This is a genomic window from Rheinheimera sp. (assembly GCF_037442345.1).
Lineage (GTDB): Bacteria > Pseudomonadota > Gammaproteobacteria > Enterobacterales > Alteromonadaceae > Pararheinheimera.
In genome coordinates, this window is the sequence record NZ_JBBIQL010000008.1 from 115,344 (window position 1) to 158,348 (window position 43,005).

Below are 43,005 nucleotides of genomic sequence, written 5' to 3' on the forward strand. Positions count from 1 at the left end.
TACAGACGTTTGACCGGCATGCCAAGCTCAGCCAGCTGCGGCTCCAGTGTCTTGGCGTCGCCCACTACCAGAATGATCATCTCTTTGGTATCCAGGTGTTTTTTCGCCAGCGCATTGATTTCCTCTTTACTGATGCTGCTGACAATCTGGTTGCGCTCACGGACAAAATCAGGGGTTAAGTTAAACTCCAGAATTTGTGCCATAAAACCCAGTTTGGCGTTCGGGGTTTCGTACTTCAGCGCGTCGGACTGATTAATGGCCAGGCGCATAAAGGCCAGTTCGTCATCCTTAATACCTTGTTCTCTGAACTGATTAATTTCATTCAGGAACTGGCGGATCGAATCAACAGTGGCGTCGGCGCGCACTGCGGCAGAGGCGGTATAGACACCGGCGTATTTGTCGGCACTGAAACCGGCACGGGCACCATAGGTATAACCTTTGTCTTCGCGCAGGTTCAGGTTGATACGGCTGTTAAAGGTACCGCCCAGTACATAGTTCATCAGGTTGGCTTTATAGTACTCGCCTGTGATGTCCTGGGTTAATGAGCGCTTACCAATACGGATCTCCGACTGAGGGGCATCAGGTTTATCCACCAGGTAAACAGTCGCAGGCGCCGCTTTTAACCCGCCTGTGCTGACCTTGATGGCCGGTGCCTGACCCTGCCAGTCCGCCAGTTGGGTTTTCAGCTGTGCAGCCACGTTGTCCTGTGGCAGGTCGGACACCACAATCAGCTGGCCACCGGCCGGTTTAAACCAATGCTGGTACCATTGCTGCACATCGGCTGGTTTCAGCTGACTGACCGACGCCATGGTGCCTTCGTTGGGCAGGGCGGCAATACTGCCTTCATACAGCAGGCCGTTAAATTTTTGCGCGGCTAAATAAGCCGGCGTTTTCTCTGCATGCTGCATGCCCTGCAGCACTTGTTGCTGCACCCTGGCAAAATCTTCCGCGCTGAAGGCCGGGTTGCGCAGTTTTTCTTCCAGCAGTTCTAAGGTGCGGGGTAAGTGTTTACTCAGGCTGGAAACAAAGACATCCACATAACTGTCAGAGCTGCTGAAGCTGATGCTGCTGCCCAGTTTCTCCAGCTCCAGGCTCATTTGCTCAGTGCTGTAGTTTTTGGTGCTTTCATTCATCAGGCCTGCCATCAGGCTGGTGATACCGGCTTGGTCAGCCGTTTCGGCATAAGCGCCGACCGGAATTTTCAGCAGCAGGGAGGTGGTTGGTGTTTCAGTGCTCTGGCTGCCCAGTACCTGAATGCCGTTGCCAAGGTCGGTGGTCCAGGTTTGTGGCAGGCCCACCGCAGGGTTAGCGCCAGCCACCGGCTGTTGACTGCGGTCGAAGTTGTCTGTGGCTTTGCGTACCTGTAAATCTTCCGCTTTGGTGGTGGAAGGGCCGCCAAAATCGCGTTTGACCGGGGTAAAGGTATCGGCATGGGCAATCAGTGCTTTCTGGCCACGCGGCACCACGCTCATCACCACAGAATGTTTGCCCTTCAGGTAAGTCTGGTACACCCGCATTACGTCGTCTTTGGTCACTGCATTGTAGCGGGCAATATCTTCGCCAATGGTGTCTGGTTTGCCTTTAAAGGTTTGACTGGCGGCCAGCTGGCTGACTTTGCCGCTGACACTTTGCAGGCCAAAGATACTGTCGGCTTCCATTTTGGCTTTGACTTTCAGCAGGTCGTCGTCTGTCACGCCGCGTTGTTCAAATTCCAGCAGGCTGTCACGGATAATTTTTTCAATGTCCGCCAGGTTTTTCCCTGCACCAGGGTTGGGCAGCGCATAGAGGCTGAATTCGCAGGACAGCTCGCGACAGGGGTGTGACACCTGGGCCTGCACTGCCAGCTGGGTTTTCACCAGGTTTTTGTACAGCAGTGAGTTATTACCATTGCCCAGAATTTCCGACAAAATGTCCAGCGCCGCTTCATCTTTATGGTTGGCGTACACGGTCGGGAAGCTGATGTACAGCAGGGGCAGATGCACATTGTCTTCCATCGAAATATAACGGGTGTCCGGCAGGCTCCACAGTTGTCTGGTGGCGTCTGTCACTTCAGGGCCTCGCGGAATACTGCCAAAATACTTTTGTACCAGCGGCAGAACTTCTTCGGCTTTGATGTCGCCCCCCAGGGTCAGTGTGGCATTATTCGGACCGTACCAACGCAGGAAAAAGGCTTTCACGTCATTTACATTGGCACGGTTTAAATCGTCCATATAACCAATGATGGGCCAGGAATAGGGATGCCCTTCCGGGAACATGGCTTCAGACACCCGTTCAAACAGGCGGCCATAAGGCTGGTTATCCACGCGCTGGCCACGTTCGTTTTTGACGGTTTCACGCTGCACTTCAAATTTCTTTTCTGTCACGGCGTCCAGTAAAAAGCCCATCCGATCGGCTTCCAGCCACAACATTTTTTCCAGCTGATTGGCTGGTACTGTCTGGAAATAATTGGTTCTGTCGTTATTGGTGGTGCCGTTTAAGCTGCCGCCTGATTCAGTGACAATTTTAAAGTGCTGTTCGTCCCCCACGTTTTCCGAACCCTGGAACATCATGTGTTCAAAGAAGTGGGCAAAACCGGATTTCCCGGGTTCTTCGCGGGCGGAACCCACATGGTAGGTCACATCCACATGCACCAGCGGGTCCGAGTTGTCTTCATGCACCACCACCGTCAGGCCGTTATCCAGCTGGTACTTTTTATACGGAATATGAATACCTGTGCTGGGTGCCGACTGTTCAATCAGTTTCACGCCGGCAGGCAGTTGGTGTTGGGGGTGCTGGCTGCAGGCAGCGAGGGCAATGGCAAAACCAATAGCCAGGGTCAGTTTAGTTTTTTTCATGGGTCTCTCCTTGAGTTGGGCCGATTTAAGCACTTTTGTCCTTTCAGTGCCAGATACAATTATGTAACAGAACGCTACCTGTGCCAAAGGCGGCGACAACTGGCTTGGGCTTGGTAAGGAAATCACATAGACTGGTTGAATTCAGAGAGGATTCATTGTGTTACTGCATGATTTGTCAATTCGCAGTTGTCCATAAGCCGGAGTTATTAGCATGCCAGCCGAACCAAACCGCCGCAAAGCCAACATCAGCCTGGGGTTAAACCTGCTGCTGTTGCTGCTGGTTGGCGCCGTGTATGGTGGCATTCAGCTCAGGTTTTATTACCAGCAGTGGCAACCGGCCTGGTCGGGGTTGACGCTAAGCTGGGGGCGGTTGCAGGCCGGGCAACTGAACCTGACTCTGCCTTATGCCGGTTTGCATCAGCTGCAGCTGCAGCAACTGGATATTCGCTGGTCCGGCTGGCCCTGGCCACTGGATTCGGTGCAGGCCGAAAAGCTCAGTGTGCAGTCCGAGCCGGTCTGGCCAAAGGCAACCGCTTCCCCAACTGCACAGCCTGACGCCTCAGCGTCTGAACCCAGTGCAGCAGAGGCAGACGCTGAACAGGCATTGCCGCCGTTGTGGCCCCTCTGGTTGCCTGCCGCTGTGCAGGTCAACCAACTGGATATTCAGCTACCCTGCGCAAAGCTGGATGCACGGATCCGTGCCAAAACGGCCCCCGTCAGTACGCCGCCTTCAGCCGAGGGAGGATCTGCGCTTCCATGCCGGCTGACAGGTTCGGTGTCACTGAACAGCACTGCAAAACAGGCCGATATCCGGCTGGCCAGCTCAGGGCCGCTGTTGATTGAAGGCCTGGGTGATCTGGAGCCGGAGCTGACACTGTCGTTGCAGCCGGAAGGCGAGGGCATTCGCCTGCATAGCCTGGCGGTGCGGTTAACAAGTGCAGAGCTCGCTTATGCGGGCTATAAGCTGAGTCACAGCCAACTGGCGCTGCAGGCTTGCGGGGTATGGCGCCAGGGCCAGCTGAGTTTGCAAGGCACAGCGCCGCTTGAGCTCAGCACGGCGTTACAGCAGCAGGATTTAAGCTGGAAGCAGGGGCAACTAAAGCTGACGGACTGGAGCCTGCAAAGCCCCTGGCCGGACTGGCGTCAGGCCAGTCTCAGCGCCAGGGCCGATCTGACACTGACCCAGCTGAAACACCCTCAGCTGTATGCGCAGGACTGGCACTGGCAGGCTGAACTGAACGGCCGCCTGGCCGAACCTGTGCTGAAGGGCGTGCTGAAGTCGGGCAGTTCGCTGGTGCTGAACCACCAGCTCAAGCCGACACAAAGCCAGTACCAACTGAGCTGGCAATTACCAGAGCTGTTTTTTCTGGCGGGCAACCCGCTGAAATTGGGGCCTGCCTGGCCTGAGCTGTTGACCGTGCAGCGCGGCAAACTCAGCGGTCAGGGCTCGGTGCTGCTGGACCGCGACAGTTATGCGCTGCAAAGTGGTGAGCAGCAGCTGCAGCTGAGCGGGATAGACGCCATTTGGGACCGCTCTGAACTGAAAGGCCTGAATGGCAGCCTGGTGCTGAAACACAGCGCCCGCGACTGGCAGTTGAGCAGCAAGGCACTGGAGCTGGCGCAAATTAACCACGGCATGGTGGCTGGCCCTGTCAGGTTGGCCGGTAGTTATCAGTTTATGCCGGACAAACCACAAGCCGGGGTATTGCAGTTGAACCAGCTACAACTGGCGCTGTTCTCCGGGCAGGTGCAGGTAAAACCGGGCCGCTTTGATTTAAGCCAGGCCCAGCAGTTTGAACTGGAACTGACTCAGCTGCAGCTGGCGGATTTATTACAGCAGCGGCCTGAAAGCGGCGTCAGCGGCCGGGGCAGTATTTCCGGCCTGATCCCGCTGCGCTGGTCGGCCCAGGGGGTGACAGTGGAACAAGGCCAGATCGCAGCACTGGCGCCCGGCGGTTTGCTGAAGTTTGACGCCGACAAAGCCAAAGCGCTGGCGCAGAGTAATCAGGGCATGCAGGTGCTGATGCAGGCGCTGCAAAACTTTCATTATTCGGTGTTGTCTGCAGAAGTAAGTTATGCGACTTCCGGTCAGTTGCTGTTAGCGTTGCAACTGCAGGGGAAAAACCCGGATTACGAAAATGGCCGGGCCATTCATTTAACCATTAATCTGGAAGAAAACCTGCCGGCGCTGCTGGCCAGCCTGCAACTGAGCGGGCAGGTCAGTGAGCTGGTGAAAAAGCGCGTACAACAACGGCTGGCGGCCAAACAGGCCAAAGCCGCAAAGGAGCAACAATGAAACTAGCCGTTCTGGCTGCTGCCACGGTGCTGCTGTCGGCCTGCACCCCCACAGTGCAGGTGGCCATGCCCAATGAACCTATTAATATCAATTTGAATGTGAAAATTGAACACGAAATCCGGATTAAAGTAGATAAAGAGCTGGATGAATTATTCAGCGATTCCAGTGGGTTATTCTAAGGAGAGCCGTATGAAAACCATCAAAACTATTTGTTTGTCTGTACTGCTGGCTTGTGCTTTACCTGTCTTGGCGCTGGATTTACAACAGGCCATGCAGGCCCTGGGCCCGGCCAAAGCGCAGGGATTGCTGGGCGAACAGCCTAATGGTTATTTAGGGGTGGTGCAAAGCTCAGCTCAGGCCAGTGAAATTGCCGAGTTGATTAACAAAGCCCGCAAAGCCGAATACCAGAAGCTGGCACAACAAAACGGCATTGCGCTGGCTGACGTGGAAGCCATGGCGGGCCAGAAAGCCATTGAAAAAACCGCCAAAGGCCAGTACGTGCAGCTGGGCGGCCAGTGGCAGAAAAAATAAGGCTTCAGGGGGGAATATGAGCGAATCAGCGCAGTTCAAGCATCATCAGCTCAATTATGCCGAGTTTCCCTGCCGGGATTTAACGGCGACCAAAGCCTTCTTTGCGAAGGTCTTTGGCTGGCGCTTTACCGACTATGGCCCGGACTACACCGCCTTTGCCCATTCAGGCCTGGACGGTGGTTTTTTTCGGTCGGAACAAATGGCCAGAACCGCCAATGGTTCAGCGCTTTTGGTGCTGTACAGCACCAATCTAGAGGCCACCCAGGCTGAGGTTGAGCAGGCCGGGGGCCAGATTATCCAGCCCATTTTCAGCTTTCCCGGCGGTCGCCGTTTTCATTTTACCGAACCTTCAGGCAATGAACTGGCAGTGTGGGGGATGTGAACTCTGAGGGGGGATGTGTTTGGTGTGACTGACGTTGGTTGATTATTGTAGGGGCGCAGTTTACTGCGCCTTTTTCGTTACACGGCGCAAAAGCAGGCAGGACGCTCGCTTTAACAGTTGAACGCAGGCCCTCAGAGGAGAACCATGCCTAAATAAATTCAGTTTAAAAAAAATCAATTGGTTGAGACGAATGGGTAACCCGCTTAGTGCTACCGCTTCGCTCAGACACTACCGCCTTATAACCTCAAATTATTCCCAATAAAGATCCAAAAACTACGGGTGACACATCCGGCAACCAACCAAGGGTAAAATTTCGGACAACTTGTGTACAAAGAGTATGGATTCTGCCTGAAATTGACTTTTCTGTTTTGGAGAAAATTGTTGATTTAGAGGTGCTTCGGCATTAATTTGGCATCAGTAAAATCGACAAAAAAGCAAAAAATTCTAACTTGCTGACGTTTTATTCTATTGAGCGTTAGAGAATATATACGCATTGACCTATCTACAGTAATTTCGTTTGTTACTGGACTAGGTGTGGGTTTAGTTATAGCCGCATTTGTTCAGCATAAACTTTCACGTCGGGCGAAAAAGGAAGATGGCTTATTTGAAGAATGAAAATCTGCATTTGACGGCTTGCTATGCGCATATGCTGTGTTGGCTGAAGGTTGGTCAGATTCAAAAGCGAAAAACTTTGCATTATGTGAGGCGCGGGTCCAGTTGGTGCGCTCCAAAGCGGTATTGGGGGCACTTGGCTGTCTGAAGTCCAGTGAATCAGGCTCTCTTCCGCGACAGTTGGCTCAGAAACAATGAATAGACATGCGCGGTGATCTGGGGCTTACCTGGCAAAGCTGTCAACAATCACACGCCAACAAGCACGGGCGGAATCCCTCTGACGCTCAGCCAGTCATAAGGGTATTAACACTAAAAGGATTTAATTATGTTTCAGCTGGTTATCGCCATATTCTTATTTTTCTGTGCCTTCACTGTAAGGGCTGATTGCAATTCACTGTTAACAGAGCGGTTGAACACTGATTTGGCTTTACCCTATGCAAGTTTTGATCAAACGCCAGGTAACAGCTGGCGAGAGTTGGAAGCAAGAAAATGCTACAGAGAAGCTGCCATTCTGATAGAGCATTATGTTCGCAGCAACAATGCTACTCAAAGGTCACTTAAATGGCATTTATTGCAAATGTACGCTTTTGCTGGTGAAAATAAGAAAGCTGTTGAAATTGTTTCGGCTGTGTTGTTGCCTGACGAGCAGACAAGCAAATCGCCTCTTCTTTGGAATGATTACGTATTGGCAACATCGGGCTTTTTAGAAAAGGACTTTGCCAAACTAAAGTTTCACAGAGATCAGATTGCCAAGCAGGGTAAAGGCTTTAAACCCAATGAAATGAATATGGCAGTTCTGGACAGGTTAATTGATAACTTTGGTCAAACATACCAAATGGCATACATCGTTGATTAAGTGGTTACAATGCCTGTCCATTGGCAGCTTTGGGGTCGGATTTAACACAAGTTGTTTGGGTGGTCGGCCGGTGTGTCAGCTGCAGCAGTGTGCTGCAGCCGGTTCAAACCTCAAGGAGATTGGAATGAAAAATTTAATCAAATCAGGTCTGTTTGCGATCGGTGTGTTTGGCTTCAATATGTCTGTTGCCAATGAAATTTCCGCTGATTTTCTTAAAACTGAGCTAGAGCGTGCCCATGCTGCCTATCTGACAGGTTCTGTTGATACAGGGCTTTATGCACTTGAAGCCTTAGCCAGACTGCTGGAGTCAGACCAATCTGCCGCTTTGCAAACAGAAGTAGGGTCAAATAATCTGGCATTTACCTACGTCAGAATTGGGCTTCTGTATGAAAAGACAGGGAATACGTCTCAGGCACAGGCTTATTTTAATAAGGCGTTAGGCTCGTATCAGGGGCATAAAATTGAAATGGCCTCATTGAAAGATAGTGTGCTTAAGTTAGACAACATAAGCAGTTGACCGTCGTCGCCCTCCACAATGCAGCCGTCTGATGCTGACCTTACCTTAAGTTGAGTGCGCCAGTTGTTGTCGTGTTAAAACAGGCTTTGATGCCAGTGGCTGTTTTGGTTGCCACTGGCTCACCAGTGCTGACAAAAAGGATGTTCCATGCAATATGCCTTGTTGTGGTTTGCTGCTGTTTTTTCGTCGCTGAGCCTGGCGATGTCCGCGCCTTTTGAGGTGCTTCCCCTCGGCAAGGAGGCATTTGTTCTGCGTTCAGTCACCTATGGCACCAATATCGGCTTGCTGAAAACCAGCCAAGGCTTTGTGTTAATAGACCCTATGCCTGGTGAAGAGCAACTGGACGCTTTAGAGCATGAAATCAGACGCCTGGCGGGTGAATCTGCATCGTATGTGCTCAACACCCATGATCACAGTGATCACACGGGAGGCAACACATACTTTCGTGAAAAAGGCAGCATAGTGCTGGCCGACGCTGGTAGTTTCCCAGAAATTCAGCAGTTAGTGGCCAGGTCGCATTCAGCGGCAGACCAGGTGTTTTTTCACAAACCAAGTAACAGCATTTTTGTTGGCGATATTTATGACAGCAGCTGGCATCCTACCTTTTATCAGGGCGGGCTGGCCGGTCTTGGCAAGGCCATTGAGGCTATTTTAAAGCTGGGCAATGACCGCAGCCTTATTGTGCCCGGGCATGGTCAGCCAAAGGGAAAAGCCGAGCTGCGCCTGTTTTTACAAAACACCATTGCCTGGGTGTCCAGAGTCAGGCAGTTGAACGAAGCAGGCAGATCAGTGGCTGATATGAGGCAGGATGCAGAAATAAAAGCCATTCTGGCCAGCTTTAACCCGGACAACAAAACTGATGTTCTGCCGGAGAAAGCGGTTGTCCGTTTTATTGAAAGAACCCTTGGCCTGATTGAGGGCCCACCTGAGCACTAACGGCTGGCTGGCGGCCATTGTCCAGATGTAACCATGCAGGGAGCCTTGATGCTGAATAGCTTCTCCTTATTTGACAGCCACTTACATATAATTGACCCTCGTTACCCGCTGGTGCCGAACCAGGGGTATCTGCCGCCGCCTTTTAGTTGCAGCCATTATTTAACCAGGTTGTCTGCGTACCGGCTGTGTGGTGGGGCTGTGGTGTCCGGCTCATTCCAGGGCTTTGACCAGCGTTATCTGCTTGACGCATTGCGTAACCTTGGCCCGGCTTTTGTCGGTGTGACTCAGCTACCGGCATCGGTGTCCGACTCGCAGCTCATGGACCTTGATGCGGCCGGGGTGCGGGCGGTGCGGTTTAATTTAAAACGGGGCGGCTCTGAAGAGGTGCGGCATCTGGCGTCTATGGCGGCCAGAGTGTTTGACGTCGCGCGCTGGCATGTTGAGCTTTATGTCGATTCGGCTGAGCTGCCTGCTCTCGCCCCAACGCTTTGTGCATTGCCTGCCGTCAGTATTGATCATTTAGGCTTGAGCAAAGCAGGCTTTAAACCCTTGTTAAAGCTGGCAGAACAAGGGGTTAAAGTGAAAGCCACAGGTTTTGGCCGGGTCGACTTTCCGGTGGCCGCTGCGCTGAAAAGCCTGTATGCAGCCAACCCGGATTCGCTGATGTTTGGCACCGATTTGCCTTCCACCCGTGCGCCCAGGGCCTATACCGATCAGGATTTCTGCCTGGTGTATGATGCCCTGGGGGCGGATGCGGCCGAAAAAGTGTTCAGTACCAATGCACTTCAGTTTTACCGGCCAGGCCAAGGCTGAATACGCAGGTGGGCGGCTCGCCTTTAACTCAGCCTGACCGGCGTACAGGCGCTTTCGCCCACTACGGTATGCCAGGGGTGAATGCGGTAGCGGGTCACCAGGCCGTTTTGTACATAAGGGTCGGCTTGGGCGAAAGCTTCAATAATGGCCGGGTCCGCCACTTTAAACAGCAGCAATGCGCTTTCAATGGGGTCGCCCACCGCACCGCCCAACAGCAGCTCACCACGTTCAGCCGCCTGCCAGGCCAGCTCTAAATGAGCGGCCCGGAATAACACCCGCTTTTCCAGGTAGTCGGCTGAGGTTTCATAACTTAATAAATAATGTTGGCTGTCTGACATTCTGTGGTTCCTCTGTGATCCGTGGTTTTTTCAGTGGTGTCCGGCCCATGCAGGCGGACACATTTTTTGTCCGCGGACACTTTTTTGAAATCATCTTTATTTAGCTAAGTTGTTTAAATTCAATTGCTTGTCGTTATTTTTGGTTTTGGCATAAAGCCTGCTATCAACAGCTCAGAATTCAGGTTACCCCAATGCGGCGGACAGGAACAGAGTATGATTCAGGGCACCCACAATCAGGACATTCAACTTCAGCGCAAAGCCAGACGGTTCAGCAAAGGCAACCTGCTGGCGCTGGGTTTTACCTTGGCCGTTTCGGCCATCAGCTATGGCTTGTGGAGCGCCAGCAGCGCTCAGGCTTCGTTGGTGATCCCCAAAAACCAGGTGCAGATTGCCACTGTGGAACGTGGCAGTTTTACCCGTGATTTATCCGTGCAGGGCCGCATAGTGGCGGCCAATGCGCCAACTTTAATCAGCCAGGAGGCTGGCCAAATTCAGTACCTGAAGCAGCCGGGCGAAGCCGTCACTTTGGGCGATTTACTGGCGGTGGTGTCCAGCCCGCAGCTGGATAATGAACTGAAACAGCAGCAGGCGCTGCTGGCCAGTATGGAATCGGATTACGAGCGGGCTACCTTGCTGGCGCGTGAACTGCAGCTGGATATGGAGCAAATTCAGAACACGGCCCAGGTGAATCTGCTGGCGGCGCAACGGGAGCTGGCGCGGGCCGAACAATCGATCAAAGTGGGGGTGATCCGGCAACTGGACTACGACGTGGCCAGAGACAAACTGCTGCAGGCCGAACTGGAGTTTGACCATGCCAAACGCAAAGTCAGCCTGGCGTCCGACAAACTGCAGTTTGAAAAAAAGTCCGGGGCGGCAGCGTTACAGCGTCAGACCTTAGTGGTCGCTGAACTGGAGCGCAAGCAAGCCGCCTTGCACATTGCAGCCCCAGTGACAGGCCAGGTCGGTAACTGGCTGGCCGAACAGCATGCTCATGTGCTGGCTGGTACACCGCTGATCACCGTGATTGATTTAAGCCAGTACGAAGCTGAGCTGGCGATCCAGGAAAGTTATATCCGCGATTTGAGCGTGGGCATGGCGGTGGAAGTGAACCTGGGCAACCAGCAGCTGACCGGTCAGCTCAGCCATATTTCGCCGGAAGTCAAAGACAACCTGGTGACAGCCCGGGTGCGCTTCAGCCAGACCGACAGCACCAGCTTACGGCAGAACCAGCGTTTATCAGCCCGCGTCATTATTGAACAAAAAGACAATGTGCTGCGCATTCGTCGCGGTGATTTTGTCGGCTCCGGCGCCAGCCGTATTGCCTACCAGGTCAGTCAGGATCTGGCGGTAAAAACCCCAGTGGTGTTGGGGGCGTCGTCAGTGCAGTACGTGGAGATTTTGCAGGGGGCCAAAGAAGGCGACCAGTGGGTGATCTCCAACCTGGATGAATTTAAACAACAAGACCGAGTTCAACTGAATTAACACATGGCCAGGTCACTGGGCATAAGCAGGAGCTTAAAATGATTAAAATTAATAACTTATCAAAAATATTCCGCACCGAACTGATTGAAACCCATGCGCTGCGCGCTATTGACCTGCATGTGCAGGAAGGGGAGTTTGTTGCACTGACCGGGCCGTCGGGTTCAGGTAAGTCCACCTTGCTGAATGTAATAGGCACGCTGGAAAGTTTTGATCAGGGCCAATACCTGCTGGATGGTCAGCCAGTGCAGGGCTTGTCAGACAGAGCCCTGTCTGCCCTGCGCAATGAAAAAATTGGTTTTATTTTCCAGGGCTTTAACCTGATTAAAGACTTCAGCCTGTTTGACAATATTGAGCTGCCGCTGCGTTACCGTGGCATGAATGCGGCCGAGCGTAAGCGCCGGGTGGAGCAGGCGCTGGAAACTGTCGGCCTGGCGGCGCGGCGTGATTATCACCCCAGCCAGCTGTCCGGTGGTCAGCAGCAACGGGTGGCCATAGCCCGTGCCATTGCCGGTGAACCGCGCATTTTGCTGGCGGATGAACCGACAGGCAACCTGGATTCCTTAATGGCCCGTCAGGTGATGGAACTGCTGGAAAAAATTAACCAGCAGGGTTGCACCATTTTAATGGTCACGCATGATCCGGATCAGGCGCGCCGTGCTGGCCGTCATGTGCAGATTGTCGACGGTCAGCTGAACGACGCCACCCTGTATGAGCCTTTGGTGGCAGGAGCCTGAGATGGAACAGTTTATTCATAATCTGAAACTCAGTCTGCACAGCATTAAACGCGCACCGCTGCCTTATGCCTTAACCCTGTTAATTTTAAGCCTGGGTCTGGGCACTTTTTTCAGCAACGCCACCTTGTATTACTGGATGAACCGCGACCCGCTGCCAGAGAAAAGCCAGACGCTGTTTATGGCGCGGATTAATTCATTGCCCGGCGATTGCACCGACTGCTTTGAGCCATCCCGCGTGATGAGTTATATGGACATGCAGAACATGAGTGGCAGCGGTATTCCGTCCGCAGAAGCCGCCATGTTTTCCAGCGACGCTTATGCCAAAACGGTGGAAAACCAGCAGGCAACCCCAAGCCGGGTTGAGCTGAGGGTGACACAACGCGACTTTTTTAAGTTATTTGATGTGCCCTTTTTGCATGGCGAAACCTGGCCGGACAACAAAGCCCGAATGGAAGTGGTGATCAGCAAAAACACAGCGCTGAAGTTTTTCAGCCGCACCGACGTGGTGGGGCAGGACATGCTGATCGATGAAAAGTTATACAAAGTGATAGGGGTGCTGGATGACTGGTCCATGTTGCCCCGTTTGTATGATGTCAATGGCCGCCGCTCCGCCGAGCCGGTGGAAGATATTTATATGCCGCTGGAAACCGCCTACGACCTGGGTATTCAGTCCAACACCCAAAACTCCTTCACCGACGTGGATTGGGACGGCAATATGGCCACTTACCCGCAAATGGCCAGAACCAATTTTGCCAATATGCTGCAATTTTGGGTGCAACTGGACAGCCCGGAAAAAGTGCAGCAGTACCAGCAATTTTTGAAAAACCTGGTGGCCGATGAAAAAGCCGCAGGCCGTCACGAAAGACCAGAAGGTAACAGGCTGGATAATCTGCTGGATGTGCAGAAAGCCATGCGCGCAACCAATGAACAGCTGGATGCCTTTGCGCTGGTGGCTTCATTATTTTTGCTGGTCTGTGTGGTCAATGCCAGCCATTTATCGTTGAACCGTTATATGGCGAACCAGTATGAATTCAGCTTACGCCGTGCCTTAGGGGCCAGCCGCTGGCAGTTGCAGGGGCAGATTGTCGCTGATGTGCTGTTAAGTTCAGTTCTGGCCTTTGGGATGGCGCTGCTGTTTGCCCAGTTAGGCCTCTGGACCATCAGCTCCTTATTACCCAGCACCAAAGCTCTGGCAGGCTGGGATGGCGCTATGCTGGCGGTGATGGCACTGTTTGTGCTGCTGATCAGCTACCTGGTGACCCTGTACCCGGCGTTAAAAACCTCATTCAGCCCGCTGAACCAACAGTTAAAACAATAAGGATCCCGCCATGTCTGTCCATTTGATTATTAAATCCTTATTGCGCCGCAAAGTGGTCACGGCGTTATTGCTGTTGCAACTGGCTGTGACTTTAGGCCTGGTGGTGAACTCCTTGCTGTTGGCCGGCGCTGCACGGCAATTGGTTGAACAACCCACAGGGCTGGAACTGGAACAGCTGTTAACCGTCTGGGTGAAACCTACCAGTGCGGCTATGCGTACTCAACCTGCGTTGTCTGAAGTGATTACCCGGCAACTGGCGGCCGTCAGAGCTATGCCCGGCGTCGAAGCCGCGGAAGCGGTCAATCAAATTCCTTTGCGTCAGGGGGGCTCGAACCGCAATGTGTTTGAAACCGACCGTCAGGACGAAACCGATGTGGATTCGGTGCCTTATTACAATACTGGCGCACAGATTTTTCAGGTGCTGGGCAGTAAGCTGGTTGCGGGCCGCCTGTTGACAGAGCTGGACCTGAATACAACCAATGTGGTGCTGACGGATAAACTGGCGAAGCAGCTCTTTGCTGAGCAAAATCCAATAGGAAAATCGACCAACAATGGCACTGTCGTCGGTGTGATTTCGGACTTTTATTCACAGCGTTACGCCAGTGATCCGTTTTATGGCCTGATCCAACACTCTTTTATGGATCGTGTGGAAAGAGGTTATCAGTTCATGGTTCGTGTGGCTCCGGGTCAATCGGAGACGATACGCAGTCAGTTAACTGATGTGATCCGCAGTGCGGAACCCGAAGTGGATATTGGCACTGTGATGCGGATGAATGAAAACCGCGACGACGTATTCCGCTCTGAAATTGGCCTGGCCACCTTGCTGGCGATCCTGAGCGGCCTGATGCTGCTGGTGGCGATGATCTCCGCCTACAGCCATGCGCATTTCCATGCGCTGCAAATGCAGCAGGAAGTGGGCATTAAACGGGCTTTGGGGGCCAGCAAAGCCAGAGTCTTACTGGACGTGTTAAGCGAAAGCTGGCTGACCACCGCCATAGGCGCAGGCTTTGGTATTCTGGTTTGTTATGGCTTAAATATCAGCCTGGCCAAGGTTATCAGCATCCCGGCCGTGCCGCTGTGGCTGCCATTGCTGGCGACAGTGTTACTGCTGGTTTGTGTCACCCTGGCAACATGGTATCCTGCCCGGATAGCCACAAGGATTTCACCGGCTACAGCCACGAAGACGCTATAACAGATGAAAAAAATACTGGTCATTGATGACAACGAGGCGGTCTGCACCGCCTTGCTGACCCTGTTTCAGCTGCAGGGGTACCTGGTGCTGGTGGCGATGTCACCCGAGCAGGCGATGCAGTTATTGGCGCGTCAGCAGGTGGACTTAATTCTGCAGGATATGAATTTCGCCCAGGGGGAAATGAGTGGCGAGCAGGGCAAAAATCTGTTTTATCAGCTGCGCTCAGCCTATCCTGCGGTCCCTTTGGTGCTGATGACCGCCTGGACACAGCTGGATATGGTGGTGGAACTGGTCAAAGCCGGTGCCACGGATTACATCGCCAAACCCTGGGATGACCAGCGTTTACTGACCACAGTGGCGAATGTGCTGAAGCTGTCGGAGCTGAGCCAACAACAGCAGCAGGCGCAACGTCGTCAACAGGAGCGGCTGGCGCACTTTGAAGGCAAAGACCTGGCTGGCCTGGTCTTTGCCAGCACGGCGATGGAGCAACTGCTGCAGATGGCGTTGCAGCTGGCTCCCAGCAATGCGGCTGTGCTGATCACCGGCGAAAACGGCGCCGGTAAAGAGGGCATAGCTCAGGTGCTGCATGCCAATTCCAGCCGCAGGCAGCAGCCACTGATCAAAGTGAATATGGGCGCTTTACCGGCCGATTTAATGGAAGCTGAGCTGTTTGGTGCTGAAGCCGGTGCCTACAGCGGGGCGACCAAAACCCGGATAGGCCGTTTTGAAGCGGCCGACGGTGGCACCTTGTTCCTGGATGAAATAGGCAACCTGTCGTTAACCGGCCAAATGAAGCTGCTGCGGGTGTTGCAGACCGGCGAGTTTGAACGTTTGGGCTCCAGCCAGACCCGTAAAGTGGATGTGCGTATTATCAGCGCCACCAATGCCGATTTAACTCAGGCGATCAGCGCAGGCCAGTTCCGCCAGGATTTGTATTACCGCATCAATGTCGTGCAGTTGCATCTGCCGGCGCTGCGCCAGCGACTGGATGACATAGTGCCACTGGCGAAGCATTTCCTGGCCGGTAAGAAAACGCTGACTGTCGAAGCCGAACAGGCGCTGCGTCAGTACAGCTGGCCCGGTAATGTGCGTGAGCTGCAGAATTTATGTCAGCGTGCTTTGTTACTGACCTTGTCTGACGAGATCGATGCAGCCGACCTCGGCTTACCGCAGGAAGCCGGTGGTAAGAAGAGCCTGGACGACCTGGAAAAAACCGAAATTGAGCAGGCGCTGTCTGCCGCTCAGGGCATCGTTTCACGCGCGGCCAGGGCGTTAGGGATCAGCCGGCAGGCACTTTACCGGCGTATGGAGTTCTATGGCATTACCCCGCCTTAAAACGACGCTGGGGCAGCGGCTCTGGTTGCTGAATTGTCTGGCACTTGCGCTGGCGTTGGGCCTGCTGTGGTGGTCCGGTTCCGGCTTGTGGCTACTGGCACTGGTGGCCGTGGGCTGGGCCTTGTTTGGTGCTGGCCAGTATCTGGCAGTCAAACCTCTGAGTGAAGAAATTCAGGCGCTGAATTTACATGCGCAAAACCTGCAGGATGGCAGTTTTAATGTCGACGCCAACCGCGAGTGTATCAGTGAGCTGCAGCCGCTGGCCGATGCTCTGCAGCAGATGTCTGCCCAACTGAGGCAGGAGCGCGCTACCTTGTATCAGCGCGAGCTGTTGCTGGACACAGTGCTGCAAACCAGTCCCAGTGCTTTATTGCTGACCGACGCATCCGGCCGTTTGCTGATGACCAACCCCGCCGCCCGAGCCTTGTTTAACCCTGGCCGTAAAGCCGAAGGGTTACGTCTGGCGCAGGTACTGGCTGACTGGCCCGCCTTGCTGCAGGCCATCCAGAGCGGCCAGCAGGGCTTAATTCATTTGGGCGAACCGGCCAGCATCTGGCATTTGTCAGTCAGCTTTTTTCAGCTGAATCAAAAACCGCATCAGCTGTACCTGCTCAAGCCAATGACGCGGGAAATCCACCGCGAAGAAATCAAGGCCTGGAAAAAGCTGTTACGGGTGATAGGGCATGAGCTGAACAATACGCTGGCTCCGCTGTCGTCTATGGCCTTTTCCGGCGAGCAGCTGGCGCGGCACTATCAGGACAACCGGCTGCAACAGATTTTTCAGACCATGGCTGAACGCTCCCGCCATCTGAACCAGTTCTTACAGTCTTACATTGAGTTTGCCAAACTGCCGGCACCCCAGCGTGGCAGTGTCAACTGGCCGCGGCTGATTAACCAGCTGCAGGAGCAGTATGAGTTTGAACTGGTTGGGGATTTACCCAAACAAGACTGGCAGCTGGACAGGGTGCAACTGGCGCAGCTGCTGTTGAACTTGCTGAAAAATGCCCATGAATCCGGCTCTGCCGCAGAGCAGATTGAACTGCGGCTGGATGAAAGGCCGTCGAACCTGAGCTTGTGCCTGCAGGACGCAGGAGGTGGGTTGAGTGCCGACAGCCTGGCCCATGCCATGGTGCCGTTTTTTACCACCAAAGCCGGTGGCTCCGGCATAGGCCTGACCTTATGCCGTGACATCGCCGAAGGCCATGGCGGCACTCTGGAGCTGAACAACCAGGGCGCAGGCTTGCTGGTTACTGTCACTTTTCCGGCTGCTGGTAATATGCAACGAACAGAGGCATCATAAGGTATTGAAACTGCTGAGTTCCTGATAAGGACAGATGACGTGTCGTCCGCTTCTGCTAAAAAACTGAACCTGAAAACTGTGGCTGCGTTGCTGAATGTCTCGGTTGCCACTGTCTCCAACGCATTTAACCGGCCTGATCAGTTGTCGCCCGAGCTGCGGCAAAAAATTCTGCAGCAGTGCACAGAACTGGGGTATGACGGCCCCAATGCGGCGGCCCGCAGTCTGCGCACTGGCAAGTCCGGCATTATTGCTATTCTGCTGTCGGACAGCCTGGAGTATTCCGTCAGCGATCCGGTGGCGAACCAGCTGATTAAAGGGGTGGCCGAAGTGATCCAGGAACAGGGGCTGGATTTGCTGCTGCTGTCGAGCCGGCATAACACCGCCTGCAGCAGTGCCGAAGCCTTGCCTGACGGTTTTATTCTGTATGGTGCTCCCAGTAATCAGGAGCAGTTACAGCGTGTTCTGAAAAGCGGCAAACCGCTGATCAGTGTGGACTGTAACCTGCCCGGTGTGGCCGCGGTGAATGTGGACAACTATGCGGCAGCCCGGCAAATTGCCAGCCACGCCCTGACGAAAAAAGACGGTGCTGTGGCTGTGCTGGGCCTGCGGCTGATTGACTCCGAGCGGGTCTGCCGTATTCAGCCGGATGAACTCTATGGCACAGAACAATCCATTTCCCGCCGTCGTCTGGACGGTTATCTGGCGGCGGCTGAGCAACAAGACCGGTCAATCCCGGCGCAAAGCGTCTGGCATATTCCGTTAAACACCCATCACTACGCCCTGATGGCAGCGCGCGAAGCCTTGACACAGTTTCCGCGGCCGCAGGTGTTGCTCTGTATGAGCGACCGCATTGCACTGGCGGCCATGACGGTGGCGCGTGAGCTTGGCATTGCCATCCCGCAGGAGCTGGTGGTGGCCGGCTTTGACGGTATTGAAGAAGGCGAGCGTTTTTTCCCCAGCCTGACCACCATAGCCCAGCACAGCGACGAAAAAGGCCGCACCGCCGCACGTCGGCTGCTGGCCGGTGATTTGCAGACGGATTTACTGATGCCCTCGGAACTGATTCAACGCCAGAGTTGTTAGCTGCGCCATTCAGCCAATCACTGCGATGGTTTTTGTTGAAACTTAAACGATTCAGATGTAGGCTGGAGTGAAGATCCATCAGAGATCAGTGCGGCAGCACAGCGGCCGCTTTCACCACTCAACAGGGTAACTGAAGATGCAACAAAGCCAGCCTCTCGCTGCGCAGGTGTCTATGGCACCGAGCGCCTACAGCCAGGTGAAATGGATGACCTGCCTGATGTTTTTTGTCTTTGCCATGACGACGGATGCCGTAGGCGTCATTATTCCACAGGTGGTGCAGCAGTTTCAGCTGAGCCTGACCGAAGCGGCCGCTTTTCATTATGTGCCTATGGTGTTTATTGGTTTGTCCGGGTTATTTCTGGGCCGGCTGGCGGACCGCTTTGGCCGGAAAACGGTGATCCTCTCGGGCCTTGCGCTGTACGCCTTGGCCTGTGTTGCCTTCGTCTTTGGTGAAGATTTCCTGTTTTATCTGCTGCTGCTTGGCGTCAGCGGGCTGGCCATAGGTTTGTTTAAAACCGGCGCCCTGGCGCTGGTGGGGGATGTCAGTGCGGATGGCCACAGCCATACCCGGCTGATGAACAGGGTTGAAGGTTTTTTTGGCTTAGGGGCCATCGCCGGGCCTGCACTGGTGGGCATGTTAATTGCTGCTCAGCTGGGCTGGACTCAGCTGTATCTGCTGGCTGGTTTGATTTGCGCCGTGCTGCTGCTGATGGCGGCCCGGCTGGATTATCCGGCCTATCAGCCGCAGCCACAAAGTTCGCTCTGGCAAAGTCTGAAACTGGCAAAAGACCCTTATGCGTTGGGGTTTTCGCTGGCGATTGCCTGTTATGTCGCGACCGAAGTGGCCATTTTTGTCTGGTTACCCACTTTGCTGCAAAGTTATGAGGGGCAACAGACCCTGCTGGCCACTCATGCCATTACCCTGTTTTTTGTGCTGCGCACCACCGGACGTTTTCTGGCGGAATACCTGCTGCTGAAGTTTGACTGGACTGTGCTGCTGGCCTGGTTTGGCAGCGCGATTTTCCTCTGCTTTGCGCTCAGCATGTGGCAAGGCGTCAGTTGGGCTTTGTGGTTGATGCCTGCGTCAGGTCTCTTTATGTCCATGATGTACCCAACCCTGAATTCCAAAGGCATCAGCTGTTTCAGCCGTGATCAGCATGGGGCCGCCGCCGGGCTGATCCTGGCCTTTACTGCGCTGGCGGCTGCCCTTGGGCCTTTGTTGATGGGCATAGTGGGAGATGCGCTGGGGGATGTGCGTTATGGTTTTTATCTGGCCACCGGCTTTGCCGGTTTGTTGTGTACCGGCTTATGGTGGAACTATTGGACGCAACCTGCTGCAGCACGGTTGCAGCAGACCCATTAAGTAGTCATCTTGAGAAACCGCAGCGGCGCTAAGGCGCCGGTTCTGCTTTACAGTACTGGTTAATGTAGTCTTGATGTGAAGGGAGTTGCCGCACAGCCAGTTGCATCGCCTGTTGCAGTTTTGTCAGATAATCGCTGCCATGGGCTGGCCTGTAGTTTAACAGCATATCGCTTTGCTCTGGCAGGTTGTGCTGGCCAATATGCACCGCCAGCCAGCTGGTGTTGCCAAATAAATCCAGCTCGCCCGGAATGAGGCGGCCGTACTGACGGAACAGCTCAATACGGTACTGCAAGGAGTCCGGCACCGGCATGGCCGCACAATAGCGCCAGAGTTCGCTGTCGTCGCGTTGGGTCAGCTTGTAATGCAACATCACAAAGTCGCGGATATTTTCCATTTCCCGAATGGCAATACGGTTGTATTCGTCCCGCAGCAAGGGACTAAAGCTGTTGTCCGGAAACAATGCCAGCAACTTGGCGATACCGGCCTGGATCAAATGGATGCTGGTGGATTCCAGCGGTTCCAGGAAGCCAGCCGACAGGCCAATGGCCACCACATTTTTATTCCAGAACAGTTTGCGTCGTCCTGTGACAAACCTCAGCTGACGTGGCTCGGCCAGCGCCTTGCCCTCCAGCTGTTGCAGCAGTTGGTCAGCCGCCTGCTGCGGCTGAATAAAGTGGCTGCAAAACACCTGACCATTACCGGTGCGGTGTTGCAGCGGTATGCGCCAGCACCAGCCCGCCGACAAGGCGGTGGAGCGGGTGTAAGGCGTCAAGTCGCCACGCTCAGAAGGCACAGCCCAGGCGCTGTCGCAAGGCAGCCAGTGCGACCAGTCTTCGTAGCCGGTTTGCAGGCTTTGCTCAATTAACAGGCCGCGAAAGCCGGAGCAGTCGATAAAAAGTTCAGCGTCCAGCACCAGACCAGACTCCAGCTGCACAGAGCGGATATGGCCGTTGTGCGGCTGCTGCTGCACTGCACTGATTTTGCCTTCAAGCCGCTCTACACCCCGTTGTTCGGCATAGCGGCGTAAGTAACGGGCGTACAGGCCTGCGTCAAAATGGTAGGCATAATCGTGGGTCGACAGCACGGACCTGGGTTCGGCAACGGGTGGGGCGAATTTGCCGGCCTGCGCCGCGACCCAGGCCATAGAGTACTGGTCCAGAGAGTCGGCTTTGCCTTGCTGGCGTGCCTGCCACCAATGATGGTGAAAGTTCACCAGGTCAAACTGACGGCCATAGCTGCCAAAAGGGTGAAAATAACGCTGGCCCAGCGAGCCCCAGTTCACAAACTCGATGCCCAGTTTAAAGCTGCCTTGGGTGGCTTTAATAAAGTCGTTTTCTTTCAGCCCCAGGCTTTGGTTAAACAGCCTGATCGGCGGAATAGTGGCTTCGCCTACGCCCACAGTGCCAATGTCTTCGGATTCCACCAGACGAATGTGGCACCCCAGTGGCAAGGCGTTGGCCAGCGCTGCCGCCGTCATCCAGCCAGCAGTACCGCCACCGACAATCAGCACCGAGCGTATCGCTTTTGAATTCATGGTCACCTGCGGTTGAATGAAAAAGCCGGGCGGACCCGGCCTTGGTTAGCTTAGTAACTTAAGGTCACTGACAAGTTCACGGTGCGTCCAATCACGGGCCCGCCAGAGATCACTGTCGGGCTGACGCTGGCGTCCGCCACACCACCACTGCCGCGAATATCAAATTCGTCGGTCAGGTTGTACAACTGTAAACCAAACTGCAGGTTGTCGGTGGGGCTGTATTTCAGGTTAGCTCCCAGTGTGTAATTGGATGGGTATTCGTTACCAGCCCCGTCAATGGATGTGGTTTGCCCGGTCACATTCAGGCCTGTCACCCACTGGTCATTGATATGGTAGTTGGACGACAGGGTGTAAATCAGATCCGGAATACCGTCAGCCCGTACCCATTGACTGGAGCCTGCCGATTTTTTCTCAGCATCTGTGTAAGTGGCGTTACCGACCAGTGAAAAATCACCCAGCCGCAAGGTGCCCAACATTTCAGCGCCCTGTGATTTGTATTCGGCGTCTATCACACAACCACCGGCACCGCCACAGAGGGTGGCTGACAATTCATAGGTGCTTTGTTTGAAGTCACCTTTCAGTAACGTCAGTTCCAGGCTGTAGTAGCCATCCAGCACATCGCCACGGCGTTTCACCCCCAGTTCGTACTGGTGCACAAAGTCGACAGCCGCTGTTTGTCCGGCCTGGTTCAGCGAACCATCGGCATTGATTTTGCCGGAGGCAATCTGACGGTCGGCATTAAAGCGGCCGCCTTTGGAGGCACGGGTAAAGAAACTGGTGTCTTCGTTCAGTTTGTACAGACCGCCGACTGTCCAGGAGCTGTAGCTGACCGAATAATCCAGGTTTTCCTGACTGCCATTGGCGATGATGGTCGAAATGGCCACCCCAGACACCAGCGTGCTGAATTCGGAGCCGCCGGAGAAGGCCCAACCGGACGCGTCCACCGTATCACGGCGCACACTGGCATCCAGCGTAAAAAGGTCATTGTCTAAATCCAGCGCCAGGTAGGGGGCTGTGTCTGTATAGGCCAGATCATAGTCGCGGGCACAGCAACTGCCCCAGTTGTTGTTAAATCCCGCAATGCCGTTGGCGGTCAGCTGATTGCCTGCGGTATCAAACAGCTCCAGCATGGCCGGGTTGTCACCACTGAGTTCTGAGAAGGTGCGGTTGGTGTGCCAGTCCGACGCAATGTTCTGATTCATATAAAAATAACCAGCTCGGGCTGTGATCAGTTGCTCACCCAGTTCGAATTCTTTCGACAGGGCCAGGTCGTTCACAAAACTGCCGACGTCGCGCATGCTGGTATGCACATTGGTGTTGTTGTTCAGATAGGCCTGGTCATACAATTCACCGGCTTGCGGGCCATTGGCGTAGCGGATGGAACCGACTGTGGCACCGTTCAGGCTGGAGCCAATGACACTGCTGGTGCTGACCACATTGAGGAAAGGCGAGGTAAAACCCCCGCTCATATCGGTCCAGCGCATTTTGTTGTCCAGCACCAGGTTGTTGCTGAACTCATAATGCAGTTCATTCCCCAGCGCGAGCGCTTCGGTGGTGATGCCGCTCATCTCCACCCGTTCCAAGTCGCCGCTGCGGTTCACAATCAGAAACTCCTGATTGTGAATGGAGTAGTTGGACTGGCTGCGGCCATCAAAGCCAGGGTAGGGCCGCAGGTTACTGAAACTGTGGCCGTCGTAGTCAGCCAGCGCTGGCGCGCCTGTGTAGTTCGGCTCCTGGGTGTCGGCCACTTTCACCAGAAAACGCACATAGTTAGCGTCGCCAAAGTATTTGGTCAGGTTGGCTTTGATTTGTGCGCTTTCGCTGACATTAAATCCAGCCTCCAGCGGGCCTTTGCCCTGTTTGACATAGCCACCCAGGTGGTAATTGACGTTGTCGCTCAGGGCGCCGCCCTGACGGAAATCGAGTTTCTTTTCGTCATACCCAAGGCCAGTGGTCAGCCGCAGCAAACCGCCATCCACCTCACCGTAGTGACTGATGTAGTTAATAATGGCGCCGGGGGACTGCGAGGAGAAGGTGCCGGCGGTGCCACCGCGAACCCCTTCTACCCGGTCGACACTGGAGTCGAAGCGGGTCCAGTAGTCGTTATTGCCAAAGTTCATATCACCAAACAGCACAGTCGGCAGACCGTCTTCCTGAATTTGCACAAAAGGTGAACCGCCGGTGGCGACAGGCAAGCCACGCACCGCAATATTGGAGTTCCCGCCCGGGCCCGCAGTACCGGACACCTGAATACCTGGGATCATCCGGAAGACCTCAGACTCCGAGCTGGGCTGGAAATCTTTAATCATTTCGGCGTCCACTGTGGTGACCGCAATGGCCGATTCAATCTGGGTGCGACCGGGCACACTGCCAGTGACCACTATGGTTTCAAAGGCTTTTTCTTCTTTGTTGTTGCTGGCCTCTGCGGCGCTGTTGTCCTGTGCCATCACAGGCACTGTGACCAAGAATCCGGACGCCAGTAATACCTGGCGTACAGCGACTGAAACTTTCTGTTGCTTGAACATTTGAATGCCCCCTGTTGAATCGACTTAATCGTTTAAGTTCTTTTGGGTAAAAAAAGCAACATTCCATTTTGCCTGGCTGGTTTTCTGGCTATGGTGTCGCTTTATTGTGTTATGAGGTGAATTAAATTCATCTTCACTTAATCGTTTTACCTCTGAAAATTCAGTTCGTCAAGGTTGGGCATAAAATAAACAGGAAGGGAACGGGGCGGCGCAGGGAAAAACCAGGACGCCAGGCGCAAACCGCATGCGGCTGCGCCTGTGACGCGAGGCTTATTTCAGCAGTCTGGACAGCGAATCAAAGCCCTGTTTGATGGTGCGGACTCTGTTGTCACTGTTGTCGTGTTCGATAAAGGCATGTTTGACGCCGGACAGCTCAGCTTTGGCGACCATAGGTGCGAAATCAATCACCCCGGTGCCCACATCGACCATCTCACCTTTTTGGTTCATGTCCTTCACATGCCACAGCGGGAAACGGCCCGGTGAACGTTCAAACAGTTGCAGCGGGCTTAAACCGGCTTTAACAGTCCAGAACAGGTCCAGCTCCATTTTTACCAGATCTGCGTCGGTTTCTTTCAGCAGAATGTCGTAAGGCACCTGACCCTGAATGGCCTGGAACTCGAAATCATGGTTGTGGTAGGCCATCTGCAGACCGGCTTTTTTGCAGGCTTCGCCAGCTTTGTTTAAAAAGGCGGCGTAGGATTTGTATTGATCAATGGTCTGGCGCTGCGGTTCGGTCAGGTAAGGCAACACAATGTAGTGATGACCGACAGTCTGGGCATCTTCAATCACCTGGTCCAGCTGGCTTTGCAGCACTTCCAGCGGTAAATGGGCAGAGGGGGCGGTTAAGCCTTCGCTGTCGAGCAGGCGACGTACTTCTTTGGCTTTCAGATTAAAGTAACCGGCAAACTCGACTTCTTTGTAGCCAATACCGGCCACCAGCTTCAGTGTGTCAGCCACACTTTGCGCCATCAGGTCACGCACTGTGTACAGCTGCAGACCGGCCTGCAGTTTCTGGCCTGGTGTGGCGGCCAGTGCCTGGCTTAACGGAGAGGCCAGGGCGGCTGCGCCTAAACCGAGCAGGCTGTATTTCAACAGTGTGCGTCTGCCTGGGTTGGCTGGAGCGAAATCGCTTGTCGTTGGGTTCATGCTGCTTTCCTTAAGTTAGGTGCCCGGGGGCTGGCCCCGTGCTGGCACGCTCTATCAGATCAAAAGGCAGAATGACTTTGGGCGCTTTGCCCAGCCTGCCTTCAATTAAATCGATCAGTAAACTGACCGCGGTACTGCCAAATTCTTCCGCCGGCTGCGCTATGGTGGTCAGCGGCGGGTCGCTGTACGCGGCAAAGGCGATATCGTCAAAACCGGCAACAGACACATCCTGCGGCACCCGCAGTCCCAGCTGTTTCAGTTGCTGCAGGGCGCCAATGGCCATCTCATCGTTTTCGCAAAAAATAGCGGTGGGTGGCCGGGGCAGGGCCATCAGGTCGGCGGCCGCTTTCTGTCCGGATGCCAGACTGAAATTCCCCGGGCTGAGCAGGCTTTCATCAAAGTCGACACCGGCTTCAGCCAGCGCTTCTTTGTAGCCGGCCACCCGGTCACGGGTCAGCGGGCTGCGTGGTGGGCCTTTAATCATTGCGATACGGCGATGGCCCAGACCGAGTAAATATTCGGTCATGGCATAAGCGGCCGCTTTGTTGTCGAGTAACACAGTCGGGCAACGGATACGGTCCAGCACTTCACAGGCGTTGACCATCGGCAGCGGCTGATCGGCTGCCATTTCCAGCCCGGTAAAAGGGTTAAAAGCCCGCAGCTGGATCAAGCCGTCAGCTTGTGAGGTGTGTACCATCCGGGCGTAACTTTGTTCCATTGCTTCATTGGCCATGGTGTTGCAGAGCAACAACGAATAGCCTTTGTCATGCGCGCTTTGTTGCATACCGGTGATCACCCGGGCGAAAAACAGGTTGGCGACAGTCGGCACCAGCACCACCAGGTTACGGCTTTTGCCCGAACGAAACTTGACCGCCATTAAATTGGGTTTGTAGCCGGTTTGTTTGACCGCCGCCAATACCCTGGCGCGGGTCTTGTCTGACACCCGCTCCGGTTGTTGCAGTGCTCTGGATACTGTCGCGACCGAAACTTCGGCCAGAGCCGCGACTTCATGAATTGTAGCCATTCAACCTGTTGTTTTCATGCTGCTTTATCGGCTGGTCAGTCTAACGCAGACCAGGCGTTCCTGATAATTTGTAACCGATAGCATTTATAAGCTGATTTTTCGCAAATGAAAAGTCAGGTTAGTGCAAAAAATTGGCATATTTTTAAAGTGAATGCTCTATTTTGGTGCGATGTGGCCGATTTTTTCGACGAAATTTGCGACAAAGGGCAGAAATCACCTTGACGGTGCAAAATGTAATCCATTACATTTTTCTCTGATGGCTGAACCAGAGTAGGTTCGAAGCAACCGAGAATTGAACAATGACAACAGAACGCAAAACACCCATCCGTTATGGCATGGTCGGCGGTGGCGCCGGTGCTTTTATCGGTGCAGTGCACCGTCATGCGGCAGGCCTGGACGGCGACTACCAACTGGTCTGTGGTGCTTTTAGCCGCAACAAAGAAAACAATCAGGTCACTGCCGCAGCGCTGAATATTGCCCCTGAACGCGCCTATGCCGACTGGCAACAATTGCTGGCAGGCGAAGCGGCCTTGCCGGCTGAACACCGTATGCAGTTGCTGGTGGTGGTCACGCCAAACCAGTTGCATGTGCCGATCAGTATCGCCGCCTTGCAGGCTGGTTTTGCCGTGTTCTGCGAAAAACCCGCTGGCGTCACGCTGAAAGAAACCCGCGAGCTGGCCGCTGTGCTCAAACAAAGCCATCAGCTGTATGGTCTGGCTCATACCTACCTGGGTTACCCCATGGTATGGCAGGCGCGTGAGCAGGTGCAAAACGGCGCCTTGGGCTGCTTGCGCAAAATTTATGTCGAATACCCGCAAGGCTGGCTGACCGAGGATTTAGAAAGCAGCGAAAACAAACAAGCCAGCTGGCGTACCGATCCGGCTCAGGCCGGGGCCAGTGGCTGTATGGCCGACATTGGCACCCATGCCTTTGGCATGGCGGAATTTATCAGTGGCCATCGGGTGACTGAGCTGTGTGCTGAGCTGAAAAGCCATGTGCCTGGCCGCCGGCTGGACGACGATGGCGCGGCGTTATTCCGCACGGCTGAAGGCGCTTCTGGTGTGCTGATGGCCAGCCAAATTTGCGCCGGTGAAGAAAACGCGCTGAAAATCCGTCTGTACGGCGAAAAAGGGGCGCTGGAGTGGCACCAGATGGAGCCCAATACTCTGATCCTGAAACCGCATGGCGCTCCGGTGCAATTGTTGCGGGCCGGTCGTGGTATGCCAGGTCTGGGTCAGGAAGCCAACCGGCGCTGCCGCTTACCTTCAGGTCACCCTGAGGGCTATCTGGAAGCCATGGCCAATTTATACCGTGATTTTGCAGCCGCTATCCGTGCCGGTGAATCAGGCCAGCCCACTGGGGTGCCTGGTATTGCCGCCGGTCTGCGAGGTATGGCCTTTATCGAAACCGTCGCCGCCAGCAGCCACAGCAATGAAAAATGGCTGGCGGTGCCGGATATCCGCGACAGCCTGTAAACAACGCTTAGGAGCATACTATGAGTCAAATTCAGGGCCCGGCTATTTTCCTGGCGCAGTTTATGGGCAACGAAGCGCCCATTCACAGTTTAAAAACCATGGCGAAATGGGCGGCTGATTTAGGTTACAAAGGGGTGCAGGTACCGACCAATGACCCGGCTTTTTTTGATTTGGAACAAGCCGCCAACAGCCAGGCCTATTGCGATGCCATGAAAGCGGCCTGTGCCGAACAGGGCATTGCCATAACCGAGCTGTCGACCCATTTGCAGGGCCAACTGGTGGCTGTGCATCCGGCTTACAATGAGCTGTTTGATAACTTCGCGCCAGCAGCCTTAAGGGGCAAACCGGCAGAGCGCACCGACTGGGCCATTCAGCAGCTGAAGTACGCCGCCAAAGCCAGCCAGCGCCTGGGTTTAAAGGCCCATGCCACCTTCTCAGGCGCCTTGTTGTGGCATCTGGTCTACCCCTGGCCACAACGACCAGCCGGTCTGGTGGAGCAGGGTTTTGCTGAGCTTGCCAAACGCTGGTTACCTATTCTGGACGCCTTTGATGAAGCGGGGGTGGATGTCTGTTATGAAATTCACCCCGGTGAAGATTTGCATGACGGTGCCAGCTTTGAGCAGTTTCTGGCTGCAGTGAACAACCATCCACGCGCCAATATCTTGTTTGATCCCAGCCATTTTGTGCTGCAGCAGCTGGATTACCTGGATTTTATCGACCGCTACCACAGCCGGATCAAAATGTTCCATGTCAAAGACGCCGAGTTCAGACCCAATGGCCGCAGTGGCGTTTACGGTGGTTATCAGGACTGGGTGAACCGCCCGGGCCGCTTTCGCTCTTTGGGCGATGGGCAGGTCGATTTTGCCAGTATTTTCAGCAAGCTGACCCAATACGGTTTTGACGGCTGGGCGGTGCTGGAATGGGAATGTTGCCTGAAAGATTCAGCGCAGGGCGCGGCCGAAGGCGCACCTTTTATTGCCCGGCATCTGATTGAGCGCGCGAAAAAAGCCTTTGACGACTTTGCCGGTGCTGCAACGGATGCAAAACGCAACCGCCGTATTCTGGGGCTGGACGACTGAGTGGTCCGGCACCGGCTGACGCGAAAAAAAACATAACAACATAAAACCACAATAACGAGAGTCCAACAGCAGCGGGGAATCTATGGACAGCATCAAACTACGCTTAAGCAGCATGATGTTTTTGCAGTTTTTTATCTGGGGTGGCTGGTTTGTCACCTTGGGCACATTTTTAAGTCAGAACCTGTCGGCCACAGGCGCCCAAATGGGCGCGGCCTTTTCGACCCAATCCTGGGGCGCCATTATTGCGCCGTTTTTTGTCGGCCTGATTGCCGACCGTTTTTTTAATGCCGAACGTCTGCTTGGCCTGCTGCATTTAGCGGGTGCCGTGCTGATGTTCCTGATGTATCAGTCCGGCGACTTCGGCAGTTTTTATCCGCTGGTACTGGCGTATATGCTGGTTTATATGCCGACACTGGCGCTGGTGAACTCGGTGTCTTTTGGTCAGCTGAAACAGCCGGATCTGGAATTTGGCAAAATCCGGGTCTGGGGCACAGTGGGCTGGATTGCGGCGGGCCTGGTGATCAGCTACCTGTTTGGCTGGGATTCGCAGCAAGGCATTGCGGATGGCCTGCTGAAAAACACCTTCCTTATGTGTGCTGTCGCTTCTGCGGTGTTGGGTTTGTACAGCTTTACCTTACCGGCCACACCGCCGGCTGGCCGGGGTCAGCAGCTTAAACTCGGTGAGTTGGTGGGTCTGGATGCGCTGGCACTGCTAAAAGATAAAAACTTCTTTTTGTTCTTTGTGGCCTCTGTGCTGATCTGTATTCCGCTGGCCTTTTATTACCAGAATGCTAACCCGTTTCTGACCGGTATTGGGGTGGAGAATGCCACCGGTAAAATGACGCTGGGCCAGGCCTCTGAAGTGCTGTTTATGCTGGCATTGCCGCTGTTTCTGAACCGCTTTGGGATTCGCTGGACTTTGTTGTTGGGTATGGGGGCCTGGGTGCTGCGTTATGTGCTTTTTGCTTATGGCGATGCCGGCACCGGCGTCTGGATGCTGTTACTGGGCATAGCACTGCATGGCATTTGTTACGACTTCTTTTTTGTCTCAGGTCAGATTTACACCAACAGCAAGGCGGGCGCGGCCATTCGCAGCTCTGCCCAGGGCCTGATCACGCTGGCCACTTATGGGGTCGGTATGCTGATTGGCTTCAGCGTGGCCGGTCAGATTACCGACGCCTACAGTACGGTAGAGACCACCGACTGGGCCAGCATCTGGTTATTCCCGGCAGGTTTTGCCGCGCTGGTTCTGCTGGTGTTTGCGCTGGTGTTTAAAAACGAACCACTGCGTCAGGAGTAAGCGATGAGTCAGCAACAGAGCACCCTGCCGCGGCGGGAGCTGTTAAAACAACTGGCCGCTGGTGCTGTTGGGGTATCCGTGTTGGGGGCGACCGGATTTTTAAGTACGGCCTCGGCCAGCACCAAAACCTCTGCCCGGCTCAAAGGTAAAATCCGCCATTCGGTCAGCCGCTGGACCTACGGCGATTTGTCCATCGACGAATTATGTCTGCTGGTGAAATCGCTGGGTTTTAACGCCATTGATCTGGTGGGGCCGGACGACTGGCCGGTGTTAAAAAAGCATGGTATCGACAGCTCGATGTGCAATGGCGCTGAGCTGAACCTGACCGACGGTTTTGGCGGCGCTGAATTCCACGAGGCGCTGATCCCACGTTACCTGAAGCATATCGATTTAGTGGCCGACGCCGGTTACCGCAACCTGATTTGTTTCAGTGGCAACCGCCGTGGTATGGACGATGAAACGGCTCTGTCCAATGCAGTCAAAGGGTTAAAACAACTAGTGCCCAAAGCGGAGCAGCGCGGTGTGGTGCTGCAGATGGAGCTGTTTAACAGCAAGGTCGATCACCCGGACTACCTGGCCGACAGCTCAGCCTGGGGCATTGAGCTCTGTCAACGTCTTGGTTCACCGAACTTTAAGCTGCTGTATGACATCTACCATATGCAGATTATGGAAGGCGACATTATCAGCACCATCAAACAGCACCATCAGTACTTTGGCCATTACCACACGGCCGGGGTGCCGGGGCGCCATGAAATTGACGACAGTCAGGAGCTGAATTACGCCGCCATTGCCAGAGCCATCCGGGATTTGCCTTTTAACGGCTATCTGGCGCAGGAATTTATTCCAACAGCCGACAGCAAAGCCGGACGGGCGGCAGCACTGGCGCAGGCCATTCAGATTTGCGACGTATAACGCTTTCAACGGCTATAGCGGGGCAGCAGGCTGCCCTAACTAACTTATAACGAGAACAGGGCATTATACCCAGGTAACTTGAAGATGCGGGCAGGCGACACGCCAGTGAGACCCCAGGAACATAGTCAACCTATGTGACTGGGGCGACATGGCACAGTCAACAAAGTCGCAGCTTCAAGGACGACGGGTAGAATCCCGCCCATCACAGGGGACAACAGATGACCACAGCAACCAACCATTACGATGCCATAGTCGTAGGCTCAGGCATCAGTGGCGGCTGGGCAGCCAAAGAGCTGACCGAAAAAGGCCTGAAAGTACTGCTGCTCGAACGCGGCCGGCCTATTGAGCATATCAAGGATTACCCAAACGCTTTTAAAGAAGCCTGGGACTATCCGCACCGTGACAGACCGACCAATCAAATGAAAAAAGATTATCCGGTGCTGTCGCGGGACTACCCATTAAACGAAAGTACCTTTGGTATGTGGGCCAATGAGCAGGAATCGCCTTACACCGAAGTGAAGCGCTACGACTGGTTCCGCGGTTACCATTTAGGTGGGCGTTCTTTGTTATGGGGCCGTCAGAGTTACCGCTTTAACGAGCTGGATTTTGAAGCCAACCTCAAAGACGGCATTGCGGTCGACTGGCCTATCCGTTACCAGGACTTAGCGCCCTGGTACGATTATGCCGAGCGTTTTGCCGGTATTGCCGGCGTGCGGGACGGCCTGGACGTACTACCGGACGGCCAGTATTTACCGCCTGTGCCGCTGAATATTGTCGAACAAAGTGTGGCAGCCCGGCTGAAAAAAGCCTTTGGTGGCAGCCGTCATATGATCCATGGCCGCTGTGCCAATATCACCCAGCCGAAGCCGGAACAAAACCGGGTCGGCTGTCAGTACCGCAACAAGTGTTGGTTAGGCTGCCCTTTTGGCGGTTACTTCAGTACCCAGTCGGCGACGTTGCCGGTGGCGATGAAAACCGGCAATTTAACGGTTCGGCCATTTTCTATTGTCACTCAGGTGCTGTACGACAAAAACACGAAAAAGGCCCGTGGCGTTGAGGTGCTGGACAGCGAAACCAATCAGACCTACGAGTTCACCAGCAAAATTGTGTTCCTCAATGCGTCGTCCTTTAACTCCACCTGGATCCTGATGAATTCCGCCACCGACCTCTGGCAAGGTGGCCTGGGCAGCAGCAGCGGCGAGTTAGGTCACAACGTGATGGACCACCATTTAGGGGTGGGCGCTTTTGGTGAAGTGGAAGGTTTTGATGACAAATACTATTTTGGCCGTCGTCCGTCAGGCTTCTATATTCCGCGTTTCCGCAACTGGGGTGGTGACAAGCGGGATTACCTGCGTGGTTTTGGTTACCAGGGGGCAGCCAGCCGTCAGGGCTGGAGCCGCAATGTGGCGGAGCTCAGCATAGGTGCCGACTTTAAAGACGCATTAACACAACCAGGGCCCTGGAGCATTGGTATGGGTGGCTTTGGTGAAATTCTGCCGGATCACAGCAACCGTATTTTCCTCGACAAAACCCGCAAGGACAAATGGGGTTTACCTGTGCTGGCGATGGACGTTGAACTGAAAGCCAATGAGCTGAAAATGCGTGAAGACATGAAACAGGATGCCATCGACATTCTGGAAGCGGCAGGCGTGAAAAATGTGCAGGGCTATGCCGGCGACTATGGCCCAGGTATGGGCATTCACGAGATGGGCACAGCCCGGATGGGCCGTGATCCGAAAACGTCCGTGCTGAACGGCTACAACCAGGTCTGGGACGCACCCAATGTGTTTGTCACAGACGGCGCCTGTATGACCTCAGCCTCCTGTGTCAACCCGTCGCTGACCTACATGGCGCTGACGGCCCGGGCCGCCAACTACGCGGTTGAACAGCTGAAAAAAGGGGAGCTGTAATATGGACAGACGTGACTTGTTAAAGATGATCGCAGCGGCTACAGGTATGGCCATGGTCGGTGGTGATGTATGGGCAGCAGGCCAGAAATCACCGGATGCAGGCAAAACCCTGTATACCGCCGACGATGTGGCCATGCTGGATGAAATAGCTGAAACCATTTTGCCGCAAACCAGCAGCCCCGGCGGTAAAGCCGCAGCCTGTGGAGCCATGATGGCGGTGCTGGTGAATGACTGTTACAGCCTGGAGCATCAGACCTTATTTTTTGCCGGTTTAAAGCAAATCAAAAGCCTGAGCAAACAGCAGTTTAAGCAGGACTTTATGGCACTCACACCCGAACAGAAACTGGAGCTGCTCAGCAAGCTGGATGCAGAAGCCAAACAAGGCGGCACCAGCGGGCTGGGGGGCAGCAGTTCGCTGGCCAGTTCGAAAACCTCTGAACGTAAAGGCGAGCTGCATTACTTCACCTTACTGAAACAGCTGAGTTTATTTACCTTCTTCACCTCTCAGGTGGGCGGCACCGAAGCACTGCGTTATGTGGCCGTGCCTGGAAAATACGACGGTGATCTCCCGTATAAAAAAGGCGATAAGGCTTGGGCGACCTGATGATGCACGGAGTCAATACAATGAAAAAGTTAATCTGGGCCTGGGCTCTGCTGCCCGCCTGTGGCGCTTGGGCGGCTGATCAGCCACTGACCGAGCAGGAAATGCATCAGCTGGCGGCCAAAACGGAAGTCTGGCAACCTGTGCCTGCCGTGGTCAATGCGGCTGAAGGTGCTGTGCCCTCCGACGCCATTGCGCTGCTGGGCGCAGATTTGAGCCAGTGGCAAAGCGCAAAAGGCGGTGCTGCGGCCTGGTCATTGCAACATGGCGTATTGCAGGTCAAACCTGGTTCGGGTGATATCCAAACCAAACAGAGCTTCTGTGATATCCAGCTGCATCTGGAGTGGAAAGTTGACAGCGACCGCATGGATAAACAGGGGCAGCTGCGTAATAACAGCGGCGTGTTCCTGCAAAGCCTGTATGAGATCCAGGTGCTGGATTCCTACAACAACCCGACTTACCCCAATGGTCAGGCCGGTTCTGTTTACAAGCAGAGCATTCCGCTGGTGAATGCGACCCGGCCCAATGGCCAGTGGCAGCAGTACGATATTATTTACCAGGCGCCACGTTTTGATGGCGACAAAAGGTTGAGCCCAGGTTACGTGACTGTGCTGCACAATGGGGTATTGGTGCAAAACCACACGGAAATTACCGGTACCACCGAATGGATAGGTCCGCCGCAGGTCAAGGCCCATGGTTGCCTGCCGCTGAAGCTGCAGGACCACGGCGATGCTGTCAGCTTCCGCAATATCTGGCTGCGTAAGCTGGATTAAAGGGGCGCTGAATGCCCGTCCGTTAACCCGGCTGGCTTTGCCAACTCATGAACAGATAAGCAGTTTTTGTATAAAAACTGCTTATCTGAGTGGTCATTACAGTGTCGGATAATCGGTATAACCCTCTGCACCCTTAGCGTAGAACAGTTCTTTACGCGGCGGGTTCAGTGGGGCATCCAGCTCCAGACGTTTTGGCAGATCCGGGTTAGCAATAAAAGGCACGCCAAAGGCAATAGCATCGGCTTTTCCTTCGGCAATCCATTGATTCGCCAGTTCTTTACTAAAGCCTTCATTCGCAATCACAGCGCCACCAAAGGCCTGTTTCAACGCTGGCGTCAGGCTGTTGCCGGCCGCATGTTCACGGGTAGACAAAAAGGCAATACCCCGCTTACCCAACTGCTGAGCCACGTAACCAAAGGTGTCCGCTGGTGTCGAGTCACCCATATCGTGCGCATCCATCCGTGGTGCCAGATGCACAGCCACCCGGTCTTTGCCCCAGACGTCCATGCAGGCATCCACCACTTCCAGCAATAAGCGGGCACGGTTTTCAATAGAGCCACCGTACTGATCGTCTCGCTTATTGGTGGAATCCTGCAGGAACTGGTCAAGCAGGTAGCCATTGGCAGCATGCACATGCACACCGTCAAAACCTGCAGCTTTGGCATTGACTGCCCCTTGTTTAAAGTCTGCAACCACCTGCTGAATTTCGTCCAAAGTTAAAGCGCGTGGGGTGACAAATTCTTTGATGGGCCGCACCAGGCTGACATGGCCTGCCGGCTGAATGGCACTGGGTGCCACCGGCAGCTCGCCGTTTAAATACAGGGGGTCTGAAATACGGCCCACATGCCACAGCTGTAAAAAGATCAGGCTGTTATTGGCATGCACGGCATCAGTCACCTGCTTCCAGCCCTGGGTTTGTTCAGCGGACCAGATACCCGGCGTGTCCGGGTAACCCACGCCCATAGGGGTGACCGAAGTCGCTTCGGTCAGGATCAGACCTGCGGAGGAACGCTGCGCATAATACTCAGCCATCAGTGCATTAGGCACCCGGCCTGCGCTGGCCCGGCAGCGTGTTAAGGGCGCCATCACAATACGGTTTTTCAGGGTTAAATCGCCCAGCTGGAGAGGGTCAAATAAAGTGGTCATACAAAACTCCGTTATAAATCCTGCGACAGGTGTGCAAGCAATTGCTGAATTTGTGCGTCGTTCCGGCAGAAAAAATGCCATTGGCCGACTTTTTTACTCTGAACCAGGCCCGCCCGTTGCAGCGTGGCCAGATGGGCCGACACTGTGGACTGCGACAAACCGGTTTTTCGTTCAATTTTCCCGGCACAGACCCCCAGCGACAGCGGGTGTTCCTGATCGGCAAAATACAGCTCAGGCTGCTTTAACCAATGCAGAATGTCCCGCCGCACCGGATGGGATAAGGCCTTTAACATCTCATCCAGAGTGACAGTGCTCATGAGTTGTCCATGTGTTTATATCGCGATATTACGATATATGAATCGCGTCAGTCCGATATTCAAGGGGCGAACGACTATTTTTTTACTGACAGGTATAAATTTATCTTTGTTGTTTCCCTCCTGTTGGGGGGGCCCATTTTCATCTCGAAACATCCAGCAGGTCTTGCTAAGCTGAGGCTGACTTTAAGCATAGGATTCAGTGATGTGGCGACAAGGAATGATGCTGGGGCTGGTGCTGTACCCGCTGCCGTTGCTGGCGGCAGAAATCCGTATTGAGCTGACCAATGGCGATAAGCTCAGCGGTCATTTAGTCAGGCTCACTGCAACAGAGCTGATCCTCAAAACCAGCTACGCTGGTGAGTTGCAAATCAAACACAGCCATATTCGCAGCACAGACCCTGCGTTAACCCTCCCTGAGCAGGCCGACGCGGCTGAGGTTGCTGCGAAGCCAGACAGCAAAGCGGAGCCTGCCACTGCTGTGTTGCATCAACATCAGGTGGATTTCACGGCGTCTACCCGGCGCAATGAGCACAGTCTGGATCATCTGGGCCTGCATACGTCGTCGGAGCTGCGTTGGTCTGCTTTGCGCGCCAACCTGGATGCGGCGTACGATTACGAAACCAGCGATAACTTAAAAAAGACCCATAAATACAATCTGAACCCTGATCTTGACTACTTTTTCAGCCCCGGACTGTTTTGGCGGGCTAAAGCCGATTACAGCTATAACTATCTGGTGGAAGATTATAAAAATGTGGATGTCAGTGCAGGTGCAGGTTACAGCTTTATGGACAATACGCAGGCCAGAGCTGAGCTGATTTTTCTGCTTGGCCTGAAGTTTTCCGAGTTCCGGCAACAGCCTTTACTGGAGCTACTGCTGGGTGGTGACAGGTCAGTCCGGCTGAATTTCAGCCAGTTGGAGTGGGATCTGCGGTATCGTTGGAGCCACAGCGCCCTGGAGTGGTACAGCGACGGCCATTATATGTACAACCTGAATCAGCCGATCCCTTTGCTGTACTTTGATGGTGAAGTCAAAGCCAATACAGGCTTACGTTATTACCTGACGGACAGTGTCAGCCTGAGTTACAGCTGGAGTCTGGAATGGAGCCGGATAGATTTACGCCTGCCAGAGATGCCCGAGCAGCGGCTGAACAGCCGTGATCTCAGTCAGAAAGTCAGTCTGGGCGCAAAGTTCTGACCCAATTTGCAGGGCGTCAACAGGCTCTGAGGTCGCCACTTTTAGAAAATGGATGAGAGCAACGGGATGGATTTTGAAGTTATTCAGCAGTTTGGTATAGCCCTGTTACTGGGGGCTTTGGTTGGCCTTGAGCGCGAAAAACATAAAAACAGCGAACATCCGGGCAGTTTTGCCGGCATCCGCACTTATATTCTGTTTTCGCAAATGGGCGCTGTCAGTGCCTGGCTTGGCCATCAAACCGGCCAGTTATGGCTGTTTGCGCTGGCGGTGCTGGCCGTGACAGCCTTGGTACTGAGTTCCTACTGGCTGGAAAATAAAACAGAGCAATCCCGGTTAGGGCTGACCAGTGAACTGGCTGCCATTACGGTCTGTCTGTTGGGCGGTGCTGCAGTGCTGGGGTATGCCGAACTTGCGGTGGCACTGGCCATAGTAACTTCGGCCGTGCTGGCGTTTCGGGAGCCTTTGCATGGGCTGGTGGGCAAGCTGGATTCCGGCGACTTGTTTGCGATGCTGAAACTGCTGATCGCCAGCTTTATTGTGCTGCCATTGTTACCCAACCAGACCATAGACCCCTGGAATGCGCTGAACCCTTATACACTCTGGCTGCTGGTGATCCTGATTTCAGCCTTGTCGCTGGTGGGCTATCTGGCGGTGCGTTCGCTGGGTTCGGTCAAAGGCAGTGCCGTCACTGGCTTAACGGGGGGCTTGGTGTCCTCCACTGCGGCCACTGTATCTTTTGCCCGCAGCAGTAAACAACAAAACGACGAGCTGGCCGCCGACCACCTGGCGGGTGGCATTTTATTGGCCTGGGCTGTGATGTTTTTACGGGTGTTGTTAATTTGCGCCGCTTTATACTGGCCATTGCTTGCGCGGCTGGCCTGGTCTTTGGGGGGAATGGCACTGCTCTGTGCTTTGGCCGCTATGCTGATGTTTTGGTTTGGTCATCGCCGAGACGTTCCGGTGGCTTCGGCCCGAATGCCATTAAAAAACCCCTTTAGTTTATGGGCGGCCATTCAGTTTGGTGCCTTGTTTGCGGCGGTGTTGCTGGCGGTCAAACTGGCTGAACATTATTTGCCGGGGCAGGGCGTGTTATGGCTGGCGGCGTTGGCAGGCCTGACGGATGTGGATGCAATCAGTCTGTCGATGGCCGATTTGGCGCTGCGGCAAAACCAGGTACAGCTGGCGGCACAGGCCATTTTATTGGCCTGTGTGAGCAATACCCTGGTGAAAACCGCTATGGTGCTGGTGTCAGGCAGCCGTGCGCTGGCGGTTAAAATTGTGGCCGTAACTGCTCTGTTGGTGGTGATGGCTGGGCTGAGCTTTCAGTTTGCCTTAAGCTGAACCTGGTTAGATTGTTAAAAACACAGAGGATGAAATGCAATGAGTAGTCAGAGTATCAGATACAGCACTGTTGTTATTGGCTTGCATTGGCTCAGTCTGCTACTGATGGTGCTGGTTTATCTGTCGATGGAAAGCCGCACTTTGTTTGAACGGGGCAGCGAACCACGCGACCTGGTCAAAGCGCTGCATTACAGCCTGGCGCTGACTTTATTGCTGCTGACCGGCTTTCGTATTCTGGCCCGTTTACTGGACAAGGCGCCACCCATAGTGCCTGGCCCGACCCCGCTGGCGCAGCGGCTGACAGGCCTGGGTCATTTGCTGATTTACTGCTGGATGCTGGGCATGATACTGCTGGGTTATCTGGTGCTGAGTTTTGAGGGGCATAGCTTTACGTTTTGGGGCCTGCCTGTGCCTTTGCTGACGGGGGACGATAAGCCACTGGCCGAACAACTGGAAGATTTGCATAAGCTGGGCGCTACCTTGGGCTACTACCTGATTGGTGGCCATGCGCTGATGGCACTGTGGCACCATTATGGCCGCAAAGACAACACCTTGTATCGCATGTTACCGCTGGGTAAGTTCAAAACCGGTGATTAACTTGAATATGTCGTCAAAAGTCTGTTAACTACGCGCCTTCAACCCCGGAGGCGCTGTGAGCAAAGCCAAAACCCCGTCTGAAATTACCTTACCGGCCTTTGATCAGGGCTGGGGCACAGTGCTGGCGTTTTTAGCTGCGCATTTTCACCGTATTGCGCCAGAGGTATGGCAGCAACGGCTGCTGGACGGCAAAGTGTACTGGTACGACAGTGGTGAAACTATTCAGCCAGATACCCCCTTTAAACCCAGCCGCCGGGTTTGTTATTTCCGCGAAGTGGCTGCCGAGCCGCAGATCCCGTTTGCCCACCAGATCCTGTACCGCGACGAGCATATTCTGCTGGCCTGTAAACCCCATTTTTTGCCGGTGATCCCAGGCGGAGATTTTGTCAACGAATGCCTGCTGGCGCGGCTGAAGCGGGACACAGGCCTGACCGATTTGGTGCCGGTGCACCGGCTGGATAACGAAACCGCTGGTCTGGTGCTGTTTTCCTGCCAGCCGCACAGCCGGGCGGCTTATTCCCGGTTGTTTGCAGAAGGCACAGTGCACAAAGAGTATCAGGCCGTAGCCGGGTTGCCACCGCAGTTACAGCAGGCACCGCTGCCACAGCACTGGCGTATTCAGAACCGTATTGAAAAATCAGAACCGCGCTTTTTAATGCGTCAGTTGGACGGCGAGGTGAATGCCGATTCCAGCCTGCAGCTGGTTGAGCGTCGTGATCAGCTTGGTTTATTTGAACTCTGCCCCCATACCGGCAAAACCCATCAGCTGCGCCTGCATATGCAGCAGATTGGTTGCCCTATTTTATGGGACAAATATTACCCACAGCTGCAACCAAAGCAGCAGGGCCATTTCAGCCAGCCGTTGCAGCTGCTGGCGAAACGTATAAGTTTCGTTGACCCCATCAGTGGGGCCAAACACCATTTTCAGTCGGAGCGCCAGCTGCAAAGCTGGGCACCTGCCACAACCTGACGGAGTTAGCATGTCGAAAAAAGTGTATTGCATCGCCCAGTTTCAGCCCAAACCGGGTAAAGCGGCCGAATTATTTAAAGTGCTGCAAAGCCTGGAGCCCAACACCCTGCGCGAAGAGGGTTGCCTGCAGTACAGAGTGACCCGGCAAATTCAGAGCGACTTTGCTCCGGGACGCAGTTTTCCTATTGTGTTTAACGAAATCTGGGCCGATATGCCAAGCTTTGAAGCCCACTGCCAACGTGCTGAAATTCAGGGGTTTTTCCAACAGTATTGCCTGGCAGACGACGGCCTGGCGGCCGACTGGAATGTCTGCGTTTATTCCGACGAACCGGACGGTTTCGACGCGCCGCAATTAAGCTGTTAAGTTCACGATGAAGAAATTACCGCACAACTATATGGGCCTGGTCATGCCCTTTTTATTGTCATTGCTGATGAGCTGCATAGTGTCGCTGGTCAGCACCCTCAAAAGCATTGGCCTGAGCCCGGAACTGCTGCAAACCTGGCTGGGCGCCTGGGGCGTTTCCTGGATGGTGGCTTTTCCTGTGGTGCTGCTGGTATTGCCAGTGGTGCGGCGCTTAAGCCTGATGCTGGTGGAAGGCCCGCCGGGTTAAAGGGCGGGGTAAACCCGCCCGGCATTAGTGACTTAACTGCCTATCAGGCCGCCATCGTCTTTGGTCACAATGACAGTCGATGAACGTGGGTGGCTGGTGCCGTCGTTGGCTGCAGTTAAGCAACAGGCCTGCTTGGTTATCAAACACATAGCTACAGTGGGTTGTGTTGTTTGTGCCAAGCCGCAACTCTGGCTTTGACCAGCTCAAAGGTGGCATCCACCTGCAGTTCGCTTTGGCGTTCAGTGACTAAATCACTGATCCAGGCCAACGCATTGACACAGCTGTTCACTATGGCACGCAGATGCTCTAATTCATCAATGGAGCTTTTACCCGCGGCTTCTGCGCCAACCTCTTCGATTAAGGTGTCCAATTCAACTCGCTTTTGTTGCCAGTGTTTGACCACTTTTAAGCGTTCAACAGGCTTGTCAATCTGAACATCGTCCAGCACAACAGGGATCACTCGTTGACAAAACGTTTGCTGATGTTTTTGACTGGCGTCATATAACAAAGCCAGTTCTTTCATGCAGTGCAACGAGTCAAACAAGTACTTTCGGCTGAGCACCACCAACACAAAATTACCGCGGGCAATTTCCCGTTCAAAGGCGGCAATGCTATCTCCGGGTTGCATCTTATGTTTATCCTGAAACACATAGTGTTCGCCAAATTGCTCAGAGAGTTTCTGGTACAAGTTATCGCTGATGATTTGTCTGTCGTCAGTTTCATGCCCCCAAGCATAAGAAAAATAAATAGCAGGGCCTGTTGGTGCCGGCGCAGCAGGGCCTAACTGAGTAAAGGGTTCTGTGGCCACTTTGTCTGTTCTGTCATCCGATGTGTTTGTTGGTTGGCCTTTAAGCCAGGTCACTTCAGGTGCCTGGCCCAAATGACTGGACTGAGTAATGGATTTCACCAAATGTTCTGCCAGCTCACTACTTTTCTGGCCAGTCAGGCGTAAGGTTATCTCGCCAGGTTGGCTGAAGTTTTGTTGATGCAGCTCTGTATGTGGTAACAAGCTGCATTCAAACCAGACTTTACATTGGTGTTTGGGTTCGTAGAAGCAGCAGCCGTAGCGCCAGTAATAAGCATGTTGTTTGGCCATATGGCCAATTTTGCTTAGCAAATAACGCATGGTGGCGTCGTGTAAAAAGTTATAGCTCAGTTTAATTTCAATATCGGCCGCACTGTCATGCCAGTATTGCACCGCTCTGGCAGGTTCATATTCAGGCAAATTATCCGGTGTTATAAAGTTATCTTCACTGACTTCAAAGCAAGCGCCACATTGCTGCATCATCTCTAAAAATAACGGCAAATCCTCAGTGTTTAAACTCTGCTGTTGCAGCCAACGCTGCAACATCAGTCTGTTGAACTGGCCTTGATGGGCTTGTAATTCAGGCAATACCTGCTGGCGTTCCAGCAATAAATACACACCTTGCAGCGCCCATTGCTGGTCCAGAATTAACTGGTTGTTAAAGTGGCCAGCCCGGTAAAACAAGGTGCCGCTTTGGTGCAGATAATTGGCCAGGGTAGTTGGTGCAGTCACTGAGTGTTTTTCACAGAGCGCTTCAAAATCAGCAAATGGCAGTTGCTTCAGCTCTGGTTGGGTAGCAATTACTTGGCGAATTTCCTGTTCCACCGCCAGCCAGCTCTTGGGCAACCAAATATCGTTATTACTGCTCAGTTGTTGCTGCAAGGCTCGTTTGAAGGTTGGGTAAAACTGTTCCAGCCCATCCGGGGTTTTGCTGCTGATATCCAGCGGCCGCAGCGCTTTAAAAGGCGAAGGATGTGGGATTGGCGCATTTTTATGTTGTTCTGGGCTATCGCATTGGCTTTGGCAGACCAGAATATTGGCATTTTCACCAACCAGTGATTTTAAATAAGCCAGCCAGTAGCTCAGTGGTCTGTTACGAATTTTCAGCCCTTCGCAGTCAGCTAACTCATTGTTTTCACTGTCTGGGTGCCATAACAGTACATAAACCGCTTGTTCATCTAAAAACAAACTGTGGGTACCTAAATACACGTCCTGCCCCCCAAAATCCCAGCAGTGCAGCTGTAGCCCTGCATCGGCGGGTTCAACAGCTAGTTTATGCTGAAACACTTGCTGCCAACTGATGGTATGCAGTTGGATACCATGGGTACTGGGTATGGTTGTATCAAAGGTTTCGCCGCGTAGATTGCGTGCCAACTGAGTTTTACCAATACGGCCATTGCCCAAAATCATCACTTTCAGCTGTTTAGCCGAAGCAAAGCCGGATAGTTGGCCAGCATGCCACCAGTCCTCAAAAACGGTTTGGTTAAAGTGACGACTGAGTTCCGGTGGGACATGGGCAATAGCTAATTCGTTATCAGTATGAATTTGCAAGCGTGGTAACTGCAGGCATAGGGTTGCTGCCATTTCCAGTGGCAGGATCAGATTTAACTTTGTCAGAATCAATAGTTGTAACGATGTTATTTGTTCAATGCTCGCCAGGTTCGTCAGCGCTTCACAGCCACTGACATTCAAGCTGGTTAAAGCGGTCAGTTGTTCAATGCCCGCCAGGCTGGTCAGTGCCTGGCACCAACTGACATCCAAGCTGGTTAAGGCGGTGAGCTGTTCAATGCTCGCGAGTTCCGTCAGCGCTTCACAGCTACTG

General features: G+C 53.9%; 38 protein-coding genes (1 of these 38 cut by a window edge). 29 read left to right on the top strand and 9 right to left on the bottom strand.

Annotated features, from left to right (window positions below):
- Positions 1 to 2,834, bottom strand: partial view of a pitrilysin family protein gene (locus tag WKJ04_RS06455; protein ID WP_337879665.1) — the 5' portion only. It extends 1 nt beyond the left edge of the window; 2,834 of the gene's 2,835 nt are visible here — the first part of the coding sequence; its start codon is at positions 2,832 to 2,834; its stop codon straddles the left edge of the window (only 2 of its three bases are visible, at positions 1 to 2).
- A gap of 211 nt (positions 2,835 to 3,045) precedes the next feature.
- Here WKJ04_RS06455 and WKJ04_RS06460 point away from each other — a divergent pair, with 211 nt between their 5' ends.
- From WKJ04_RS06460 to WKJ04_RS06495, 8 genes are all read left to right on the top strand, one after another.
- Positions 3,046 to 5,130, top strand: coding sequence for a YdbH domain-containing protein (locus WKJ04_RS06460; protein ID WP_337879666.1), 2,085 nt, complete (start codon positions 3,046 to 3,048; stop codon positions 5,128 to 5,130).
- Complete coding sequence (locus WKJ04_RS06465) at positions 5,127 to 5,309, top strand: YnbE family lipoprotein (RefSeq protein WP_337879667.1); 183 nt, start codon at positions 5,127 to 5,129, stop codon at positions 5,307 to 5,309. The genes WKJ04_RS06460 and WKJ04_RS06465 overlap by 4 nt, the downstream gene beginning before the upstream one ends.
- Positions 5,310 to 5,319: 10 nt before the next feature.
- Positions 5,320 to 5,661 (top strand): YdbL family protein, encoded by a 342-nt coding sequence (locus WKJ04_RS06470; protein ID WP_337879668.1) that lies wholly within the window; start codon positions 5,320 to 5,322, stop codon positions 5,659 to 5,661.
- A 16-nt stretch (positions 5,662 to 5,677) separates the two neighbouring features.
- Positions 5,678 to 6,043, top strand: a complete 366-nt coding sequence (locus WKJ04_RS06475) for a VOC family protein (RefSeq protein ID WP_337879669.1) — start codon at positions 5,678 to 5,680, stop codon at positions 6,041 to 6,043.
- Positions 6,044 to 6,980: 937 nt separating this feature from the next.
- On the top strand, positions 6,981 to 7,511 hold the full coding sequence (locus tag WKJ04_RS06480) for a hypothetical protein (RefSeq protein WP_337879670.1): 531 nt from the start codon (positions 6,981 to 6,983) through the stop codon (positions 7,509 to 7,511).
- A gap of 124 nt (positions 7,512 to 7,635) precedes the next feature.
- Positions 7,636 to 8,028, top strand: a complete 393-nt coding sequence (locus tag WKJ04_RS06485) for a hypothetical protein (RefSeq protein WP_337879671.1) — start codon at positions 7,636 to 7,638, stop codon at positions 8,026 to 8,028.
- Between the two features lie 147 nt (positions 8,029 to 8,175).
- Complete coding sequence (locus WKJ04_RS06490) at positions 8,176 to 8,964, top strand: MBL fold metallo-hydrolase (RefSeq protein ID WP_337879672.1); 789 nt, start codon at positions 8,176 to 8,178, stop codon at positions 8,962 to 8,964.
- Between the two features lie 48 nt (positions 8,965 to 9,012).
- The gene (locus WKJ04_RS06495; protein WP_337879673.1) at positions 9,013 to 9,777 is read left to right on the top strand and encodes an amidohydrolase family protein; all 765 of its coding nucleotides are present in this window, start codon (positions 9,013 to 9,015) and stop codon (positions 9,775 to 9,777) included.
- Between the two features lie 23 nt (positions 9,778 to 9,800).
- Here WKJ04_RS06495 and WKJ04_RS06500 read toward each other — a convergent pair whose 3' ends face one another.
- Entirely contained in the window at positions 9,801 to 10,115 is a 315-nt protein-coding gene (locus WKJ04_RS06500) for a YciI-like protein (protein WP_337879674.1), read from the bottom strand.
- Between the two features lie 213 nt (positions 10,116 to 10,328).
- On the opposite strand from WKJ04_RS06500, the gene WKJ04_RS06505 reads away from it, so the two are divergent.
- From WKJ04_RS06505 to WKJ04_RS06540, 8 genes are all read left to right on the top strand, one after another.
- Positions 10,329 to 11,597 carry an HlyD family efflux transporter periplasmic adaptor subunit gene (locus WKJ04_RS06505; RefSeq protein ID WP_337879675.1) on the top strand — a complete coding sequence of 423 codons (1,269 nt, stop codon included), beginning with the start codon at positions 10,329 to 10,331 and terminating at the stop codon, positions 11,595 to 11,597.
- A gap of 38 nt (positions 11,598 to 11,635) precedes the next feature.
- Positions 11,636 to 12,331: an ABC transporter ATP-binding protein gene (locus WKJ04_RS06510; protein WP_337879676.1), complete on the top strand. Its 696-nt coding sequence runs from the start codon at positions 11,636 to 11,638 to the stop codon at positions 12,329 to 12,331.
- Between the two features lies 1 nt (position 12,332).
- Positions 12,333 to 13,649 carry an ABC transporter permease gene (locus WKJ04_RS06515; protein WP_337879677.1) on the top strand — a complete coding sequence of 439 codons (1,317 nt, stop codon included), beginning with the start codon at positions 12,333 to 12,335 and terminating at the stop codon, positions 13,647 to 13,649.
- Positions 13,650 to 13,659: 10 nt separating this feature from the next.
- A complete protein-coding gene (locus WKJ04_RS06520) occupies positions 13,660 to 14,841 on the top strand; it encodes an ABC transporter permease (RefSeq protein ID WP_337879678.1) in 1,182 nt (393 codons plus the stop codon).
- Positions 14,842 to 14,844: 3 nt separating this feature from the next.
- Positions 14,845 to 16,176 carry a sigma-54 dependent transcriptional regulator gene (locus WKJ04_RS06525; protein ID WP_337879679.1) on the top strand — a complete coding sequence of 444 codons (1,332 nt, stop codon included), beginning with the start codon at positions 14,845 to 14,847 and terminating at the stop codon, positions 16,174 to 16,176.
- The gene (locus WKJ04_RS06530) at positions 16,157 to 17,476 is read left to right on the top strand and encodes an ATP-binding protein (protein ID WP_337879680.1); all 1,320 of its coding nucleotides are present in this window, start codon (positions 16,157 to 16,159) and stop codon (positions 17,474 to 17,476) included. The genes WKJ04_RS06525 and WKJ04_RS06530 overlap by 20 nt, the downstream gene beginning before the upstream one ends.
- Positions 17,477 to 17,515: 39 nt before the next feature.
- Positions 17,516 to 18,559, top strand: a complete 1,044-nt coding sequence (locus WKJ04_RS06535; protein ID WP_337879681.1) for a LacI family DNA-binding transcriptional regulator — start codon at positions 17,516 to 17,518, stop codon at positions 18,557 to 18,559.
- A 136-nt stretch (positions 18,560 to 18,695) separates the two neighbouring features.
- On the top strand, positions 18,696 to 19,922 hold the full coding sequence (locus WKJ04_RS06540; RefSeq protein ID WP_337879682.1) for an MFS transporter: 1,227 nt from the start codon (positions 18,696 to 18,698) through the stop codon (positions 19,920 to 19,922).
- A 28-nt stretch (positions 19,923 to 19,950) separates the two neighbouring features.
- Here WKJ04_RS06540 and WKJ04_RS06545 read toward each other — a convergent pair whose 3' ends face one another.
- The 4 genes from WKJ04_RS06545 to WKJ04_RS06560 form a co-directional block, all read right to left on the bottom strand.
- A complete protein-coding gene (locus WKJ04_RS06545; protein WP_337879683.1) occupies positions 19,951 to 21,456 on the bottom strand; it encodes a tryptophan halogenase family protein in 1,506 nt (501 codons plus the stop codon).
- A 50-nt stretch (positions 21,457 to 21,506) separates the two neighbouring features.
- Positions 21,507 to 23,981: a TonB-dependent receptor gene (locus WKJ04_RS06550; RefSeq protein WP_337879684.1), complete on the bottom strand. Its 2,475-nt coding sequence runs from the start codon at positions 23,979 to 23,981 to the stop codon at positions 21,507 to 21,509.
- Positions 23,982 to 24,251: 270 nt separating this feature from the next.
- Complete coding sequence (locus WKJ04_RS06555) at positions 24,252 to 25,127, bottom strand: sugar phosphate isomerase/epimerase (protein ID WP_337879685.1); 876 nt, start codon at positions 25,125 to 25,127, stop codon at positions 24,252 to 24,254.
- A 10-nt stretch (positions 25,128 to 25,137) separates the two neighbouring features.
- Positions 25,138 to 26,151 (bottom strand): LacI family DNA-binding transcriptional regulator, encoded by a 1,014-nt coding sequence (locus WKJ04_RS06560; protein ID WP_337879686.1) that lies wholly within the window; start codon positions 26,149 to 26,151, stop codon positions 25,138 to 25,140.
- A 299-nt stretch (positions 26,152 to 26,450) separates the two neighbouring features.
- Here WKJ04_RS06560 and WKJ04_RS06565 point away from each other — a divergent pair, with 299 nt between their 5' ends.
- The 7 genes from WKJ04_RS06565 to WKJ04_RS06595 all read left to right on the top strand — a co-directional run bounded on the left by WKJ04_RS06565 (position 26,451) and on the right by WKJ04_RS06595 (position 34,201).
- Positions 26,451 to 27,626, top strand: a complete 1,176-nt coding sequence (locus WKJ04_RS06565) for a Gfo/Idh/MocA family oxidoreductase (protein ID WP_337879687.1) — start codon at positions 26,451 to 26,453, stop codon at positions 27,624 to 27,626.
- A 20-nt stretch (positions 27,627 to 27,646) separates the two neighbouring features.
- A complete protein-coding gene (locus WKJ04_RS06570) occupies positions 27,647 to 28,705 on the top strand; it encodes a sugar phosphate isomerase/epimerase family protein (protein ID WP_337879688.1) in 1,059 nt (352 codons plus the stop codon).
- An 82-nt stretch (positions 28,706 to 28,787) separates the two neighbouring features.
- Entirely contained in the window at positions 28,788 to 30,005 is a 1,218-nt protein-coding gene (locus WKJ04_RS06575) for a nucleoside permease (RefSeq protein WP_337879689.1), read from the top strand.
- Between the two features lie 3 nt (positions 30,006 to 30,008).
- Complete coding sequence (locus tag WKJ04_RS06580; RefSeq protein ID WP_337879690.1) at positions 30,009 to 30,917, top strand: TIM barrel protein; 909 nt, start codon at positions 30,009 to 30,011, stop codon at positions 30,915 to 30,917.
- Between the two features lie 218 nt (positions 30,918 to 31,135).
- Positions 31,136 to 32,827, top strand: a complete 1,692-nt coding sequence (locus tag WKJ04_RS06585) for a GMC family oxidoreductase (protein WP_337879691.1) — start codon at positions 31,136 to 31,138, stop codon at positions 32,825 to 32,827.
- Between the two features lies 1 nt (position 32,828).
- Positions 32,829 to 33,431, top strand: a complete 603-nt coding sequence (locus WKJ04_RS06590; protein ID WP_337879692.1) for a gluconate 2-dehydrogenase subunit 3 family protein — start codon at positions 32,829 to 32,831, stop codon at positions 33,429 to 33,431.
- 20 nt (positions 33,432 to 33,451) lie between these two features.
- Entirely contained in the window at positions 33,452 to 34,201 is a 750-nt protein-coding gene (locus WKJ04_RS06595) for a DUF1080 domain-containing protein (protein WP_337879693.1), read from the top strand.
- 96 nt (positions 34,202 to 34,297) lie between these two features.
- Here WKJ04_RS06595 and WKJ04_RS06600 read toward each other — a convergent pair whose 3' ends face one another.
- Both WKJ04_RS06600 and WKJ04_RS06605 read right to left on the bottom strand, forming a co-directional pair.
- The gene (locus tag WKJ04_RS06600; protein WP_337879694.1) at positions 34,298 to 35,347 is read right to left on the bottom strand and encodes an alkene reductase; all 1,050 of its coding nucleotides are present in this window, start codon (positions 35,345 to 35,347) and stop codon (positions 34,298 to 34,300) included.
- A gap of 11 nt (positions 35,348 to 35,358) precedes the next feature.
- A complete protein-coding gene (locus WKJ04_RS06605) occupies positions 35,359 to 35,664 on the bottom strand; it encodes a metalloregulator ArsR/SmtB family transcription factor (protein WP_337879695.1) in 306 nt (101 codons plus the stop codon).
- A 202-nt stretch (positions 35,665 to 35,866) separates the two neighbouring features.
- Here WKJ04_RS06605 and WKJ04_RS06610 point away from each other — a divergent pair, with 202 nt between their 5' ends.
- From WKJ04_RS06610 to WKJ04_RS06635, 6 genes are all read left to right on the top strand, one after another.
- Positions 35,867 to 36,859, top strand: a complete 993-nt coding sequence (locus WKJ04_RS06610; RefSeq protein WP_337879696.1) for a DUF481 domain-containing protein — start codon at positions 35,867 to 35,869, stop codon at positions 36,857 to 36,859.
- A gap of 66 nt (positions 36,860 to 36,925) precedes the next feature.
- A complete protein-coding gene (locus WKJ04_RS06615; protein WP_337879697.1) occupies positions 36,926 to 38,200 on the top strand; it encodes an MgtC/SapB family protein in 1,275 nt (424 codons plus the stop codon).
- A 39-nt stretch (positions 38,201 to 38,239) separates the two neighbouring features.
- The gene (locus WKJ04_RS06620; protein WP_337879698.1) at positions 38,240 to 38,797 is read left to right on the top strand and encodes a cytochrome b; all 558 of its coding nucleotides are present in this window, start codon (positions 38,240 to 38,242) and stop codon (positions 38,795 to 38,797) included.
- Between the two features lie 55 nt (positions 38,798 to 38,852).
- The gene (locus WKJ04_RS06625) at positions 38,853 to 39,767 is read left to right on the top strand and encodes a pseudouridine synthase (protein WP_337879699.1); all 915 of its coding nucleotides are present in this window, start codon (positions 38,853 to 38,855) and stop codon (positions 39,765 to 39,767) included.
- Positions 39,768 to 39,777: 10 nt separating this feature from the next.
- Entirely contained in the window at positions 39,778 to 40,131 is a 354-nt protein-coding gene (locus WKJ04_RS06630; protein ID WP_337879700.1) for a putative quinol monooxygenase, read from the top strand.
- A 7-nt stretch (positions 40,132 to 40,138) separates the two neighbouring features.
- A complete protein-coding gene (locus WKJ04_RS06635; protein ID WP_337879701.1) occupies positions 40,139 to 40,378 on the top strand; it encodes a DUF2798 domain-containing protein in 240 nt (79 codons plus the stop codon).
- 151 nt (positions 40,379 to 40,529) lie between these two features.
- On the opposite strand, the gene WKJ04_RS06640 is transcribed toward WKJ04_RS06635, so the two are convergent.
- Positions 40,530 to 43,005: COR domain-containing protein (locus tag WKJ04_RS06640; RefSeq protein WP_337879702.1), on the bottom strand; the 2,476-nt coding region annotated here is incomplete at its 5' end.

What these genes read in the sequence shown, in the direction of transcription:
- WKJ04_RS06610 (WP_337879696.1), top strand. Translation starts at nt 35,867, where the DNA reads ATGTGGCGACAAGGAATGATGCTGGGGCTGGTGCTGTACCCGCTGCCG.
- WKJ04_RS06530 (WP_337879680.1), top strand. Translation starts at nt 16,157, where the DNA reads ATGGCATTACCCCGCCTTAAAACGACGCTGGGGCAGCGGCTCTGGTTG.
- WKJ04_RS06540 (WP_337879682.1), top strand. Translation starts at nt 18,696, where the DNA reads ATGCAACAAAGCCAGCCTCTCGCTGCGCAGGTGTCTATGGCACCGAGC.
- WKJ04_RS06460 (WP_337879666.1), top strand. Translation starts at nt 3,046, where the DNA reads ATGCCAGCCGAACCAAACCGCCGCAAAGCCAACATCAGCCTGGGGTTA.
- WKJ04_RS06515 (WP_337879677.1), top strand. Translation starts at nt 12,333, where the DNA reads ATGGAACAGTTTATTCATAATCTGAAACTCAGTCTGCACAGCATTAAA.
- WKJ04_RS06465 (WP_337879667.1), top strand. Translation starts at nt 5,127, where the DNA reads ATGAAACTAGCCGTTCTGGCTGCTGCCACGGTGCTGCTGTCGGCCTGC.
- WKJ04_RS06600 (WP_337879694.1), bottom strand. Translation starts at nt 35,347, where the DNA reads ATGACCACTTTATTTGACCCTCTCCAGCTGGGCGATTTAACCCTGAAA.
- WKJ04_RS06620 (WP_337879698.1), top strand. Translation starts at nt 38,240, where the DNA reads ATGAGTAGTCAGAGTATCAGATACAGCACTGTTGTTATTGGCTTGCAT.
- WKJ04_RS06615 (WP_337879697.1), top strand. Translation starts at nt 36,926, where the DNA reads ATGGATTTTGAAGTTATTCAGCAGTTTGGTATAGCCCTGTTACTGGGG.
- WKJ04_RS06545 (WP_337879683.1), bottom strand. Translation starts at nt 21,456, where the DNA reads ATGAATTCAAAAGCGATACGCTCGGTGCTGATTGTCGGTGGCGGTACT.
- WKJ04_RS06505 (WP_337879675.1), top strand. Translation starts at nt 10,329, where the DNA reads ATGATTCAGGGCACCCACAATCAGGACATTCAACTTCAGCGCAAAGCC.
- WKJ04_RS06570 (WP_337879688.1), top strand. Translation starts at nt 27,647, where the DNA reads ATGAGTCAAATTCAGGGCCCGGCTATTTTCCTGGCGCAGTTTATGGGC.
- WKJ04_RS06475 (WP_337879669.1), top strand. Translation starts at nt 5,678, where the DNA reads ATGAGCGAATCAGCGCAGTTCAAGCATCATCAGCTCAATTATGCCGAG.
- WKJ04_RS06580 (WP_337879690.1), top strand. Translation starts at nt 30,009, where the DNA reads ATGAGTCAGCAACAGAGCACCCTGCCGCGGCGGGAGCTGTTAAAACAA.
- WKJ04_RS06525 (WP_337879679.1), top strand. Translation starts at nt 14,845, where the DNA reads ATGAAAAAAATACTGGTCATTGATGACAACGAGGCGGTCTGCACCGCC.
- WKJ04_RS06565 (WP_337879687.1), top strand. Translation starts at nt 26,451, where the DNA reads ATGACAACAGAACGCAAAACACCCATCCGTTATGGCATGGTCGGCGGT.
- WKJ04_RS06635 (WP_337879701.1), top strand. Translation starts at nt 40,139, where the DNA reads ATGAAGAAATTACCGCACAACTATATGGGCCTGGTCATGCCCTTTTTA.
- WKJ04_RS06555 (WP_337879685.1), bottom strand. Translation starts at nt 25,127, where the DNA reads ATGAACCCAACGACAAGCGATTTCGCTCCAGCCAACCCAGGCAGACGC.
- WKJ04_RS06630 (WP_337879700.1), top strand. Translation starts at nt 39,778, where the DNA reads ATGTCGAAAAAAGTGTATTGCATCGCCCAGTTTCAGCCCAAACCGGGT.
- WKJ04_RS06510 (WP_337879676.1), top strand. Translation starts at nt 11,636, where the DNA reads ATGATTAAAATTAATAACTTATCAAAAATATTCCGCACCGAACTGATT.
- WKJ04_RS06605 (WP_337879695.1), bottom strand. Translation starts at nt 35,664, where the DNA reads ATGAGCACTGTCACTCTGGATGAGATGTTAAAGGCCTTATCCCATCCG.
- WKJ04_RS06495 (WP_337879673.1), top strand. Translation starts at nt 9,013, where the DNA reads ATGCTGAATAGCTTCTCCTTATTTGACAGCCACTTACATATAATTGAC.
- WKJ04_RS06520 (WP_337879678.1), top strand. Translation starts at nt 13,660, where the DNA reads ATGTCTGTCCATTTGATTATTAAATCCTTATTGCGCCGCAAAGTGGTC.
- WKJ04_RS06575 (WP_337879689.1), top strand. Translation starts at nt 28,788, where the DNA reads ATGGACAGCATCAAACTACGCTTAAGCAGCATGATGTTTTTGCAGTTT.
- WKJ04_RS06470 (WP_337879668.1), top strand. Translation starts at nt 5,320, where the DNA reads ATGAAAACCATCAAAACTATTTGTTTGTCTGTACTGCTGGCTTGTGCT.
- WKJ04_RS06560 (WP_337879686.1), bottom strand. Translation starts at nt 26,151, where the DNA reads ATGGCTACAATTCATGAAGTCGCGGCTCTGGCCGAAGTTTCGGTCGCG.
- WKJ04_RS06550 (WP_337879684.1), bottom strand. Translation starts at nt 23,981, where the DNA reads ATGTTCAAGCAACAGAAAGTTTCAGTCGCTGTACGCCAGGTATTACTG.
- WKJ04_RS06490 (WP_337879672.1), top strand. Translation starts at nt 8,176, where the DNA reads ATGCAATATGCCTTGTTGTGGTTTGCTGCTGTTTTTTCGTCGCTGAGC.
- WKJ04_RS06480 (WP_337879670.1), top strand. Translation starts at nt 6,981, where the DNA reads ATGTTTCAGCTGGTTATCGCCATATTCTTATTTTTCTGTGCCTTCACT.
- WKJ04_RS06500 (WP_337879674.1), bottom strand. Translation starts at nt 10,115, where the DNA reads ATGTCAGACAGCCAACATTATTTATTAAGTTATGAAACCTCAGCCGAC.
- WKJ04_RS06590 (WP_337879692.1), top strand. Translation starts at nt 32,829, where the DNA reads ATGGACAGACGTGACTTGTTAAAGATGATCGCAGCGGCTACAGGTATG.
- WKJ04_RS06585 (WP_337879691.1), top strand. Translation starts at nt 31,136, where the DNA reads ATGACCACAGCAACCAACCATTACGATGCCATAGTCGTAGGCTCAGGC.
- WKJ04_RS06595 (WP_337879693.1), top strand. Translation starts at nt 33,452, where the DNA reads ATGAAAAAGTTAATCTGGGCCTGGGCTCTGCTGCCCGCCTGTGGCGCT.
- WKJ04_RS06485 (WP_337879671.1), top strand. Translation starts at nt 7,636, where the DNA reads ATGAAAAATTTAATCAAATCAGGTCTGTTTGCGATCGGTGTGTTTGGC.